This window comes from Streptomyces sp. NPDC006923, from assembly GCF_040635655.1.
Taxonomy (GTDB): Bacteria; Actinomycetota; Actinomycetes; order Streptomycetales; family Streptomycetaceae; genus Streptomyces.
Genome location: NZ_JBEYIF010000026.1, coordinates 1 through 54,730, shown reverse-complemented (window position 1 = coordinate 54,730; position 54,730 = coordinate 1). Strand labels below are relative to the sequence as shown.

Genomic DNA, 54,730 nt, shown 5'->3' with positions numbered 1-54,730 from the left:
CTGTAGTGCCACCAGCTGTTGATCGGCGCACCGTCACCGATACACGCGAACCAGCCCTGATAACCCACAGTGATCTTACCGACCACATCACCCGGAGGAGAGGCGGCCGGGGCGGCCGGCGCGGCTGTCGCTGTCGTGACACCCGGCAGAACGCCGCCGACGGTGGCGGCGCCGGCGAGTGCGGACACGATGACGGACCGTCTGGAGATGCTCACGGGATTCCTCGCTATCGGCTGATCGGCCGGCGGCTCACGGGCAGAGCCCGGCGGCGCGGGCACGAAGAAGTTGCGGACCGTTCCGAGCACAGGGAGCGGCCCGCGTCCCGGCGGGCCACTCGAAGACAACCTATGGACATGACAATGCACGGACAAGATGACTGCATGCAATTTTTTGACGTGAGGACACAAACTCCAGGCTGTATGGCGGGAAAATCTGAGCATGGCTCCCTGTGGGACGTGGGTGACCGGGCGGCGGACCGCCGCCGGAACCGGCCGTTGATCGCGCGACGTGGCGTCGCTCACGGTTCCGGACTGGGCATTCTGAAACGATCAGTTAGGCTGCCGCTCGTCTCTGCACGCGATCAGTGCCGCAGTCCTTCACTTCATGGGGTCAACGTGCAACCGGAAACAATCAACGCGGTGTCCGCGCCCACCGTTCCGGCGGTGCGCGATCCGAGGCGGCTGGCGATCGCCGCCCAGGTGCTGATCGGTGTCGAGTTGTTGACACAGATCGGGCTGGTGGTGCTCGGGGAGCGCGGGGCGGCGGACTTTCCGCAGGCCATGCAGGTGGTGGCGCTGGTGACGGGCGTCTCGTTCGTTGTGCTGATCTGCTGGCTCCGCCGCTGTCGGCTCAACGCGGAAGCGTTCGCGCCCGGCACCCACCGCTACCGACCGGGCTTCGCGATCGGAGGCTGGTTCATCCCCGTGGCCATGCTCTGGATCCCGCGCCGGGTCACTCTCGACACTCGCGGGGCAAGTGGCCTCGCCGGCAGAAGCCTGCTGGTCGAAGGCTGGTGGTGGACTCGGCTGGGCAAGGTGGCGGTGGCCCTGGCCATCGCGGGTTCCACACCGAATCCGCTGTTCTCTCCCTCTGTGGCACTGCTCAGTGTCGTCTCCGGAATTCTGCTGCTCCTGGCGATCCGGGAGATCACCGCGGCCCAGGTCACACGCACCGGGACACGGCCGGCCGAAGCGGTGCCGGCCCCGGCGGTCCGACGCGGATGAGGCGGCGTCCCGGAAGGCCCCCCGGCGGAAGCCGGGGGGCCTTCCTCGCTTCCCGGCGGGGGCCGGTGGCGGCCGGGTCAGGCCGCGGTCCTGAGTGACTCGACGGCCCGCACCAGGGGGGCGAGCTCGGGGTCCTCGGCGGCCTCGTCCAGTGCCGCGCGCAGGGCTCCGTCATTGGTGGGCCGCGCCCGGTCGAGCAGCTCCATGCCGGTGTCGCTGACGTTGGTGTAGATACCGCGCCGGTCGGTCGGGCACAGATAGCGGGAGAGCAGGCCGCGGTCCTCAAGGCGGGTGACCAGCCGGGTGGTCGCGCTCTGGCTCAGTACGACGGCGTTGGCGACCTGCTTCATCTGCAGGTGGCCGCCCACCCCGTCGTGCTGGCGGCTGAGGACGTCGAGCAGCGAGTACGCGCGAACGCTGAGTCCGTGCCGTCTCTGCAGTTCCCGTTCGATACGGGCCTCGATCCTCCCGTGGAGCAGGGAGAGCGCGCACCAGCCCTGGGCGAGGGCGGTCAGCGCGGGATCCGTGGCGGTCATGGGTGCCTCCTGGCGGCAGCGGTGCCCCGGCCGGGCGGTGGTCCCGGAGCTCGGTGACAGGACGCGTCCACAATACTTCTGTTTGCGCTTATCCAGCGTGTGCAACTATTGTGGACGCTCGTAAGGCGCTATCGCATATCGATGGAAGGTTTCTCCCATGCCTCTCGCCCTCCTGGCCCTCGCCATCGGGGCCTTCGGGATCGGCACCACGGAGTTTGTGATCATGGGGCTGCTTCCCGAGGTCGCCTCCGATTTCGGCGTCTCCGTTCCCACCGCCGGTTACCTGGTCACCGGGTACGCACTCGGCGTCGTGGCCGGTGCCCCGCTCATGACCGTCCTCGGTACCCGGATCTCCCGTAAGAACATGCTGATGGTGCTGATGGGGCTGTTCGTCATCGGCAATGTCGTTTCCGCGCTGGCCCCCGTCTTCGGAGTCATGCTCGTCGGCCGGATCGTGGCCTCGCTCGCACACGGCGCGTTCTTCGGTATCGGCTCGGTCGTCGCGGCCGAGGTGGTCTCGCCCGAGAAGAAGGCCGGGGCCATCGCGATGATGTTCACCGGGCTGACCGTCGCCAATGTCGTCGGTGTGCCGCTGGGGACCTTTGTCGGCCAGAGCGCCGGCTGGCGGGTCACCTTCTTCATCGTCGCCGGGCTGGGCGTGCTCGGGCTGCTGGGCATCGCCAAGCTGGTGCCGGACATGCCCAGACCCGAAGGCGTACGTCTGCGCCACGAACTCGGCGCCTTCCGCAATGTGCAGGTGCTGCTGGCGATGGCGATGACCGTGCTCGGCTTCGGCGGAGTCTTCGCCGCGATCACCTACATCGCGCCGATGATGACGGACGTGGCAGGCTTCGCGGACTCCTCCGTGACCTGGCTGCTCGTCCTGTTCGGTCTCGGCATGGTCGTGGGGAACCTGACCGGCGGCGCGTTCGCGGACCGGGCCCTGATGCCCATGCTGTACACGGCGCTGGGCTCCCTGGCCGTGGTCCTTGCCCTGTTCACCCTGACGGCGCACAACAAGGCCGCCGCGGCCGTCACGATCTTCCTGATCGGAGCCCTGGGCTTCGCGACGGTACCGCCGTTGCAGAAGCGGGTCCTCGACCAGGCGGCCGGTGCCCCGACACTGGCGTCGGCGGTGAACATCGGCGCCTTCAACCTGGGCAACGCGCTCTCCGCCTGGCTGGGCGGAATCGTCATCGCCAGGGGCCTCGGCTACACCGCGCCCAACTGGGTCGGCGCCGCGCTGGCCGCTGCCGCGCTGGTCCTCGCGGTTGTCTCCAGCGTTCTGGAACGGGGCGCCGGACGCGGTGCGCGCACCCTCACCGGTCCGGCGCCCGCCGAGGCGGAGCAGGCCCCTGCCGCCGTCCCGCACTGACCTCTGGCCGGGCAGCGCCTCGCCCCTGCCCGGAGCGCCGCCGCAACGTACGGCCGACTGACCCACGATCAGGTGCCGCCCCACATCCCGGACCGGCACCGGACCACCGCACAACCCGAAAGAGTCAAAGACATCATGAGTTCCGTACCGAATGTCACCCTGAACAACGGCGTCACCATCCCGCAGCTCGGCTTCGGCGTCTTCCAGGTCCCCGACCAGGAGACGACCGCCGCTGTCACCAGCGCACTGGAGGCGGGCTACCGCAGCATCGACACCGCTGCCGTCTACGGCAACGAGGCCGGCGTCGGACGAGCCATCGCCTCCTCGGGGACGGCACGCGACGAGCTGTTCGTCACCACCAAACTCTGGAACGCCGACCAGGGCTATGACACCACCCTGACCGCCTTCGACGCCTCCCTGGAAAAGCTCGGGCTGGACCATGTCGACCTGTACCTCATCCACTGGCCCACCCCGGCACGTGACAAGTACCTCGACACCTGGCGCGCACTGGAGAAGCTCCTCGCCGACGGCCGCACCCGCGCCATCGGTGTGTCCAACTTCCAGCCCGCGCACCTGCGGCGACTCCTGGACCACTCCGGTATCGTCCCCGCGGTCAACCAGGTCGAACTCCACCCGGCTCTCCAGCAGAGCGAACTGCGCGCCTTCCACGCGAAGCACAACATCGCCACCGAGGCATGGAGCCCGCTGGCCCAGGGCGCGCTGCTCAAGGACGAGGCCATAGCCGCGATCGCCGAGCGGCACGGCAAGTCCGCCGCCCAGGTGGTTCTGCGCTGGCACCTGCAGCTCGGTAACATCGTGATTCCCAAGTCCGTCACTCCCGCGCGTATCCGCGAGAACATCGACGTCTTCGACTTCGCCCTCGCCCAGGACGACATCGACGCGATCACCGCGCTGGACCGTGGCATGCGCACAGGACCGGACCCCGACACCCTCAACTGACCCGTCGGCGGGCGCGGCAGCCGCGCCCGCCGGAATGCCGCACACCATCAAGCACACCACCGTCCCCCCACTTTTCAGGAAGTTCTCTCATGACCATCAGCACCTTGCTGCCCGGCCGCCTGGGCTTCGGCACCGCACCGCTCGGCAACATGTTCCGCGCGATCCCCGAGGAAGAGGCCGCGGCCACCGTGCGCGCGGCCTGGGACCAGGGCATCCGCTACTTCGACACCGCGCCGTTCTACGGCGCCGGTCTGGCCGAGATCCGGCTCGGCGACGTACTGGCGGAGCACACACGTGACTCCTACGTCCTGAGCACGAAGGTCGGCCGGGTGGTCCTGGACGAGGTGGAGGACCCGGCGGTCCGCGACCTGGGTGAGAAGGGCGGACTGTTCGAGCACGGCCGTCCCAACAAGATGATCAACGACTACTCCGCAGACGCCACCCTGCGCTCCGTCGAGGACAGTCTCAAGCGACTGAGGACCGACCGTCTCGACATCGTCTGGGTGCACGACGTGGCCCAGGACTTCTACGGCGACGAGTGGCTGGCCGCCTATGAATCGGCGCGCACGGGGGCCTTCCGCGCGCTGACCCGCCTCCGCGAGGAAGGTGTCATCAAGGCGTGGGGTCTGGGCGTCAACCGCGTGGAGCCCCTTGAGCTCACACTCGACCTGGACGAGCCCAGCCCCGACGCCTTCCTGCTGGCCGGCCGCTACACACTGCTCGACCACGAGCGCGCCTTGCAGCGGCTGCTGCCCGCGGCCGAGCGGCAGGACGTCGACATCGTGGTCGGCGGGCCCTACAGCTCGGGCATTCTGGCCGGCGGCACACACTTCGAATACCAGGAGGCGTCGCCCGAGATCATCGCCCGGGTGGAACGTATCAAGGCCGTGGCCGAACGCTTCGGTGTCGGCATCAAGTCGGCCGCCCTGCAGTTCTCGACGGCTCACCCGGCCGTGGCGGCGGTCATCCCCGGCGCCACCCGGCCCAGCCGGATCGCGGAGGACGTGGCGGCTCTCGACGCCCCGGTCCCCGGCGAGTTCTGGGCCGCGCTGCGCGAGGAGCACCTGATCGCTCCCGGCGCTCCGACCCCCTCCGGCTGACACCGGGGGGTACCACCGGCACGCCCCCCTCGGCCCCTCACCCGCACTGTGCCACTCGTACGGAATCACGGCTGGAGAAACACCATGACCACTACGCCCGCTTCCGCCACGGCGGCCTCCGTGGAGATCCCCGCGACCGCCGACAGGGTGTGGCAGCTCGTCGGCGGCTTCGGCTCCCTGCCCGACTGGCTGCCCTTCATCCGCAGCAGCGTCCTGAGCGAGGGCGGTCGGCTGCGCACCCTCGCGACCGCGGACGACGAGGTGGTCGTCGAACGGCTCGAAGCTTTCGACAACGCCGGCCGCTCCTACAGCTACTCGATCGAGCAGGGCCCTTTCCCGGTCACCGCCTATCTGTCGACGATCACGGTGAGCGAGGCGGCGGGCGGGGGCGCGGCAGTCGTGGAATGGTCCGGCACCTTCACACCCGCCGGTGTGAGCGAGGACGAGGCGATCGCCCTCTTCCAGGGCGTCTACAGCGACGGCCTGGCCGCCCTGAAGGACGCGTTCGACGACTGAGCCCGGCCAGGGGGTGGTACGGCGCGGCGTCTCGACACCCGCGAGCCGCGAAGGGCCGGGTGCCGGGGCGCGGTCCTGGGAGCGCCACCGCACTGGCATGATCGGGGACATGGCTGAACGTGTTATCGCCGCGTGTGACGGGGCGTCGAAAGGAAATCCCGGGCCCGCCGGCTGGGCCTGGGTCATCGCCGACGGCGACGGGAGCGTTGTCCGCTGGGAGGCCGGTCCGCTGGGCAGGGCGACCAACAATGTCGCGGAACTGACCGCGCTGGAAAGCCTGTTGGCGGCCACCGCGCCGGATGTCCCGATGGAGATCCGGATGGACTCGCAGTACGCGATGAAGGCGGTCACCACCTGGCTGCCCGGTTGGAAGCGCAAGGGCTGGAAGACATCCACCGGGAAACCGGTCGCCAACCAGGAGCTGGTCGTCAGCATCGACGCGCTGCTCGACGGCCGCTCCGTGGAGTTCCGTTACGTACCGGCGCACCAGGTCGACGGGGACCCGCTCAACGACTTCGCGGACCGGGCCGCGAGCCAGGCGGCGCTCGCCCAGCAGGCCGCCGGCAGTGAGCACGGTTCCCCGGAGCCGCCGCCCTCACCGGACACGCCACGGGCCGGTGGCGCCCGCCGGGGCTCCTCCGGCGGTACGGCGAAGACGGCCACCGCGTCACAGCCGCGCACCACGGGGAACGCGAAGAGAACACTCAACGCCAAGTTCCCCGGCCGCTGCCGCTGCGGGCGCTCGTACGCCGCCGGCGAGCCCATCGCCAAGAATCCGGAGGGCTGGGGGCATCCGGCCTGTGTCGCGGCCGCCGGCGACGGGGCGTAGGGCGTGTTGTGAAAGTCCCGCCTGGCCTGCGACGCCTGGCGCGCACGCTCGCCGCGTGGTCGGAGTCGTCCCAGTACATCCGGTACGTCCAGTACGCGAACGATCCTCCGCCTTGCGATCGCACGCACCAGACGCCGCGAGCCCCGCCCCAGGGGGCGGACGGCGCTCCTTTCACAACACGCCCTCGTCGCGGTCCGGCCCATCACCATGCCGGTACGGCATACATGACACACCGCCAGGCCGGGCACGCGAAGAAACCAACGACGAGGGGCCAAGCGAAGTATTCTTGGTAGTCGCTGAGGCGAGGAGGGTGTTATGGCTGACGTGGCAGTCACCCGCACCACCTGCGTGATCGTCGGCGGCGGCCCGGCGGGCATGATGCTGGCGCTGCTCCTGGCCCGGGGAGATGTCGATGTCACCGTGCTGGAGAAGCACGGTGACTTCCTGCGGGATTTCCGCGGTGACACAGTGCACGCGAGCACACTGACACTGCTGGACCAGCTCGGCCTCGGGGAGGAGTTCGCACGGCTGCCGCACCGGCTGATCACCTCTCTGACCCTGCCCGTGGGCACCGATGACTCGGTGGCCATGGACCTCGGTCTGCTCCCCGGCCGCCATCAACACATCGCGATGGTCCCGCAGTGGGAATTCCTCGGCATGCTGCTGGAATCCGCCGAACGCGAGCCGACCTTCCGGATCAGCATGAACACCGCCGCCACCGCGCTGATCACCAAGGGCGACAGGGTCGTTGGCGTGCGCCACCGCGACGCGTGGAACAACGTCGGGGAGCTGTACGCCGACCTGGTTGTCTGCTGTGACGGACGGGGTTCGGTGTTGCGCGCCGACAGCGGTCTCCCACTGACATCGTGGCCCACTCCCATGGACATCGAGTGGTTCAGACTGTCCCGCCGACCCACCGACCGAAAGGGTCTGGGCATGGTGATCGGTGGGGGCGGAATGCTGGTCTACATCGACCGCGGCGACTACTTCCAACTGGCACTGCCGATCAGAAAGGGCACCGACGGACAGTGGCGTGCGGGAGGAGTCGAAGCGATGAGACAGACCGTCGCGGAGGTCGCACCCTGGCTCGCCGACCGGGTGGAGGAGCTCCGCTCCGTGGACGATGTGAAGGTGCTCAGCGTCCAGTTGAACCGTCTTCGCCGCTGGTACCGCGACGGCCTGCTGTGCATCGGTGACGCGGCCCACGCGATGTCGCCGGTCGGCGGCGTCGGTGTCAACCTGGCGGTACAGGACGCGGTGGCCGCGGCCCGCCTGCTGGCGGACCCACTGCGGACAGGAAACGTACGGCCACGGGTCCTGCGCGGAATTCAGCGGCGGCGAATCCCCTCGACCCTGGTCACCCAGACCGTCCAGCGGCTGATGCACCGGTTCACCGTCGGGCCCGCGCTGCGCGAGGGAAACACGGCGTCCGCGCACACCGCGCCGAACGTGCTGAAAGCTCTGCTGAAACGCCATCCCCGACTGCTGATTCTGCCGGCCCGCCTGTTCGCGATCGGCTTCCGGCCGGAGTCGGCTCCGGCCTTCGCCCGACGGCCGGCCGCCGGCTCCGCTCGCGCGGGTGAGGCAGGTCCGTAACGAGTCCCGCGCCGAACGGTGGGGTGCCCCGGCGTCGCGCCACCCCGCGGGTGTCATTCCCGTGGCGGAGGCTCGCGCGCGACCCGCTTCAGTACCATCCGTGCTTCCACGACGGAGCCGCGTTCGAGCGTCGCCCAGTACGGATGCGTCGACACGAACACCGAGAGTTCCAGCAGCCGCCCGCGCAGCCGGGCCTCCTCTGCCTTCTGCTCCTCGCTGTAGCCCGGGCTGTCCGGGAATTCGGGCCGGTACGCGCTGTACGGGGTCCTGTCGCCGCTCCAGGCGGGCGCCGGGTCCGCGCTCCAGGGCAGCTCGCGGCAGAGCGCCTCATACTCCTCGCGCGTCCGGTGCAGCTCTCGCTGGGCGTCGCGGAGGTCCTGAGGAAAGTCGGCCGCTTCCACACATGAAAGGTATGTCTGTTCGGCTCGCCGAGGGATGCCTTACGGACGGGCCCGGCCCGCACACCGCCCCAGGCGCCAGGAGGCGGCATCACCCGGCTCGTCCCGGCAAACCCGGTGGCCGTCGTCAGACCTCATCCTTGTCAGGGATGAGGTTTCCCCTCATGAGCCACGTCGGGCCTTCGACGTAGGCGCTGACTTCGGCGAAGAACGCCGCGAAGGAGGGGCCGCCGGCGTGGGCGTCGAAGGCGGCGACGTCCGCGTAGACCTCGTTCAGGTAGAAGAGATCCGCGTTCTCCTCGTCCACGAGCGCCTCGAACCGGTGGGAGCCGGGCTCGTTCGCGAGGGAGTCGCGCCGGGTCTTCTGGGCCGCCCGGACGAAGTCGTCGCGGTGCTCCGGCCGGACGGTGAATGAAACGAGAATCTGGTACATGGCTCTCCCCAAGGCTGTCAGTTCAGTGACTGAACCATTCTGAACGCGCACGCTAGCATGGGTTGGTTCGGTGAGCGAACTAAGGTGAGCGCCGTGTGTTCCGGGTTAAGTCGGCTGTTCGCTCCGTCCACGGGGCAACCCTTAGGATCGGCGCGGAGGTGATCTCTGTGCCGCACGGCCAGGACGAGCTTTTCGCGTCGGTCGACGCACTGCTGGAGGAGGTGGCCGCGCGCGAGGCGTTGCCGGATCCGGAGGAGCGCAAGCGGCTGCGGGAGGCGAGCGGCCTGAGCCAGGAGCAGGTCGCGAGGGCTCTGTCGGTGCGGCGGGAGACGATCACCGGCTGGGAGTCGGGCCGGACGGATCCGCGGCCGCCGAAGCGCGCCGCGTACATCCGCCTTCTGGAAGGTCTCGCGGCCCGCCACCCCGCCCCGGCGGTGCCGGAAGCGCTCAAGGAACCGGTGACCACGGCGGAACCCGTCGTGCCCGCACCCGTGCCCGCCCCGGCGCCGGCACCCGCGAGGACGGCGCCGGCGGTGATCGCGGACCAGCCGTTGTCGCGCCGTCCAGCCGCGAAGAAGGCCCCGCTGAAGGAGCCGGCCACCGTACCCGCCGGGGCGGACCCGCGTTTCGAGAACGGCCCCCTCGCCGTCCTGGACGGTGAAGGGAACGCCTACACCGGCGGTCTGGTGCTGGACTGTCCGGCCAGGACGGTCGCCTCACTGGTCGACTGGACGCTCACGGAGGCCCGGCTCGGGGCGCCCCGGCTGCACCGGTCGGGCAAGGACGCCGATCCGCTGATCGTGCTCACCGCGGCGGCCGTCGAACGGCTGGGCCTGCCCGCCACGCTGGAGGACCGGAGGGGCCTGCGGCTGCCCGACGACCACAAGGTGCTCAAGCAACTGGCCAAGGCGAAGTGGCAGCTCACCCGGCGCGGCTTCGGCCCATGGGCGCGGGTCTACCGTCCGGCGCAGGGCGGCCGGCGACAGTGCGTGCAGTTCGCGATCGTGCCCTGGGGTGCTCTCGACGCCCGTGCCTGGGGCCGTGCGGATCAGTTGCCGCCGGCGGATCTGGCCCATGTGCTGGGGACCTATGCCGCACGCGTCATCACCCCGCGCGGCTCGACGGCGGTGTCCGGTCTTGAGCTGATGACCGCGCTGCGTCCGCCGACCCGGGCCGTGAAGGACGAGGCGACCGGTGCATGGATCTCCGGACCGACGCCCGGCTCGCTGACCTCGGCGGTCGACCCGGCGCCGCCGGAGGCACCGGACGAGCATCCGATCGTTGCCGCCCTGTATCCCCGTGCCCACCGGCGCACGCCGGAGCAGGTTCTCGACGAGGAGGCGTACGAGTGGATCCGCGACATCGATCTGCTGACCGGTGAGGAGTGCGCGAAGACGTACGCGGTCGGTATCGACGTCAACATGGCGTTCGCCGCGGCCGCCAACCGGCTGATCGTCGGCACCGGCCCCGCCGTCCATGTGAAGGCACCGGCGTTCGACAAGAAGCTGCCGGGCTCGTGGCTGGTCGACCTGTCGCGCGTCGTCGTCGACCCGCGTCTGCCGAACCCGTTCACCCCGCACGGCGAGCGGCCGTCCGGTCCGGCCTGGTACGCCACGCCGACCGTCGCGTACGCGCTGGAACTGGGTGACGACGTCCGGCCGATCGAGGCATACGTGCGGCCCGAGAACGGCGCCTACCTTGATCCCTGGTACACCCGGCTGCGTGACGCGTACCTGGCCACCATGGACGAGCTGGGGGTCCGTACCGGGATGAGCGAACCGGACTTCCTGGAGGCGATGAAGACCCACAAGCGGACGGACCCCGGCCGGAGCCTGGTGCTCTCCGCGATCAAAGCCACCGTGAAGGGCGGTATCGGCAAGCTCCGCGAGCGCCCGCAAGGTGTGTCGCACCGGTACGGCGAACGCTGGCCGGCCCTGGAACGTCCCACCTGGCGCCCCGACATCCGCGCGGCTGTCATCTCCAGCGCCCGGGTCAATATGCACCGCAAGATGCTCAGACTGGCGGGCGCGGGCCTCTTCCCGCTCGCCGTGCTGTCCGACTGTGCCGTCTACCCGTCGGACGGACCGGGTCCGCTCGACTTCCTGCCGCGCACCGAGGACGGCAAACCGCTGCCCGGCGGCTTCCGCCTGGGCGTATCGCCCGGCATGGTCAAGCACGAAGGCACCCAGGACCTGACATGGGCCGTCCGGATGCTCGAAGAAGGACACAACCCCGCCCGGCACATCAAGGGCACCGATGCGACGGTCGACGGAGAGTAGGAACACACGATGGGCATCCTGGGCGACAGCCTCGACAAGGCAGAGGTGAATACGTTCACCCGCCCGATCCCCCGGTCCGCCCAGGCGCAGATGCGATTCCTGGTCAAACACGAGAAGGGCTCCACCAGGGCAGTCGCGAGGCGGCTCGGGGTCTCGCAGCGCACGGTGGAGCGCTACCTGAAGGGGCAGCTCAAGCGACCGCGCCGGGACCTCGCGGCCCGTATGGCGACAGAGGTGCGCCGGGACTGGCAGCCCCGGGTGCGCGAGCGGGCCAGGAAGAGGGCCGCGAGCTCCACCGGGATTGTCATCGAGACCCGCGCCCGGTTCGGTTTCACCGCGGCGCCGGGAAGTACCGACGACGGCCGTATCCGCCTGATCACACAGTCGCTGCCACCCGTGTACGCGGCCCGCCTCTTCGACGCCCGGACCGCGGGCGCCGCGGAGCAGGAACTCCAGCGCATCGCCGCCGAAGGTCTCCAGGAGCAGTACTTCAAGGACGGGGGCCGCCGGGCCCACGATCTGCTGGTGGAGTTCACCGACATCGACTATGTCGAGCTCGAATTCTAGGGGCTGTCCCGTGACAGCAACCCAGGGATGGCTGTTGCGCCGAGGGACAGCCCTTACTCACAGCGGGCCGCCGTCCAGTTCGTCAACGGGCAGGCACCGCATGCGCCATGCCCGCGTATCAGGAGAGTCGCGTATCAGGAGGGTGGCCAGTTGCGCAGGGCTGCATCGGCCAACTCCTGGAGCTCATCGCGGCCGACACCGCTCGCGGCTTGTACCGCGATGCCGTAGGCGAAGGTCGTGACGTAGCGGGCCAGTAGCCCCGGATCGGTGTCCGCGGGCAGATCCCCGTCGTCGACCGCTCGCTGGAACCGCTCCTGGACGCGGGAGTAGCCGTTGTTGCGCCAGGAGACAAGGAGGTCGCGGATCTCCTGCCCGGAGTCGCCGGCGGTCAGGGCGCCGTGGACGCCAAGGCACCCGTGGGGATTGGCCGGGCGGGTGGTGGTCCGCACCGTACCGGCCAGGATCGCGGTGGCGACGCCGAGGGCGGTCGGCTCCTCCATGGCTCTGGCCAGGTATGCGCTCGGGCCTTCGGTGTAGCGCTCCAGGGCCTTGCGGAACAACTTCTCCTTGTTGCCGAAGGCCGCGTACATGCTGGTGGTGGAGATGCCCATCGCGGTCGTCAGGTTGGCGGTGCTGGCCCCCTCGTAGCCATGCCTCCAGAAGACCAGCATGGCGCGCTCAAGAGCTTCGTCGGTGTCGAATCCCCGGGGTCGGCCGATGGGGCCGCTCTGTTTTGTCTCCACACCCATAGCCTACGCCTTCTGTAGCGATCGCTGCGGAAGTGCTACGGTCGACTTCCGTAGCGATCGCTACACAAGTCGAGGAGCTGGTCGCGTGGGACTGCTTGAGGGAAAGACCGCTCTTGTCACCGGGGGCAGCACCGGCATCGGCCTGGCCAGTGCCATACGGCTGGCGGCCGAGGGCGCACAGGTGTTCATCACCGGCCGGCGCGAGACCGAACTCGACGCGGCCGTCGAGGCGATTGGTCCATCGGCCACCGCGGTGACCGGCGACATCTCGAACCTGGCAGACCTGGACCGGCTCTACGAGGCGGTCCTCAGCCGGGAACGGGGCCTGGACGTGCTGTTCGCGAATGCGTCCGTCGCCTCGCTCGTGCCGCTTGAGCAGGTCACCGAGGAGCACTTCGACACTCTTTTCGGTATCAACGTGCGCGGCACGTTGTTCACCGTTCAGAAGGCGCTGCCACTGCTCAACGACGGCGCGTCGATCATCCTGAACGGCTCTACCAACGTGGACGTCGGCGATGAGGCGCTCGGCGTATACGCGGCGACCAAGGCAGCCACCCGATCCTTCGCCCGGACCTGGGCCAACGAGCTCAAGACACGCGGCATCCGGGTCAACACCGTCACGCCCGGGCCGACCGACACCCCCGCGGTGTCAGGACTCACCCCCGCCCCGGACCTGTTCAAGCAGCGACTGGCAACGCGTGTGCCGATGGGCCGGCTCGGGCGCCCGGAAGAGATCGCTGCCGCTGTGGCCTTCCTTGCCTCCGAGCAGAGCAGCTTCATCACCGGTTCGAGCCTGTACGTCGACGGCGGCCTCAATCAGATCTGAGGGGCGGCGCCATTCATGACAACAAGTGTCCGGCGATGGCCGGCGCGGCGTGGTCGTGAGGGGCATCCCGTCTCATCGATATCCGGCGGCAGCTCCGATCCGGAGTTGCCCGGCAGAAGGGTCCCCTCGTGTCCGACAGCGATCTGCGCGCGTTCTACCTGCGCTACATCCAGGCGCTCAACACCCACGAGTTCGAGGGTATGGACGAGTTCATCAACGACCGGACCACCCTGAACGGTGAGCCGGCCACCCGGGACGACCTCATCGCGGTTCAGAAGCATGATGTGGACGCGGTTCCGGATCTTCACTGGGAGCTCAAGGAACTGCTTTTCGACGGTGACCGTCTGGCCGCACGTCTGGTCAACACCGGTACTCCGGTGAAGGAATGGCTCGGTGTGGCTCCCACCGGCGCCTCGTTCGAGATCGTTGAGTACGCCATCTATCAGGTCCACAACGGGCGGTTCGCGCATATGACCGCCCTGCACGACGCCGGCGAACTTCTCCGGCAGTTGACCGGCTGACCGCTCAGATCGGGGCCGGCAACTCACAGAGCACTCCGGAGACCGCTGGGGTCTTTCGTCTTGGAACGTGCCGGGCTCGCGTGCCTGGGGGCACCGCGCCTCGCAGCGTTGTCGGCGCAGGAGGGAGCCGACGCTCCGCGATCCACGGCACCAGACCCCGCTCCCTGACCCAGCCGGATCCAAACGAAAGACCCCAACAGCCCACCGGGCCATATAAGTCGCGAGGATACGCAATGACCATCACACTGATCACCGGGGCCAACAAGGGCATCGGTTTCGAGACAGCCAAACAGCTTCTGGCATTGGGTCACGTCGTGTACATCGGTGCGCGCGATGTCGAGCGAGGCGAGAAGGCGGCGGCAGCGCTTGGCGCACGATTCGTACAACTGGACGTGACCGACGACGCGTCAGTGAGCAACGCGCTGGCGACGATCGACTCGGCCGAGGGCCGACTCGACGTCCTGGTGAACAACGCGGGCATCCTGGGGGACGGAGTCACCGACGGTCCCACGGCTCTTCGGGCCTTCGACACCAATGTGGTGGGAATCGTACGTGTCACGGAGGCGGCGCTCCCCCTCCTCCGTAAATCCTCGAACCCGACCGCGGTCACCGTGTCGAGCAGTGCCGGATCGTTCTGGGCAGTGACCAATCCGGACCGGCCCGAATTCAACTTGCCGTTGGCGCTCTACTCCGCCTCGAAGTCCGCAGCCACCATGCTTACGGTCCAGTACGCCAAGTCCCAGCCGGGCATCAAGTTCAACGCAGTCGAGCCCGGCACCACCGCGACCGACCTGACCGCGGCGTTCGGAATCGGAAGGGAGCCGGAGGCGAGTGCCAGGGTCGTTGTGCGTCTGGCAACTCTCGGCGCGGACGGCCCGACAGGAACCTTCCAGGACGAGAACGGGGAAGTGCCCTGGTAGCCGGATAGGTACGAGCACGAGCGAGGGGGGCCCGGACGGCTGCCTCTCGCTCCCGCCCCGTATGGGGGCCGCCCCTCCGTCATGTGATGCGTCGCATCTGACACCGCACGCCGATCCACCAGGGATTACGGGTTACGGGACAACCCTTTTGGGCCGGCCCCTCTCCACGTCACGCGGCAAAGCCAACGCACACGATCAACAGCAGAAGGCCGCCGAGGTGGGCGCCCATCTCCCCGATGCCATGACCGTCTGGCGCGGCAAGCGAGACGCGCCGTCACGGTGTCTGTGCGACGTCCGGTTCTCCAGGAGCTTGCCCGGCGAAGGCACGTCGGCTCCGCAGCAGAAAGGCACGCACTGCGGGGCTGTGAGTGTTTCTCCAGACCATGGCGAGCAGGGCGGGTGTTTCGAGGTCGTCGATCGTGCGGGCGATGAGCCGGTCGCGGTACGGCACGGCCATCGATTCGCTGAGGACGGCGATGGCGAGGCCGCGGGCCGCCAGGTCTGCGATGGCATCTGCGGCGCTCGCTTGCAGCGCGATCACAGGACGGAGGCCCTGTGCCGCGCACGCCTCGTCGAGCGCCGTGCGCAGGCCGGTGCCGGATGGCATGGACACGATTGGATGGTCGACCACGTCCCGCAGGGTGATCCGCCGTGTCTCGGCCAGTAGATGTCCGGCCGGGACAGCGACAACAAGCCGGTCGCTGACGATCGTCAGGGCGCCCAGACCCTCGGGCGCGGCAGTCGCGGTACCGATGAGGGCCAGGTCCACGGAGCCGGCACGCACCTCCTCGACAAGCCGGTCAGAGCGGTCCTCCAGCAGGGAGATCTCCACGCCGGGATGTGCGCTGTGGAACGCGGCGAGTGCGTCGAACAGGGGCGCAAGAGTGCAGCCGATGACCATCCCGACGGTCAGCCGACCTCGGATCAGGCCTCTCACCTCACCGACCGCCTGGCCGACCGCCTGGGCGGCGGCGAGCGCGGCGCGGGCGTGTTCGAGGGCCGCCTTTCCGGCAACGGTGAGGGTGACACTGCGGGCGGATCGGTCGAACAGCTCGGCTCCGACCTCCCGTTCCAGCTTGAGAATCTGGGCGCTGACGCCGGACTGGCTGATGCTCACCCGCTCGGCCGCCCGGGTGAAGTTCTCCTCTTCCGCGACCGCGACGAAGTACTCCAACTGTCGTAGATCCATGACTGTGGATTCTAGTCGGCAGAAGAAGCATCTGTTGGACTTCTGGTCGGCGGCTGACGAAGCTGAACACACGGAAGATCGGACACCAGGAGGAACCTGTGCCGGAGTACGAAAAGGCCATGCGCCCCGAGGACATCACCCGCTTGTTCGTCGAACGGTCAAACGCCGGTGACGCGGACGGAGTCGCCGCACTCTACGAAGAGAACGCGACGATGGCCTACCCGCCCGGCGGGCAGACAAAGGGACGGGAGGCGATCCGCGCGCTGTGGCGGAAAGTGCTGGCCGGTGGAGCGCACTTCGAGCTGGAACACCCCCTCCCGACGCTGATCAGCGGCGACATCGCCCTGACCTCGACTCCGCCGAGGGACGGAGCCGGTGCTCGGGCCCAAGTGGTCCGGCGGCAGCCGGACGGGAGCTGGCTGCGCGTGCTCGACCAGCCCGAGTTCACCCCGCCGGCCCGCTGAATCATCAAGGAAACCGGCAGGCGGTGAGTGATGTCGTGCTTCGGCGCACACTGCCGCCGGAGAGAGGCCGTTGTGCTTCGGCTCCGAGGCGCCGAGCCGAAGCGCAACAGCCGTGACATCAGCTTTTCCCACCCGGATGGGGCGGTGTGGCAGGCACCGTTCACACCCGCGAGTCCCGCGCCGACGCCCGCCAGTGGCACCTCACGCTGACACATTAGACAAACTGCCGACGACTGTCTAATGTGTCAGTGTGACCAGTTCGGAGATGGACTACGACGACCCCAAGCGCGCTGCCGTACTCGCGGCCGCCCTCGGGCAGTTCGGGCGATACGGCTTCCAGAAGACGTCGATGGAGGCGGTCGCCAAGGCGGCGGGCATCTCCCGGCCGGCGTTGTATCTGCGGTTCTCGAACAAGGAGCAGCTCTACCGGGCCACGATGCAAGGCGTCATGGAACGGGCCCAGCAGGCCATGGAGGCACGCTTCGCCGACGCGGCGCTGAGCTTCGAGGAACGGATCGTCGCCGCACTGGACGCCCTGATGGGCCAGTACGTCGAGAGCCAGGTGTCCAGAGATCTCGGTGAGCTGCTGGAGAACAGCGGGCCACAGCTCGGTTCGATGTTCCACGACTACCAGGAACGGGCCAGGACGACCATCAGCGCGCAGATCGACGCGCTCGCGCCGCCCGGCCTGCTCAACGAGGAACTCGCCGCGGACGACGTCATGGACGTCCTCTTCTCGGCCGCGTTGACCTATAAGCAGACGGCGGCCGACCGCGCGGAGTTCCGCGACCGGATCAGCCGCGCCGTGCGGCTGCTCTGCCGTACTGCGGACTGACCACGGCCGTCCGGATCTTCGGGGCCTGTTCCGCTTTCCCACACACCGATCCACGGAGCGTTCTGCCATGTCCCGTATCACCACCCCCTTCCACGCCCAGTCGACCGCCGCGGAAGTGATCGACGGAGTCGACCTCACCGGCAAGCGCGCCCTTGTCACCGGCGGCGCGTCCGGGATCGGCCTGGAGACCGCCCGCGCGCTGGCCTCGGGCGGCGCTGAGGTGACCCTGGCCGTCCGTAACACCGACGCCGGTGAGCGAGCCGCAGCCGAGATCCGTGCCACCACGGGGCGCGACGACGTGCGCGTCGCCCTCCTCGACCTGGCGGACCGTGCCACCGTCGACGCCTTCACCGCCGGCTGGACGGGTCCCCTTCACATCCTCGTCAACAACGCCGGGGTCATGGCCCTGCCCGAACTCACCACCACCCCGGAGGGCTGGGAGACGCAGTTCGCCACCAACCACCTCGGTCATGCCGCCCTGACCCTGGGTCTGCATGAGGCGCTCGTCGCCGCGCGGGGGGCCAGGGTCGTCGTGGTCAGTTCCTCCGCCCACCTGATGTCCCCCGTTGTGTTCGACGACATCCACTTCGCGTCGCGGCCGTACGAAGCCTGGTCCGCGTACGGTCAGTCGAAGACAGCGGCCATCCTGTTCACCGTGGCCCTGGCCAAGAAGTGGGCCGCCGACGACATCACCGCCAACGCGCTCCACCCCGGCGGCATCATGACCAATCTCCAGCGCCACCTCGATGAGGCACAACTGCGGTTCGTCGGCGCGGTGGACGAGCAGGGCCGCCGTCTGGACGTCCCGCCCGGCTGGAAGACCCCGCAGCAGGGCGCAGCCACTTCCGTCCTGCTGGCCGCCTCTCCGCATGTGCGCGGGGTGAGCGGACACTACTTCGAGGACTGCGCCGAGGCCGTAGTCACCGAACCGGGGACCGGCCTGAGCGGTGTGGCCCCTTACGCCCTCGACGCGAACGACGCCGATCGCCTCTGGGACGAGACGGTCCGCCTCCTCCAGCGCTGACCTCCCCGGGACCGGCCGGGCCGGGCGGCGACCGTGCCCGTGATCCCAGCGGGAGTCGGCCCCTGCCCGACGGCCTGCCCGCGAGTGTTCCCCGTCAGGCCGTCGCGCTGGCTGGCGCGCCGAGCGCAACACGGCGCGGCTGTACGGAATTTGCTCATCCGGTGGTCGGGGACAATGCTGGAGCGCCACGCGGGTGAACGGGGTGCGCTCATGGAGCGGCGGAAGGCATTGCTGGTGGGAGCGGGGCGTTTCGCGTCCCCGGTGGCCGCGGGTGAGGAGCCCCCGACGGGAGCGGCGCTCTGGCCGCCCCTGGACTTCGTCTATGACGTTCTGCCCGGCGTCGCCGGCGCTCTCGGCGACCTCGGGTACGAGGTGACGCGCGTGCTGGACCCCGACGCCGCGGCGCTGCGCGACGCCTTCGGACACGCCGTGGACGAGGGCTGCGGGATCGTCCATGTCCTCTCCCACGGCGACATCGACCCGCAGGGCGACCGGGACCGGCTGGACGTCGTGCCCTCCTGCACCCGGGTGGGCAACGGCACCAATGTCAGCGAGTGGCTGTCGACGGTGGAGAAGCTCCGCAGCCCCACGCTGTTCCTGCTGGACCTGTGCCACGCGGGCCGGGCCGCGCGCCTGCCCTTCCTCCAGGAGAAGGCCGGCCGGGACACCGCCGCCTGGGTGATCGCGGCGGCGGGCCGGGACGAGTACGCCTACGACGGCCGGTTCAGCGAGGCCGTGACCGAGGTACTGGCCGAAGTGGCCCGCACCGGGCTGGACACCCACCCCTCCCAGCGCCACGTCGCCTTCTCCGTGGTGGCGCGCGCCATCGGGCTGCGTGTCTCGGGGCCGGACACCGAAGCGGCCGGCCGGCTGTCGCAGACGGTCTGCTCCACGCCGCTCGACCCCGCGCTGCCGGAGCCGGAACTCCCTTTCTTCCCCAACCCCCGCTACCTCGACGACCCGGCACTGCGCGCCCGGCAGACCCTGGACCGTACGCTGCGCGGCTTTGTGGACGACCTGCCCGGGCCGCTGCCGCTGCCGCCCACCACGGACCAGCCGTCGCACACACCGGACCCGAGCGGCCCCGAGTCACCGGACGTCGCACACTTCGCGGACCGGGCGGGCTCACACTTCACCGGGCGGCGCGGCCAACTCCGCCACCTGGTCGGCTGGCTCGACGGCGGCGACGGCGCGCTCTGCGTGGTGACCGGCAGCCCCGGCGCGGGCAAGTCCGCACTGCTGGGCGCGCTGGTGTGCGCGGCGCACCCGCAAGCGGCGGCTGCCGCACCGCACGTGCGCGCCCGCCTTCAGGGACAGGACCCGGCAGGCTGCCCCTCGTACCGCCCCGGGCTGGTCGCCCTGCACGCGCGCCAGCGCGCCCTGCCCGAGATCACCGCCTCCCTCGCGCGGCAGTTGCGTCTTGTGCCGCCCGGGTCCCCGGGCGAGGTGCCGGGACCGGAGGACCTGGTCGCCGCCGTGGCCGCGCTGGACGAACCGCCGTCCATCATTGTGGACGCGGTCGACGAAGCCCTGGACCCGGCCGGCCTCACCACCCGGCTGCTGCTGCCCCTCGCCGACGCCCGCAGGGCCGGCGGACGGCCCGCCTGCCGCCTGCTGGTGGGGATGCGGCCCTGGCAGGACTTCGCACCGCTGCGGCAACGCGCCGCCGCCGAGGGGCATGTGATCGACCTGGACACCGTGAGCCAGGCCGAACTCCGCGCGGACCTGTCGGCCCACCTCGCAGGCGTGCTCTCCGACCTGCCCGGATACCGGTCCGCTCGGCGCCGCGTCGTACGCGGCCGGCTGGCCGAGGCCGTCGCCGCCCGGCTCACCCGGCCGGCGGACGTGTCGCGGCCCTGGGGCGCGTTCCTGGTGGCCTCCCTGTTTGTCCGCCACCTCGCCGTGGTGAGCCCGGCGGTCACCGTGGCGGAGGCCGAGACACTGGGCAGCCGTGTCCCGGCCACCCTGCCCGAGGTACTGGAACTGGACCTGCGGGCCCGGCCGGACGGCGCGCTGCACCGCACACTGCTGACCGTGCTCGCGCACGCGAAGGGTCAGGGCATGCCGGCCGAACTCGTCGCCGCCGTGGCAGGTGCCGACCCCGGCGCGGTGCGGACCCTGCTCCACGCGGACCTCCGCCCCTATCTGCGGACCGAGCCGGAGCAGGACGGCACCACACTCCACCGGCTTTTCCACCAGGGACTGGCGGACCACCTGCGGCAGGCCGCACCGCTGGACGAGGGCACCGTCCTCGACCGTCTGACCGCCCCGTACCGCGCACCGCGCGGAGGTGTGTACGCGGCCGGCACATGGCAGGCCGCGCCGCCCTATCTGTACCGGCACGCCATCGAACACGCCGCGGCCGCCGGGCGGGCCGACGAACTGCTCACGGACCCGGAACTGCTGGTGCACGGTGCCACGGACGCCGTACTGGCGGCCTGCGCCCTCGCCGGCACCCCGCACGCCAGAGCGGCGGCCGACGTCTACCGTGCCTCGGTCGGCAGCCACCGGCACACCGACACCGAGGCCCGGCGGCAACTGCTCGCCGTGGACGCCGCGCGCTTCCGCGTTCCCGCGCTGCTCGCCGCACTCACCGAACCGCTGGAGCCCGCGCGTTGGCGCCCTCGCTGGGCCACGGGAACGCAGGTCAGCCCCGCCCTGCGCAACTCGTTCCGCGCCGGGCCCGTGGACGCGCTGGCCTGCACACAGGACGAGACCCGGCCCCTGGTGGTCACCGGCGGCTCGGACGGGACGGTGTCGGTGTGGGACCTGGCGACCGGTCGCCGTACACACGGTCCGCTGCCCGGCCACACCGGCAGGGTCCTCGCGGTGGCGTGCACGCGGCTGCGCGACGGACGGCCCGTAGCGGTCAGCGCCGACAGCGAAACGCTGCTGGTGTGGGACCTGGCTTCGGGGCTGCCGCTGGGAAAGCCGCTGACCGGCAGCGCCGGCCGTATGCGGTCCCTCGCGTGCGCCCGGATCGCGGGGCGGAGTGTCGCCGTCACCGCGGGCAGGGACGCCGCGCGAGTCCGGGGGGTGGTGGAGGTCTGGGACCTGGACGCCGGGCGGCGGTGCGCGGTGGCGACCGCCCCGGACGGCGACACATTCCGCACGGTGGCCTGTACCGAGGTGGAGGGGCGGCCCATGGCCGTCGCCGGTGGTGACGGCGCGCTGTGGCGGTGGGAACTGGAGGACTCCGTGACGGACGGCGGGAGGCTGCGCGGCAGCCCGCTGGCCGGCAGCGCCGGCGGTGTGAACGCGTTGGCCTGCGGGGAGCGGGCCGGGCGTCCGGTCGCCGTCGCCAGCGGCGAAGGGGCCCTGCGGATCTGGGACTTGGCCGATGGCGGTCCCGTGGGCTCCCCGCTGACGGGCCGGGCGGGCGGAGTCAACGCGGTGGCCTGCGCCCGGCCCGATGGCGGCACGCTCGCCGTCACCACCAGCTTCGACGGCTCCGTCGAGGCATGGGACCTGACGGCGGGCAGGCCGCTCGGAGCACCGATGACCGCCCACGTCGACGCCGTGACGTCCATCGCCTGCACCCGGCTCGACGGGCGTGCGGTGGCGGTCCAGGCCGGCGGTGAGGGCACGGTGCGGGTGTGGGACCTGGAGCGGAGCCCACTGGTGTCCGGAGCGGGGACGGGGCACGCGCGGGAGGTGACCTCCCTGGCCTCGGCCCGTACGGCCGGACGCACGGTCGTTGTGTCGGCCGGATACGACGGAGCGCGGGTGTGGGACATGGCGGCGGACCGACCGCGCGGCGTCCCGCTGTCGGAGCACATCAGCGCCAGTGCTGTCGTCTGTGCCGTGGTCGGTGGTGATCCTGTCGGGGTGACGGGAAGTCATGGGGGCAGGATCCAGATGTGGGACCTGACCACCGGCCTGCCGCTCGGCCGCCCGCTGCGCGGTGACGCCGACAGCATGATCTCGGCGGCCTGCGCGGTGGTCGGCGGCCGGCCTGTCGCCGTGGTGGGAAGCGGCCGGGCCGTGCGGACCTGGGATCTGACGGACCAGGCTCCGTGCGGTGCACCGATGCGGGGACACACCAGGAGGATCACGGCTGTTGCCTGCACAGTGATCGAGGACCGTCCCGCCGCGGTCAGTGTGGCGCGGGACGGTACGTTGCGGGTGTGGGACCTGGCGGCGCGGAAACAGTGGGGCGATCCACTGCGGGTCGCGGCGGGGGAGGGGGACCGCGAGGTCACGGCGGTGGGCTGCGTGTGGTGTGACGGGGTGCCGGTCGCCGTTGCCGGGGACGGTGAGGGGACCGTCCGTGGCTGGGATCTGGTGGCGCGCCGCCCGGTGGGGCCCCCGTTGGGCAGGCACGACGGAGCGGTGACGGCGATCGCCTGTGGACTGCTGGACGGACGCCCGGTGGCGGCCTCCGGCGGGGTGGACAGGACGGTACGGATCTGGGATCTGCGGCGCGGGCACGCTGTCGTCCACGCGATGCCGGAGCCGGTCGGCGCCGTTGTGATCACTGCCGACGGTGCGCTGGTGGCGGGCACCGGGCAGGAACTGGTCGTGCTGGAGCGGGGAGTTGGGGCGCGGTGACACGGATACTGGGCGTACACGGAGTGGGCAACTACCGGCCGGGGGAGACCGCACAGCAGGCGTCGGACAATCTCGCCGCCGCCTGGCGAAACGCTCTGGGAGACACACCGGAACCGGCGGGCACGCACGGTGACCGGACACGTGACGGAGGCCCGGACGACAGGCGCGATCACAACCTCGCGGTCGCCTACTACGCGCATCTGCTGCGCCCGCCGACCCCTCACCAGGGCGGGCCGACCGGTCTGGACGGGCTGGACGCCCTGGAACAACGCATGGTGCGTGACTGGCTCGCCGAGCTGCTGCCACGGGGCGGTGTTCCGGCGGGGCCGGGCACATGGCCGCTGCGGCAGGCGGTGTCGTGGCTCGCGCGCACGCGTTTCCCCGGCCGGGCCGGGGTGGAGTGGTTCGTGGCCACCTTCTTCCGGGAGGTGGCAACCTATCTGCGGGAGGAGGGCGGGCCGGTCCGGGGCGCCGTGCGGGGCGAGGTGGCCGCGGCGATCGCGGCGCACCGGCCCGAAGTGGTGGTCGCTCACTCCCTGGGCTCCGTGGTCGCGTACGAGGCGTTGTGGGCGTATCCGGAGACACCGGTGGAGCTGCTGGTGACAGTGGGCTCGCCGTTGGCACTGCCGCACGCGGTCTTCCCCCGGCTGGATCCGGCACCGCTCGGCGCGCGCGGAAAACGGCCCCCCGGTGTCCGGCGGTGGGTGAATCTCGCCGACCCGGGTGACATTGTCGCGGTCCCACCGCGCGGAGTCGGGCACCGATTCGACGGGGTGGCCGTCGACGAACACACCGTCATCCACGCATTCGACTTCCACCGGGTACGCAACTATCTGCGGGCGCCCCGGGTACGCGAGGCCGTGCTGGACCTCCCCCGAGGCTGAGCGCCCCCGCGTTCACGGCGGGATCCGGCGAACGGCCCCTCGACGGCGGGTGATCGGGGCAGGATGGCTCCGGTGATCCAGAGGTATCTCTCGTATCCGTGTGAAAGGGGATGTGGTGCGGCTTCCAACCCGTACATGGGGTGAGGGCGACCGGGTCGCCCTCCTGGTGCACGGCATCATGACGGACCACCGGAGCTGGCGAAAGGTCGGACCCGCACTCGCGGCGCGTGGACTGCGGGTGATCGCGGTGGACCTGCGCGGGCACGGGGCGGCGGACCGCGGTCCTTACGGCGCGCAGCTCTTCGCCGACGATCTGGTGGAGACACTGCCCGTCGCCGCCGAGGTGGCGATCGGCCACTCCCTCGGGGCCCTGGCCCTCTCGCTCGCCGTGGAGCGGCTGGCCCCGCGCCGCGCGGTCTACTCCGACCCGGCGTGGCATCTGCCCGGTCCGGGAAGCGGTTTCGGGCCGGAGGTCCTCGCCCGGGGCAAGTCGCTGTCCGCGGCGGAGATCGTCGCGCTGAACCCGCGCTGGGCGAGTGAGGACGTGGCGAACGAGGTGGCGGCGCTCGACGCCTGGGACGAGCAGACCGCGTACGGCATCGCCTCGGCGTACGGGGCGGATCTGCTGCCCGAACGCCCGGTCGTTCCCTCGCTCGTGCAGCTCGCCGATCCCAGCGTGATGATCTCCGCGGCGGACGCGGCGGAGCTGGACCGCCGGGGGTTCGAGATCCGTACGGTCAAGGGCGCGGGCCACACCATCCACCGGGACGACTTCGACGGCTTCATGGCGTCGCTCGACGGCTGGATATGACGGACCTGTAGGCCACGACGAACGCGCCGAGTGCCGCCGGACGACCGTCAGGCGCCACTCGGCGGTCCGGCACCGGCCCGGTTGGAGCGCGAGGACATGTGGAAAGCACCGGCGCACTCCCTTCTCCGACATCGCGGCCATGACCGAGGCGGCTCGGCGCCGAGGACCTGATCAGTTGTGCCGTCCTCCGGGGCGCAGGCGGACAATGGCGCGCGCCCGCCGGGTCCGGATGGCGCGCCCGGCCCCGTTGTCCCCGCTCCGGCCGCGCACCGGGGCTCTTGGCGTGGCACGGCAGGGTCGGCACACTCCGAGCGGGGCCTGGGCCGAGGGCCCGCCGCTCGGCGTTGTGCGAGACGAAAGGTTCACCTCATGCCATCAGTACGCCTCTGTGTCACCGCCCTGTCCGCAGGCGCGTTGTTTCTCACCGCCGCCGCGGGCCCCGTACACGCGGCGGCCACGGCCGCTTCAGGGCCTCCGGCCCTTCCCACGGCCGCCGGGGACCTGTCCGACGGCAGCTTCGAGACACCGGTGGTGCCCTATCCGGTCACCTTCACCGAGCCCGTCGCCGGAGAGAGCATCGGTCCGTGGACGGTGGGCGGCGACAGTGTCAACCTCAATTCCGACCGCCAGTGGGACGCGGCCGACGGATCCCAGTCCCTCGACCTCAGCGGCGTCGGTCCCGGCAGTGTGTCGCAGACCATCCCCACACTTCCGCTGACCTCGTACGTCGTGACGTATCAACTGGCCGGCAACCCCGACTACGGTCCGGCCCTGAAGACCGGGGCGCTCCAGGTCAATGGGGCGACCGTGCAGAACTTCAGCTTCGACATCACGAACCGCTCCCGGCGCGACATGGGCTATGTCCGGCAGACGGCGGTCTTCACCACCCTGCTCGGCAGCTCCGTCACACTGACCTTCGCGGGTACGAGCCCGGGTGCGGCCGGTGCCGTCATCGACGACGTGCGGGTCCGTAGCTGCTTGCTGGTGATCTGCCCGCACAAGACGAAGCGCTGAGCGGGGGCGCAGGGCCGGCGCCGACCTGACGCCGGCGCCGGCCGCATGAGGGCCCACAACGGGACCGGAGGGCGTCGGGGACTTCGGCAGGGGCGGACTCGCCAGAAGGGGACGTCCATGCCGCCGCGGAATGAGTCGATGCCGAAGACGGCATTGTTCGCCGTACGACACGGTTCGAGACTGGCGTGGAAGCGGTTGCCCGTTCTCCGCTTCGCCGAACGCCGAAGGGAAACTCATGTCTGCGAACTCCACGTCCAGTACGCCAGAACTGGCCGGCCGCAACGCCGTCGTCACCGGCGCGAGCCGCGGTATCGGTGCGGCGACAGCTCGCGCGCTGGCGAGGGCCGGCGCCCGGGTGCTGCTGGTGGGACGGTCGGCCGCCACCCTGGAAGAGGTCGCGGCCGGACTTCCGAACGACCCCGTGGTCATCGCCGTCGATCTGACGAGGCCGGACGCACACCACGTCATCGTGGACCGGGCCGAGGAAGCCGCAGGAGGGATTGACATCCTGGTGAACAACGCGGGCGGGGGCGGCGCGGCCGGTCCCGCCAACCGGCTGGCCGTGGCGGACACCGACCTGAGCTGGGCGCTCCACCTGCGAACTCCGCTTCTCCTCAGCGGCCTGGCCGCCGAACGGATGGCGGCTCGCGACGGCGGCAGCATTGTGAACGTCTCCTCGGGACTGGGGCAGGTGGGGATGTCCGGCGTCAGCGTCTACAGCGCGCTCCGGGCGGGGGCCGAGGCTGCCACCAGGTCGCTGGCGGCCGAGTGGGGACACGGCGGGGTCAGGGTGAATACGGTGAGCCCGGGCGCCACCCGCACCGGCCTCGGCTCGTGGATCACCGGACACGAGGCCGTCGCGCGCCGCTACTTGGAAGGCGTACCGCTGGGCCGGGTCGGCGAACCCGAGGACATCGCCGAGGCTGTGTTGTTCCTCAGTTCCCCGAGGAGTTCCTACATCACCGGGCAGACCCTGGCCGTGGATGGCGGCTGGGTGACCACGGCGCCGAATCCTGCCGTGGCGGTCTGAACGCTCCGTCGTGCGCTCACGCCGGGCGTGTGAGGGCGGTTGTCGCTCGCGGATCGCGGCTTGCGGACCGCGGAGAGTCAGGATTGGCCGCCGGAGGCGGTCGCCGGTGCGGCGAACAGAATCCGTTCGGCGGTGCCGAGAAACAGGTCGCGGGCGGGGTTCGACGTCCCGGGAAGCCAGGCCAGATGCAGATGGGCCCAGGGCGAGTCGATCACGGGCACGGCCGTCACGGACGTTGTGAGGCGCCGGCGCACGCTCGCACCGGTGATCACCAGCAGATGTCCGAGGGCCACCCGGTCGACGATCGACTCCGTCGTGTCGAGCGGGACCGTTTCGGTGAAGTCGTCGAACGCCAGCAGATCCGCCGTCGTCACACTCGACCGGGAGGCCAGGGGGTGGTTGCCCGGCACCAGAGCCACTGGGCTCTCCGCTCCGACCTCGATCCGGCCGAGGTCGTCGGGGAGCGGAGCGGTCTGGCAGGTCAGCGCGACATCCGCGGTGCCGTCGCGGAGCGAGGGCTCCTGGAAGTGGGTGAACACAACCTCCACGGGCGCGCTGCCGGGCTCGTCGCGATAGGCGGTGAGGATGTCCGCCAGGACGCCCTGACCGGTTCCCGGCCGTACCGCCAGTGTCAGCGTGGCCGGCCGTGCGGAGCGCTGGACCCGGCGCATCGCGCCCTCGATGTCGGTAAGGATCCTGCGGCACTCGGCGAGAAGGCTCTCTCCGGCCGGTGTCAACGTCACCCGCCGTGTCGTCCGGTCGAACAGCACGACGTCGAGGCGCCGTTCCAGCCGGGCGACGAGCCGGGACAGCGCGGGCTGCCCGATGCCCAGCCGCTCGGCTGCGGCGCCGAAGTGCAGAGTCTCCGCCACGGCGACGAAGCACTCCATCTCACGTGTCTCCAGACCTGCCATGGTCCGAGCGTACTGTCGGCTGCCGAGGGACCGGCCGGTGCGTCGCCGCACGGGCGGTGGCAGTTCGCCGCATGCCGCGAATTACCGGCCCTCGCCCCGCCGCCGGCCGCGATGGTGATCAGCCGGCGGGAACGGCGGCATCGCCGTCGCTCTGTCCCGTCAGCCAGGTGCGGATGCCCGCGAGCGCGCCGGTGCCGTTGTCCTCGTCGACACTCCGGGCGAGGTCCGCGACGGATATCGCCCGCAGGGCCCCGCGCCAGGCGGCGTCGGCGTCGGCCATCGCGCGGGAAATCGCGCACGGCCGGGTGCAGGACTCCCGGGGTGTCGCCAGCGGGCCCCGCCGGCGGATCTCGGTGCACACGAAGGCGGGCCGGCCACCGTCAACAGCCACGACGACATCGAGGACGCTGATGAGCTCGGGTGCCCTGGTCAGGACGTATCCGCCCGCCTTGCCCTGGACCGAGGTCACCAGGCCCGTACGGGAGAGCGCCTGCAACTGCTTGGCCAGATAGCTGGCGGAGACATCGTGCAGCTCCGCCAGCCGGGCGGCGGGCACCGGGTCCGTGGCCGTGGTCAGCACCACGCAGCAGTGCAGGGCCCACTCGACCCCTCCTGACAACTTCATGTCCTTACCCGCCCCTCCAGCCAACTCGGACAAAGACTATCCGACTATTATCACGGACAAGAAATATCCGAGTTGAGGGCGCCGTCCTCAGCGGACCCCGGTGTGCCCGGTGGCATGCCCGTGAAAGGCGAGAACCATGAGACTCGTAGTCATCGGCGGTACCGGACTGATCGGCTCTCAGGTGGTCGGGAAGCTGGCGGCGGCCGGACACGAGGCCGTCCCCGCGGCACTGTCCACCGGCGTCGACCTGATCACGGGCAAGGGCCTGGACGAGGCGCTGGAAGGCGCCGACGCTGTGATCAACCTGGCGAACTCGCCGACATTCGACGAGGCGTCCCCGGGCTTCTTCCGTACCTCCATGACCAACCTGCTGGCCGCCGGGGAGCGTGCCCGGGTCCGGCACCAGGTGGTCCTCTCGATCGTCGGTGTGGACCAGGTGCCTCAACTCGACTACTACCGGGCCAAGGCCCTCCAGGAGGAACTGCTCCGGCAGGGACCCACGCCGTACTCCATCGTGCGCGCCACTCAGTTCTTCGAGTTCATGGACGCGGTCCTGTCCTGGACCTCCGACAGCGACACCGTCCGTCTGCCCGCCACCCGTATTCAGCCGATGGCCGCCGCGGACGTGGTGGACGCCGTCGTCGAGGTCGCCACGAGCACGCCGCTCGAAGGCATCCGGAACACCGCGGGCCCGGACGTCTTCCCGCTCGACGAACTCGGCCGGGTCACTCTGGCGGCACAGCACGACAGCCGGACCGTCGTCACCGACGACCAGGCCGGCATGTTCGCGGCCGTCACCGGCGACGTGCTCATCGCGGGACCGGACGCACACCTGGCGCCCACGCACTACCAGGACTGGTTGCGGAAGGCCCGGTAACCGCCTCGCCGGACTCAGGGTTGTCCCGGCGCGCCCCCCCACGGTGCACGTGCTCACCTGACGGCGCCGCGCCGTCCGTTCGGGTGATGTGGCGTCAAAGTTATTGCTGGCGCGTCCACCCCGATGGGTTACTGATGGGGTCCAATCCGGTGGGCCGCCCTTCCTGTCCGGGAGCGGCAGCCTGCCTGCTGTCCAGCCTGCTTGCCCTGGCAGCCAGCGACGGCGTGACGTACTGCCGCGATGGACTCGGCCTATTTCGCGGGGACAGACGACGGGGCCGACATCTCCCGGTTGGAAACGGTGACTCCTTTCTGACGGGAAGCGATGCCCGCCGCAGCTCCCCTCCCCAACAGCAGGAGTACGCCATGACAGCAACATGCCCCCCTAGCGACGCCCGCAAGGCCCTGGAGTTCCTGAGGACGAGTGGTCTCGTCGATCTCTCGCTTCCGCTGGAGAGTGTTGTCGACCGGATCAGCCAACTCGACGACGTGGCGGGATACGTGCTCGCGTGGGAGCGCTATGTACTCGTCGTCGCCAACGAGATCGCGGATGCCGCGGACCCCGAGCCCGGAGCCACTCGCTGATCCCGAATCCACGGTAGTCGTCGATCGCCGGGAGGCATCTGATGAACACAACGCAGCCCGGCAGCGGATCGGCCCAGAGGCGCGCGGTGGAAGACCGGGCCGTGGCCTGGCTCGCCGCGCGCCGCACACTGATCGACCCCGGCAACGCGGGCCCGGACGGTGTGCTGTTCGCACGCAAGGCCCTGATCGAAACGGCGTTCCTTGTGGGCCTGCGGGCGCGCCTTGACCCGGATCCGCTGGACGGTGACTACGCCACGCTCCTCGATCAGGTCCAGGACATCACCGCCCGCCCCTCCTACCGGGAACTCATCGCCCGGGACGAGGCCGCCTTCCTGCTCTACGCCGGCACCTACGCGGCACTGCGGCTGTGCGGACGCGACGACCCCGAGTTCCGTCGCATCATCGAGCGGACCGCGGCAAGCGGCTACGCGACGGTCTTCGAGCGGATCCCCTACCGGCAGCTCGATCTCCTCCACACCCTGCACCTCTGCCAGATCGAGCACAGCCTGCCCGCCCTGGACGACGTGCTGCCGTTCACACTGCTCTGCAACGGCCCGAACGTCATCAAACTCACCGACAGCGACATCTACGCCATCACCCACACCATCTTCTATGCCACCGATTTCGGGCTCCGCGTACCGCGCTGGCCGCACGGATTCGATCCGGCTGAAGCGGTCGAACTCCTTGAGGCACTGCTCTCGCTCACCCGGGGGCGGGAGAACGCCGACCTGGTGGGGGAACTGCTGTGCTGCCTGCTCTGTCTCGGCGTGAGGGAATCCAGGGAAGCCGAGCGGGCCTGGAACTTCATCGCGGCCGTGCAGGAGCCCGACGGACGGGTGAACGGTCCGCAGGGGGTCGTCCACCCCAAACTCGCCGACGGTGACGACGCGTATCAGCACTGGGCCACCGGCTACCACACCACCATTGTCGCCGCCTTGGCCGCTCTCCTGGACCGCAGCCCCAGAACGGTGCGCGGGCCGCGTCCCGCCGCCCCCCGGACCCGCCCAGAGCTGGAACGGCCGATTCGCCACGCGGTGGTGTGGCTCAGCGATACGGGCATGCGCAAGGAACCCGGTCGGGGACTGCCCGCCGCGGCCGCTGCCGCCTACGGTGCCACGGCCGTGGGCGAACCTGATCTCGCCCGCCCGGCGCTCCTGCACTTCGCGGAACTGCTCGCGGACGCGGACTCCGACGTATGGCAGGCGAGCGGGATGGAGGTCGCGGGGGAGTTCGCGGCCGGTCTGCGTGCGCTGGGGATCCCCTGTCCCTCACTGGACACGTTTCTCGCGTCCACCGCTACGGTCGTCGGCCGCCTCGAATCCGTACCTCCGCAGGCGGCGCGCAATGTGCACCGCCTCGCCGAGCTCGGACTGATCCCGCCGCGGCGCGCCATCGCTCTGACCACCGGCGCGTCCGCGGAGCAGAGGGCCCCCGAGGCCGCCGCCGTACTCCTGCCCGATGCCTGGCGGGAGTACCGACTGGGGCACGTCGCCGGCACCGTCCGCGAACTCGTCCGAGCAGGATGGGCCGGCCATCGCGTCACCAGGGATGCCATCGCGTTCGTCCTCGCCCAGCAGAGCCCGGACGGCGCCTTCGGGCACCCCGCCCGTGACGATCCGGCAAGCCGCGAACGGGCGAGGCTGTCCTGGACACAGAGCGTCGTCACGGCCCTCGCCACCGCACACCTCGACCCCGGCACACCTCACAGCGGGCTGGAAGCGACAACAGCCGCCGCCCTTTCCTGATGCCCGGACCGTCAATGACCGTCAGGGAGTCCTCGACCGGTCCGACTCATTGAGGCGCGCGGCCGTTCTGCGCGTCGAAGCGGCCGCGGGCCGCCTCGATTTCGTCCAAATACCGGCGGGTCCACTCGCACATGCCGTTGACCGTGTCGCGCAGCGCCGCGCCCGCCGCCGTGAGGCGGTAGTCGACACGTGGCGGCACCTCGGCGTACACGGTCCTGTGCACCAGCCCGTCCCGTTCGAGCCCGCGCAGGGTCTGGGTGAGCATCTTGTGGCTGATGCCTCCCACCTCGTTGAGCACTTCGGTGAACCGGAGCGTCCGCTCTCCCAGCACATTGATGATCAGTAGCGCCCACTTGTTGGCGACACCGGAGAAGATCTCGCGGGCCAGAGAGTCGGCGCGCGTCACGTCCCCGTCCTCGGACGAGTGTCTGACCTGCTGGGTAACCACGAGGTTCCTCTCTCGCCGAAAAGTGCGTTCTTCCACGTCAGAGCTTACTCACCTAAGGTTCCTGACGAACCAGAAGAGACCACGGCCGTCCGGTGTGACGGGCGTGACCGACACGGTGCGGAGCCGCTCATGACCATCCTGAAGACCTACGCCCGCCTGTGGAGCGACAACCTCGACCGGGCTCTGCCGCTCCTCGCGGAACTCACCGGCGCGCAGCCGGAGCTGCGGCTGGCGTTCCACTCCGTGGAACTCGCTGCCATCGGTGGGTTTCTCGTCATCGCCGGCCCGGCCGAGGAGCGTGCCAAGTACGCGCATGCCTCCGCCACCGTGGTCGTCGAGGACCTCGACGCACTCACCGCGATCCTGAGGGCCGCTGACGCCACCATCACCACTCCCATGACGAGCGGTCCGACGGGCCGGTTCCTCTACGCCCGCCATGCCGACGGGTCAGAGGTCGAATACGTCGAGTAAATCCCGGAGTTGGTCCGGCGGCTCATCCACCAGTGAACAGACCCTGCCGGGCGTACCGGAGCCGGTGCGAGCATGCCGCCCCCCTCCCACCCGGGCTCCGGCACCCGGGCCTGTCACACCACCCCGCGCCGCCCGGTCTATCTGGTGTCGACTGAAGACAGAGGGAAACATGCGTGAGATTGTGATTGTCGGGGGCGGTTACGCGGGCTTCTACACCGCGTGGGGCCTTGAGAAGAAGCTGCGCACGGGCGAGGCACGGGTGACGGTGGTCGATCCGCGTCCCTATATGACCTACCAGCCTTTCCTGCCGGAAGTGACGGCGGGATCAGTGGAGGCACGCCATGCCGCGGTGTCGTTGCGGCGGCACCTGCGGAGCACCCGGCTGATCGCGGGGAGCGTGACCGAGATCCGCCATGCGGACCGCACGGTCACCGTCCGGCCTGTGAGCGGAACCGATTACCCACTCCGTTACGACACGCTCGTGGTCACCGCCGGCGCCGTGACCCGTACCTTCCCGATACCGGGGCTTGCGCAGCAGGCCATTGGTCTGAAACACGTGGAGGAGGCGGTGGCGATCCGCGATCGGTTGATGACCGCGTTCGACCAGGCAGCGTCACTGCCGCCGGGCGCCCAGCGGCGAAAGCTGCTCACCGTCACGTTTGTCGGCGGCGGGTTCTCCGGCGTCGAGGGCTTCGGGGAACTGCTGTCGCTGGCGACCGCGATGCTCACGTCCTATCCGGAGCTGAGTTTTGACGAACTGTCCTTCCACCTCGTCGAGGCCCGGGGCCGTATCCTGCCCGAAGTGGGAGACCGGCCCGGCGCCTGGGTGGTGCGCTCCTTGGAACGCCGCGGCGCGCATGTCCACCTGAACGCGCAGCTCGTCTCCACCGAAGACGGACATGTCGTGCTCTCCAGCGGAGAAGAATTCGATTCGGCGCTGATCGTCTGGACCGCCGGTAACGCGTCGAACCCGGTCGTACACAACCACACGGATCTGCCGGTCGACGAACGGGGTCTGGTCGTGGTCCGCGCCGACCTACGCGTGGGCACCGACAGCGAGCCCGTACCGGACGTGTGGGCGGCCGGAGACGATGCGGCTGTTCCTGACCTGGCTTCACCGGTGCCGGGGGCGCACACGGTCCCGAACGCCCAGCACGCCGTGCGGCAGGGCAAACGCCTCGCCAAGAACATCGCAGCCGGCCTGCGCGGTGGGACAATCCGGGACTACCGTCACAGCAGCCTGGGGGTAGTGGCGACGCTGGGCCTGGGGCGGGGCATCTTCCAGTACAAGAGCATCGTCATCAAGGGACTTCCGGCCTGGCTGATGCACCGTGGTTATCACGTCCTTGCCGTGCCCACCTGGGAGCGCAAGGTCCACGTTCTCACCGTCTGGCTCACCGCCGCCCTGTTCGGACGGGATCTTGTCTCTCTCGCCTCCGTTCAGCATCCACGCGACGCCTTTGTCATGAGCGGTGATCCGCAGCGCTCCGGCGAGAGCCGGGCGAGCGAGCACACGGCCGCGTGAACGCCACGGGAATGGCCTCAGCCGCGGGTCGCCGTTGCGCGTAGATACGGGCCCCGAAGTGAAAGACGGACCACCACGGCTGAGTGGGTGTGGAGTCCGGATCGGATCGTCCGCGTTGCCGGGTCCGCGCTTCCCCCGGCGTCGCTCGGCTCTTCGCCGGGGACGCCGCGACTGATCAGGATCAGCCGTCAGCCTCCGCCGAGGGGCCCTGATGTGCGCTGGGGCCACGGGGGGCGGGATGGTTCCAGAAATGAAGCTTGTCGGGGTTGAGCATGACCCAGACGTGCGCGACGTGGTGGTCGGCGATGTCGAAGCTGATGACAGCGGCGACCCGGTGGTCGTAGCGGGCGACAAGGCCCGCACGGCCGTTGACGGATTGTGTGGTGATGGTGGTCTGCGGGCGGCGGGCCAGGAGCGTCAGCAGGCTGTGTGCGATCTGCCGGCTGCCGTGTACGGGCCTGACCAGCGCGCGGACCTTGCCCCCGCCGTCGAAGAACGCCGTGGCGTCCGGGCAGAGCAGTGACGCCAGCAGCTTGGCGTCCTCCGCCTCGCAGGCATGACGAACCGCGTGGGCGACGGCATCGTGTTGTTCCGGCGTCGTGGGGCGGGAGCGCCGTGCCCGGAGGCGGCGACGGGCCCGGTAGGCGAGTGCGAGGCACTCCGGCTCCGTACGCCCCACGATGTCGGCGACCGCGTCGGGGGCCAATCCGAAGACATGATGGAGCACGAACGCCGCACGCTCGGGCGGGGACAGAGAGTCCAGAGCACTCAGCAGAACCCGGCTGACCTCCACCTTCTCCCCGGGCCTGGCAGGCGTCCCGGTGATGTCTCCCGACTCCGTGCGCGCGCTCTTCCTCGGGTCGGCCGCATCCCGGTCGGGCAGGGTGAGCCGGCCCAGACAGATACCGCCCGCGGTCTTCGCCAGCCAGGACCGGGGCGCCGTGATCTGCTTGCGCGCCGCGTCGGCCAGCTCGTACCACCGGCGGTAGGTCTCATCGACAACGCTGCCCGCCTCAGTGGGGCTGCCCAGCATCCAGTAGGCGACATCCAGCAGATACCGACGCTCGTCAAGCAGCTCCGCGATCGGCACCGCGTCAGCGTGGTCCATGCCGAATCCTTCCTCTCGCACGGCACCACGCAACGCGGCACACATCGGCCTCGTCGTGGTGCACGAGAGCTTCAGCGATATCGGGGCACCGGTGGAGGACGCCACTCCGCACGCCGCTGTGCCGGGGCAGCGGGCTGGGGCGGGCGATGGCTGAGTCCTCGCGCACGACACACCTTTTTCGTTTCTCGGTTAACCCCTTAGACCGGGCACGAAGGGATCCTGTGACATGAAGCCTCCGTGTGCGATCACCGCTGTCACACGTTGTCGTACCCCGCACGGACGTGCCCGGAGAGACCCTGTCGGCGACGGCGTCGACCAGTGAGGCCCAGCCACCAGGTCATGGCCCGCAGGTCGTCCCCGTGCGTGTCACATCCATGCCTCATGCCCGGTCATACCGGTGGCAGCAGTGCGGCGGAGAAGCGGCGCGCTGCGCGGAGGCCAAGGGCTGTCCCGTAATCGCCAGGTCAGCGAAGTGTGTGATCCGGACGACGGAGTACCGCCGCGCATCCCAGTACGCCGGTAGGGCGTTGGCCCCGCGCTCGACTCTCCGTCCGTCGCCGGGGGACTCCCATGGCCGGCGCAGCCTTCTTTGAAGAATTTATGAAGGGTGGTAGGGGAATGGGTGACGGGAAACAGGAAAATGAAGTGCACAGAGGACGCAGGGGGGAGAGAATTGCCGAATGGGCCGACGGACGTCTGGGGATGCACAGCCTGGTCAAGGCAAACGCACGAAAAGTTTTCCCGGATCACTGGTCATTCATGCTCGGCGAAATCTGTCTCTACAGTTTCCTTGTCGTCGTCATTACGGGCGTGTATCTGACGCTGTATTTCCATCCGTCGATGGAGACGGTGGAATATCGGGGTTCTTATGTGCCCCTGCGGGGTCAGCCGGTGTCGGAGGCATTCAATTCAACCATGCACATCTCCTTCGATGTGCGAGGTGGTCTACTCATTCGGCAGGCCCATCACTGGGCGGCTCTGATATGTGTCGCCGCCGTGCTCGTCCATATGCTGCGTGTATTCTTTACAGGAGCATTCCGTAAGCCTCGCGAACTCAACTGGCTGTTCGGATTCCTCCTGCTGATTCTGGGGATGTTCGGAGGTCTGACGGGATACGACCTTCCGGATGACCTTCTGTCCGGGACCGGGCTCGCGGTAGTGAACGGAACAATAATTTCCGTTCCGATCGTCGGGACCTACCTCTCGTTCTTCCTTTTTGGAGGGGAGTTTCCTGGCGACGATCTGGTGGCACGCTTCAACACCATCCACGTCCTGCTCATCCCGGCCCTCATGGTGGGACTGGTGGCCGGGCATTTGTTTCTGGTCCTCCGCAGGCGGCACACCCAGTATCCAGGTCCGGGACGTAGTAACAGGAACGTAGTGGGCCTGCCGCTCACGGTACGCGCGGCGAAGTCCGCAGGCTATTTCTTTCTGGTGGCCGGCGGCATCTTCGTTCTCGCTTCGTTCGCCCAGATCAACCCCGTTTGGCGGTACGGTCCCTACCGTGCCGACCAGGTTTCAGCAGGGTCGCAGCCCGACTGGTACATGGGGGTGGCAGACGGACTGCTACGCGTCATGCCCGGCTGGGAAATCAATTTCTGGGGCCACACCCTGGCCCTTGACAACCTGATCCCGCTGCTGGCGGGCGTTGGTCTCTTCCTCGCGATGGGCGCATACCCGTTCATCGAATCCTGGGTGACCCATGACGATCGTGAGCAGCATCTCCTCGACAGGCCACGAAACCGTCCGGTGAGGACGGGGCTTGGTGTTGCATGGATCAGTTTCTATCTGGTGGCCCTGATCGGTGCCGCGAACGACATTATCGCCATTCGCTTTCACGTCTCTGTGCAATCCGTGACCTGGGCGGTTCGCGTCGGTCTCTTCATCGTGCCTCCGATGGCTTATGCCATGGCGAAGCGGTTCGCACTCGGCCTCCAGCGCCGAGATCGCGACACGGTGCTGCACGGCCGTGAGACCGGAATCATCAAGCGCCTGCCGAACGGCGAATTCGTCGAGGTGCACGAGCCGGTCGGCCAAGAACAACTGCACGTTCTTACCCAGCATGACCAGTACCAGCCGATGGGCCCCAGATCCACGGGAACCCCGGAGACCAAGTCCGCCGTTACCCAGCGGTTGCGGGCCCGGCTCAGCCGGAGCTTCTACGGAGAAGGCGCGCAGATCGCCAAGCCCACCGCGCAGGAGTACAAGGATTCGACGGGGAGCATCGGCGCCGATGGACAAGAACGCGTGCAGCACCGGAAAGGTATTGCGGCAGAATGACCGGATGAGGCCGAGGCGTCCTGGCCGACATCGGCGGCCCGATCATTCAGTTGTCCAGCGAAGCGACATACGGAGCCAGTTTGGCCGGATTCATCACCCACATGATGCGTTCGATGCCGCGTGCCGACACTTCGGCAGACAGCAGAGCCACCGCGTTTCCTTCCGCCGAGACAAGGACGGCCGGACGGCCGTTGGCCTCGACCCAGCGAATGTCGGCCTGAGGCCAGAAACGTGGGGCGAAGGCGGCAAGGTACTTGGAGACGTGCGGACGACCGACGACGGGAATCCTGGATGCTCCGCGAATGCCGCCGCCGTCGGTGTAGCTGACCACGTCCGCGGTCAGTACGTCCTCGAGCACCGAAAGGCTGCCCGTCTGGGCCGCGGCGAGGAACACCTCCATCAGCCGCCGGTGATCGGCGGAGCTGACCGGCTCCCGGCGTTCCGCCGACAGATGCTTCCGGGCGCGGCTCACCAGTTGGCGGGTGTTGGCCGTGCTCGTCTCCAGGATGTCCGCGATCTGCTGGTACGGGTAGTCGAAGGCTTCCCTCAGAACGTACGCGGCCCGTTCCACGGGGTTGAGCTTCTCCAGGAGGAAGAGAACCGCCAGGTCGAGGGCCTCGGCGCGCTCCGCGCCCAACTGCGGATCGACACTCGTGTCGACGGGCTCGGGAAGCCAGGGACCGGTGTACGACTCACGCCGCATCCTGGCGGACTGGGCCACGTTGATCGCCAGACGGGCGGTGACCGTAGCCAGGAACGCCGCCGGTTCCCGGATGTCGGTGCGGTCGGTGTTCTGCCACCGCAGCCACGTCTCCTGAACGACGTCCTCGGCTTCCGCGGTGCTGCCGAGGACGCGGTACGCGATCCCGAACAGTTGGGGACGTGCTGCGATGAAGTCCTTTGTTGCCCGGTCAAGCGAGTCCGTGTCATCCCCGGCGTGCATACAGATGTCCTCCGCTCCGGATCACCATGCTACAAGCCGCCCCAGCGGGACGCGCGCCCCCCTCCACGGCTTGTCCCGCTCCTTGCGTGCGACCCGGCCTTCGGGCCCGCCGGCAGTGATCGACCCGGGTGGGAAACACGCGGAGACCGCGCAGGATATGAATACCGTCACGTCCGGCCCCGGCTCTTCTCCTGTCACATACGCGGTGCCTCTGCTGTCTGGTTTTACGAACCTGAGGCGGCGATACATGAATTGAAGGTGAGGTACCACGCCAATGCCTTATACGGCTGCAACTTTTGCCAAGGGAACGACGTTCATGGCTGAAGCCTGGCGCCTGGCGGAGCAACTCCAGCACCAGGGGAACACGAAGCGTGTCGACGCGTTCGGATTCAGCCTTGAGCCCCGGCAGGCCGCTCATCAGAGATTCTGGGAGAGAACCATGGCCACGATAGAGGCCAACGCGCTGATCGCCCAGGAAAACGCGTCGCTGGAACGCGGCCTCCTGCCCACGCCCGTACTGCGTGGAGACGACTTCATGGCCGCCTCACGTTATGTGCCGGGCCGCACCTACGCACTGCTGAGCGGTGACTTCTACGACGTTGTGCAGACCGATGATTCGACTGTGCACGTGATCTTGGGGGACGTCTCGGGACATGGCGCGGCGGAAGCCGCCCTCGCGGTTCACCTGCGTGTGGCCTGGCGGACGGCTGTTCTCTGCGGAAAGACCCAGTTCGAGCAGTTGTGCGTCCTTGAGCGGATCCTGGCCGAAGAGAGAGCGGACGACGACACCTACAGCACGGTCGTTTCGCTCGTGTTCCCGCCGGGAGGCTTGTCCGTCATAGCGATGAGTGCGGGGCATCCAGGGGTCTTGCTGCGGAGGTCCGGGGACATCAGCTGGGTCGAGCCGCCGCCTGGAATCGCGCTGGGTCTGTTTCCGGGATGCGAGGACTGGACGGCGATGAATATCCCGCTTTCCCCGCATGATGGTGTGGTCCTCTTCACCGATGGACTGTTCGAAGGAAAGATCGCCCACAGGACACGGCTCGGCCAGGAAGGACTGTTGCGGTTGGCGACGCGATACTCCCACCTGCCGGGGCAGGATTTCATCGATGCCTTGGTGCATGGTGCCGCCGCCAAGTCGGCCGCTTTCGGGGGCCTGGCCGACGACGTGGCTGTTCTCCATCTGGGCTGGCACGCGGAGAGCGGCTGACCGACCGGGCCTGACCGCTTTGCGCGCCGGCGCGGTGCCCCTGCGACAACGACTCTCGTCCGATATTCAGTGTTCCTTCCCTGTGACACTGAATAGGAGAGTGTCACGGCACAGCCGCTGGATGTCGCGGCCCTCATGGCCGGGCGGTCACTCGTACGGGAGGGCTGGGCCCGCACGTCGGACCCGGCTCCGGAGCAACAGCAGATATCACAGAAGCGGGGTGTACCCGGTCAGCGCGGGACGCGGGAGCGTGCGCGGCCGCTGCCACCACGACGACCGAACGGCCGCGCCGCTCGTGACACGGCCGTTACGCATGGCCGACCTATCGCATGACGCAGAGCTCGTTGTTCTCCGGGTCGGCGAGTGTGGTCCATACAAACGGTCCCTGCCTGCCGTCGTGCAGAAATGTGGCGCCCTTGGCGATGAGCCGCTCAACCACGGTTTGGGGATCGTCAGGACCGGTACGCACGTCCAGGTGGACACGGTTCTTGACCACCTTGGACTCGGACACGAATTGAAAGAGGACACGCGGCGCGCGGTCCAGGCCCTCCGGATGGCGGATCGCGGCGCCGGCCTTCCATACCAGGGTGCCTCGGTGGGTGGTGGTTTCGTCCTCACTCGCCTGGCCCTCGGCGACCATGCGGCGGATGAACGTCTCGTCGCTCGGCTCCACTTCCCAGCCGAGAGCATCAGCCCACCAGTCGGCCAGGGAGTGCGGATTGGCCGAGTCAACAGTCACTTGAAAGGTGTACGCCATGTCCAGACTCTACTGAGAGTCTCGGCCCACGCCGTTGTTTTATGACGTTGAGGACAGTGCATCAGGATGTCGCCGGGGCCCGTAGGGGCACGCTCCGCGACGGTCTCGTCGGGCTCTTCGGACCGGGTGGCGGTTTGCAGCCGGTTGCGGTGGGCCACCCGCGCCCTGGCGGTGTCACTCGCAGAACACCTGCACCTTGGCATCGGGGTCGTCGACGTCAATGGTGAGTTCGTCGAGCTGCTCGATCAGCTCCTCGATGTGCTGCGGCTTGAGCTCGCTGAGGTCGATCGGTACCCCTGAGTCGTTCAGTCTCGCGTTGACCTTGGTGAGCGCCCGCGGAGGGATCAGGCTGGTGAGCCGGACCCCGGCGCGCAGCAGTTGCAGCGGGACCCGGATGTTGACCCGGCTCGACCCGTCGCCGGAGCCGTCGTCCGCCGCGTCCACCACCACGCGCAGGTACGTGGGCCGGGTTTTCGGGCGGGAGGCGGCTCGCGGCGGCTCGGGCTGTTCTCGTTCGAGGGCGTCGATCAGCCGCTCGGCCTCATCCGTGGTGATCTTTCCCTCGGCCAGCATCTGCAAGACGTGGCGGCGCTGCTCGTTCATCGCTGTTCCCTCTCCTCTGACTTATCTGACGCTTACCAGTACGGCAGTTCGGCCCTGCTCGATCTCGAACCGGGTGCCGGGCAGCGCCCACAGCAGTCGTACGGTGCCGCGCAGCGCGCCCATCGGGCTCACCCCGGTGGCGACGCACGCGATCAGTGCGGCCGGCGCGGCGAGCAGCAGCAGCGGTGACAGCACCAGCAGCAACGGCAGGACAGGGACATACAGTCGACGCCGGCGGCCGTTCGTGCGGAGATAGCGCACCGTGATGAGCTGCGGGATCATCGGAACCTCTCCAATTCGGCCAGCGCCTCCTGGGGGCTGATCTCCCCTCGCCGCAGGCGGTCAACGACGTCGGCGCCGGTGGGCGCCGGGTCGGTGTCGACAAAATCGAGGTGCTCGGCGATCCGTTTCAGCCGGGACTTGACCGTCGGATAGCTCACCCCGAAGATCCGCTCCATCTCCTTGATCGAACCGTGCGACCGTACGAACGCGGCGACGAACACCTGGTCGTCGATGCCGAGTTGAGCCAGCTGAGGCGGCTCGAACTCCCCCTCGATCGCGACGCCGCTGCCCGCGAGGCGGATCCGCTCGACCACAAAGGGCTGTCCGCGCGTCAGGTCTGTCAGTTCCTGCCAGTCCATGCTCGGCTCCCTTGCCGTCGGCGACGCGCTCACAGTTCATTGGTATCTTCAGTTTTTTAAGGTGTCAACGTGTAAACCTTGATTTTCTTAATCCTGGCTTCCGCTCGATGAGTGGACGACGGACTTCCGCCGTGTCCCGTGGTGGCGTTCATTGTGCTGAGGGGGGGCGCCTTGATCTCCAGCGCAGCCTGCGCTTCTCCGTACCGGGTGCGTCCCGCACGGTGCACTCTCGATCGATGTTCCCCGAGGCCGTGGGCCATCGCGGCCGCACGCCAGGTCACGGCCGCTCTACGGTTCAGACGTACAAGTCCCCGTCGACAGCCGGCACTTGACCGGTGATGTGCGCGAGCCGGCGTCCGCCCGTATCACCTTCCGCCGCGAGTGCGAGCGCCCGACTCCGCGTCAGTTGCTCCACGGCGCTCTTTGGTGGCGGCGTAATGGGCCGCTCCGGCCGGCGGGCGGTGCCCGTATGTGCTCGTAACGCTGGCGATGGACCCGACGAGCCACGGATACGCGGTGGGGCCGCACGGCGAGCATGCTCGGCGCCGTCACAGGGCTGCGTGAAGCGGGCATTACCCGGACGCGCCAGGGCGGCACCGCTGCCGCCCAGGCGCCCATTCACTCCACTCGGCGGTGCCCGCTGTTCGTCCGGTGCGTATGCGCCGGGTACACGCCGAGGATGCGTACTTCGGACGAGAAGAAGCCCAGTTCCTGCAGGGCGAGGGCAACACGGGGCTCGTCGGGGTGTCCCTCGATCTCGACGTAGAAGCGGCTGGGATTCAGCCCGGCCCCCATCTGGTAACTCTCGATCTTGGTGAGGTTCACGCCGCCGCTCGCGAATCCGCCGAGCGCCTTGTAGAGCGCGCTCGGGATGTTTCGTACGCAGAAGAACAGACTCGTCATCGTCGGTTCGCCCGTACTGGGCGAGAGCGCCGCGTCCCGGGAGAGGACGACGAACCGCGTGGTGTTGTCGGGATCGTCCTCGACAGCCGGCCGGAGCACGTCCAGACCGTAGAGCGGTGCCGCGGCGGGCGGGGCCAGAGCCGCGTGCCGGGGGTCGCCGAGCTCCGCGACTTCACGGGCGGCTCCCGCGGTGTCGTCGCTGACGAGGGTGCGCCAGCCGCCTTCGCGCAGGACCTTCCGGCACTGCCCGAGGGCATGCACATGGCTGCGCACGCACTCCACCTGATCCAGCGTCGTGCCCGGGACGGCCATGAGGTCGAAACGGATGGCGAGAAAATACTCGGCGACGATGAAGAGCCCGGACTCCGGCAGAAGATGGTGCACGTCCGCGACACGCCCCGCCGCGGAGTTGTCCACCGGGATCACCGCCACCTCGGCGGTACCGAGCGTCACGGCCTCCAGCGCCTGCTCAAAACTTCTGCAGGCAAGCCCGCTGCTCTCGGGATACAGCGCATGGGCCGCGGTCGCCGAATTGGATCCGGGTTCACCCTGGTATGCGACGACCATCACGATGTCGGGCCTTCCGCCGTGGAGGTTGTGCCGGCGGCCGGCAGAAGATCCACCGCGAACCGCATGCACTGCAGTACCGGCGTACTGCTCTCGATCAGGGACACCAGCGGGTGGCGCCCCTCATTCCTGTGGTAATGCGCGGCGTGTTCATACGCTGCCGCGACCACCTCGTGGACCATGTTACTGGCCCGCCGCACCGGCGTGATCAGCGAGTCGGCGAAGGACGGCCCGGCACCCGGCCCCACGCCGGAAGCGCCCGACGGCCGCAGTCGCATCGCCAGACTCAGTCGTTCGTCGTGCAGCGCCGCGGCCAGCTCAGTGGCCGCCGCGGCGGCCGGCATGGCGGGCGTCTCGGGCAGGGCCGTCGTGTCCTGGGGCAACGCCGCCAGCGCATCGGTCAGACGGCGGGTAGAGCCCAGTGCCATGGCGGTGACCGCCGTCCACAGGAAGGGGGCGTTCTCGGCCCGTAGGGGCGTGCCGCCGGAGCTGGTGGCGAATCCGCCGGGCACATACTCCTCGTCGAGCCGGAACGCCGGTTCGTAAGTGTCCGTCCCATCGGTGGCGCGGTGAGGGCGGTGCGAACGCGGCAGCACGGCCGACGAGACCACGAAGACGTCCGGTCCTTCTTCGATCACCTCTCCCCGATGCTGCTCCCGGCGGTCGGTGAGCGGCAGCGCCAGCCAGCGTCCCCGCCTCAGGCCCGGCGGCAGGCGCCATGCCCCCGACAGCGAGAAGCCGCCCGGGACGGGCCGGGCGGTGGCGAGGTGATCGTGGTCAGCGGTGACAGCGGTGGGAAGCGGCGCGGCCCAGTTCCATGCGGCGGTGAACGATTCCCACGCCGCAGAAGCGTCGTCGTGTCCCGCACGCTCATAGGATTCCAGCACCTTTACCAGGGCGGTCCCCGGTCCCACGGTCTCGGGGGGAGTGGACTGCGAGGCCGCGGGCGTATGCCTAGGCAGCTTGATCACCGGCCCACTGCCGCCGCGTGATGGATATGACATTCTCCAATGCTTCACCGCGTGCGTAGCGGTGGAGTTGCTGCCGCAGAAAGTCCGCGGTCATCGGTCGGAACGCATCGGTGAACGCCGCCACGTGAGGTGTGATCAGCGCACCGGGGAGGTCCCAGAGCGGATGATCGGCGGGCAGGGGCTCCGGGTCGGTCACATCGAGCGCGACCCGCAGTCGGCCACTGCGCACCTCCCGGATGACGGCACTGGTGTCCACGAGCTCACCGCGCGCGGTGTTCACCAGCACGGCCCCGTCCTTCAGCAGCGCCAGTGAGTCTGTGCCGAACATGCCACGTGTTGCTTGTGTCAGCGGTGCGCACAGCACCACCGCATCCGCCGTGGGCAGCAGCGCCGGCAGCGCCGCGACACCGTGCACCTGGCCCGCCGGGGTGGTGCGCTCGGCCCGGGCCACGGGCACGACCTCACACCCGAACGCATGGAGCCGGGCCGCGACGGCCCTGCCCACGGCTCCGTAACCGACCACCAGGACGCGCTTGCCGGCAAGCGTGGGAAAGATCTTGAGCTTCCACTGGCGATCCGCCTGTTGGCCGCTGAAGTGATCAAGACCGCGCATGAGCGCCAGCAGCAAGGTGACAGCCAGCTCTGCGGTGGCTTCACGGTGGACTCCGCGTGCGGTGCTCAGCCGCGCACCGGACGGTATCGCGTCCAGCAACGGCACGACGTAGTCGTATCCCGAACTGAGGAGCTGGAGGACCTCCAGATTGGCCGTCCTCGGCAGCACACGGCTCAAGGCATACCCCGCGCCGGGCGCCGGGGGCCCGACGAGGAACCGGACGTCGTTGGGATCACCGGGCAGCGAGTCGGAACCGTCCCAGTACCGGTAGGAGAGTTCCTCCGGCAGGCCGGGAATCTCCCCTGGAGGAAAGGGAAGCCACACGGTCATGCCGTCTTTCATCGTGCATCAGCTTCTTCCAGATCGTGTCGCGCCGCTCGGGTGGCGGCCGGAATGCCGTCCACGCAGCGGAAGCATCTCTGTGCGGCGCCCGTCCTTGGACCCCTTGTCCGGACCGTGCCGGGCTCGTCCGCCTTCGTGCCGTGCCACACCGCGATGTTGTCGGTCACCAGGACTCCGCCCTGGCTCCCTTCTTCGCGCTGTGATCCACGGCACCAGCCTCGCTCACTGATCCAGCGTGCTCCAAGCGAGAGATCTTAGCGGCATAAAATCGGACAGGATGGCCGGGGTCTGTTCCTGTCCTCGGGCGGCCCGTCCCTGAGCGCAGCGCACAACGTCGTGGCCAACGGCATAACCGAATAGAACGGTGTCACACGTTGTGTACGGCTGCAACCCGCTCGGTGCGGGCCGCGAGGAGCCCCTTCCGCCCGTGCGGAGTCGGCACATCGCCCTGGCGTTCCCTCACCCCGAGGGCCAATCAGCCACCGACGGAGAGAAGTTGGAGGCCGGCGTGGCTCGGCGTGCCCGGTGCCGCGGTGAACACCAGGAGCCGCTGTGACTGGTCGGGATCCACAAGGGTCTGGCAGTGCAGCTCAAGGGCTCCCCACTCCGGGTGCTGGAAGCGCTTGGTCCCGCAGTACGGTCCGAGTACCGGATGCTCGCGCCAGAGCGCGGCGAATTCAGGGCTGGCGGCCCGCAGCGCGTCAACAAGGTCGGCGGTGCGCGAGTCACCGGCGTCCCGCGCGAAGGCGCCATGGAGATCCGCGACCAGCAGGCGGCTCTGCACGGCGCGGTCGCTCTCGGGATGGATCAGCCGGGAGGCCGGATCGGTGAACCACCGATAGTGCAGGCTGCGGGCCCGTCCGGTGAACGCGGTCGCGTCGCCCAGCAGCGCGATCGCCGGGCGTGTCTGCTGCAGCGTCTCTCCCAGGTGGTTGACCACCTGCGCGGGGGTGTCCGCAAGCCGTTCGAGGACGCGCGTCATTCCCGGGCTGATGCGCTCGCCGTGCCGCACCCTCGGAGGAGCGGCACGACCGGCGAGCTGAAACAGATGGTCCCGCTCCTCCGGGGACAGGCGCAGACCGCGGGCGAGCGCGGCCAGCATGTGTTCCGAGGGAAGGGGTCCCCGCGGTTGTTCGATCCTGCTGTAGTAGTCGGCCGACATGTCGCAGAGCGCGGCGACTTCCTCTCGACGTAGCCCGTCGGTACGCCGACGCCGCCCACGTGGCAGTCCGACGTCCTCCGGCTGGAGGGCCGCGCGCCGCGCCCTGAGGAAGGCTGCCAACTCGGCTCTGTCCACGGTTGCTTGTCCTGTTCGTTCGCAGAAGATCTTCCTGACGGCACCTACCGGCGCGGACGGCGAACGTGACTCCTGCCGGACGCTCCGCGTTCCGCTGGAGCCGAACTGTGTCCCCCTCGCTCCGGGCCGACATGTCGAGTGCCGTCCGGGTCGAGTGCCGTCCGGGTGGCGGCGCCGTCGCGGATCAGCCATGTGTCGGCCCGCGCGCGTCACTCCGTGAGACACCCGCACGTCACTCCGTAAGGCAAGGTGTTCCACACGGTGTGTTCGCTGCGCCTGTCTCCACACATGGTCGCATATCTGGACCGTGGCACCCCCGGACGCCGGACCGGCGCGACGCCCCGACACCCCCGGCGTCTGGAGGGATCACGGTCACACCCGGGAGCACACCGCCGCCGGCATGGTGATGCACCTCGCCTGCACTGGCGTCACCAGCGCCTTCCACGGCAACGGCCACGCTCCCGAATGAACAGCGCTCCCTCGGCATCCGCCCCGGGACCAAGGCGCCGACGTCACGTCGCCGCCATACCCACCCGCATGGAATCCGGCGCCATCGCCGACTGGTGAGCTTGACGCCGAAAAGAGTGAGTGATTGAGTACTCACATGAAGAGCGAGCGACGACAATTGTCCACAGCCGAGGAACGCCGGGAGATGGTGCTGCGCACCGCCATCGGAGCCTTCGCCGCCCGAGGGTACTTCGGGACCACCACCACGGAGGTGGGCAAGGCCGCCGGTATCTCGCAGGCTTATGTCTACCGCCTCTTCCCGAACAAGGAAGTCCTGTTCACCGCTGTCGTCGAACACTGCTTCGTGCGTGTCCGCGCGGCCCTCGAAGTCGGAGCGGCCAAGGCCGAGAGCAGCACCCCCGAGGCGGTGCTCGCCTCGATGGGGGATGCGTACGCCCACCTGATCAGCGACAACGACCTCATGCTCGTCCAGTTGCACGCCCAGGCCGCCGCGGTGTCCGAGCCGGCGGTCAGGGAGGCGGTGCGGGCGGGGTACGCCCGCACGGTCGAGTACGTCCGCAGTGCCTCGGGGGGCGACGACCAGCAGGTGCAGCAGTTCTTCGCCACCGGCATGCTCTGCCACCTGCTGGTGTCCATCGACGCCGAGTCGGTGTCCGCGCCCTGGACCCGTACTCTGACGGCCGGGATCACGCACTACTGACGCAACGCCCGGGTGGGCCGCCGTACGTCTGCGGACGTGATGGCGGCCCATCTTTCGGACCACAAGTGAGTGTTCAATCACGCACACCTCAATCACGCACACCTTGTATGCATCCCTTCCGAGACTGAGGTTCACCCGGGCAGGCAAGCCCAGGCCCATCCGAACGACAGGCCTTCATCGGTGACCGCCGCCTGCCTTCGCGCTGCCCGGCGCCGCAGTTCCCACCCCCTCTCGTCGCACGATCACCACTGTTGAAGGAGAGTCATGAAGAACCCCACCGGCCGCAACGGCACGACGGAGCGCACGAGCAACGACGCCTCCCCGCTCGCTTCGTCCACCGTCACCGAAGCCGTACTGCCCGGTGTTGTGGCACCTGACGGCATCCAGCTCCGTACCCGGCCCGCCCGCCCGGCCGGCCCTGGGCAGGTCGTGCTGGCCATGGAGGCCGCCGGGATCTCCTTCGCCGAGCAGCAGATGCGGCGAGGCAAGTACTACGACCAGCCGCCCTTCCCCTTTGTCCCCGGCTACGACCTCGTCGGGCGGGCCGTTGAGGTGGGCGAGGGCGTGTCCGGGGACCTGCTGGGGCGTCGCTTCGCGGTACTGACCAAGACCGGCGCCTGGGCCAGCCATGTGTTGGTCGATGCCGGTGATCTGACCGAAGTGCCGGAGTCCGTCGACTCCGCAGGCGCGGAAACCTTTGTGGTCAACGGCATCACCGCCTGGCAGATGCTCCACCGCCTCGCGAAGGTCCGCGCCGGAGACACCGTTCTCGCCCTGGGTGCGAACGGTGGTGTCGGCTCCACACTCGTACAGTTGGCCCGGATCGCCGGAGTGCGGGTCGTGGGGACCGCCTCGGCCACCCACCACGACGCCGTCGAGGCTCTGGGCGCCACGCCCGTCGACTACCGGGCCCCGGACCTCAACGACCGTCTGCGCACACTGTCACCTCGCGGCTACGACGCGGTCTTCGACCACGTGGGCGGCGAGGGCATCGTGGACTCCTTCCGCCTGCTCGCCCCCCGGGGCACGCTCGTGTCCTACGGCACGGCCTCGACCCGTGACGTTCCGGGCTCCTCCAGGGCCCCGGTCCTCAAGCTGTTCGGGCGTCTGATGCTGTGGAACGCGCTGCCCAATGGCAAGAGCGCCCACTTCTACAACATCTGGGCCGGCCGGCGCAGGGCCGACGCGTTCCGCACCAGGCTGCGCGCCGATCTGACGCAGGTATTCGCTCTGCTCGCCCAGGGGGCCCTCACACCGCAGGTTGCCGCACGCATCCCCCTGACCCGGGTCGGCGAAGCGGTACGGCTGGCCGAATCCGGCACAGTGGTGGGCAAGGTCGTTCTGGTACCGGAGGACCCCGCCTGAGAAGGCCGTGAAGCCGGCCCCGGGTGCCCACCGCACCGCCCCTCTCACCCACCCGTATACCGCCCCTCTCACCCGTATCAAGAGCCGCGCGGGTGAGGGGGCTTCGCCAGGGTGAGGAACATCAGAGCTTGTCCGGTGCTGAGACCAGGACAGCCTTCCGACGGGAGGGAAGGTTCAGGCCCTGCGCACCGTCGCCGTCCTCGCGCCGTGCCGGGGGAGCCGGTTCGGTCCGCGCGCCCCGGTCTTCGGTCGCGAGCCACAGATCGGGACCGAAGACCTCGTAGTGAATGTCTGACGGGGACACGCCTCGTGCCAGCAGTTGGCTCCTCAGCGTCCGCATGAACGGCAGCGGACCGCAGAGGTAGGCGTGCACATTGTCAGGCAGAGGGATCTCTGAGATGTCGACCAGACCGGTGAGATCTTCCGGGTCGGAGCCGTGCGGGTCTTCGTACCAGAAGTGGGTGCGACCGTGGGTGAGCCCGTCGGTCAGGCTCTTCTGCTGGGTACGCAGCGCGTGCTCGGCGGCGGTGCGGTCACCATGGACGACGGTCACAGCGCCGCCGTGTCCTTGCAGGGCCAACTGCTCCAGTACGGCCAGCATGGGGGTACAGCCGATTCCGGCGGAGGCGAGCAGCAGGGGGGCGGTGATGTCGCTGATGACCAGGTCACCGTACGGAGCCGAGACATTGAGTGTGTCGCCCTCGTGGACGTGGTCGTGGAGGTGGTTGGACACTTCACCGTCCGGGTCGCCGCGACCGTGGACACGCTTGACGGTGATATGCCGGGTGTTGTCCTCTCCGGCGGCCCGGGACACGCTGTACTGGCGTATCTGGCGTGCGCCGTCCGGCAATTGGACCTGCACGGAGACGTACTGCCCGGGCCGGAAGGCCGGAGCTCCGGCACGGTCGGCGGGCGTCAGGGCGAAGGTCGTGACATCGTCCGTCTCCCGGGTGCGGGCCGTGACGGTCCATGGTCTCCACGTGTCGCCGACGAGCACCCCGTGCTGTGCGTAGAGGCGCTGTTCGATACGGATGAGGCTGTTGGCCATCAGCCAGTACACATCGCTCCAGCCCGCGGCCACTTCGGCTGTGAACGGATCGCCGAGCACCTCGCCGATGGCGGCTGTCAGATGCTCGTGCACCACCGGATACTGCGCGGGACTGATGCCGAGTGAGGCGTGTTTGTTGGCGATTCTGTTGAGCAGCACATCGGGCCGCCGGTCCGGGTGGTGCACCAGGGTGCCGGCGAAGGCCGCGAACGCGCCCGCCAGTGCCTGCTGTTGGGAGCCGACGGCCTGGTTGCCGCGGTTGAACAGGTTCCGCAGCAGCCCGGGATGGGCCTCGAAGAGCCGAGCGTAGAAGCGGGTGGAAATTTCCCCCAGGGCGCTTTCCACCAAGGGAAGAGTGGCACGGACGACAGCCGTGGACGCATCGCTGAGCACGGGAACTCCTCAGTAGTCTCGAATGTGCATCGAAGATGAATGTTTTTGCTCGTACTGAGCCCCACTGGTGACGGCATGGCGAACCGCAGGCGCGTGGCACCCCGATGCGAGGAGCCGTGGCGACCGTGAGGGTGGGGCCGGCTGGTCAGGCGTTCCTGCCGACCAGGCTGACCAGGATCGGACCCGTCGGTGAGCCCGCCAGGTCCTCAACCGTCAATGGATCCAACGAGAGGTAGAAGGCTTCCTGGGCCTGCCGCAGCGCTCCTCGCAGCCGGCAAGCCGCGTTGAGCGGGCACGGTGTGACCCCTTCGCAGTCGACGACGTCACCCTCACCCTCCAGGCGTCGCACCAGACCTCCGACGGACGCCCGCCGCCCGGAGGCCGTGATCACCAGTCCGCCGCCGCGGCCCCGGCGCGTCTCGACCAGGCCGAAATGCTGCAACTGGGCAACGACCTTGGTCAGGTGTGAGTACGGGACCTGCATCGCGTCGGCGATCTTCCGGATCGTCGACGACTCCTCTCCCATGACGGTGAGGGACATGACGACCCTCAGGGCGAGGTCGGTGGACTTGGTGAGCCTCATGGACGGACTTTAACATGCAACTCAGATGCATCTTTGCCGCACGCGATGGACGGCCACCTCCTCGGGTCCTTCTGGCCGTCGTGGACACGGGGCAGCCCCTGGTGCTGATTCGTACGCGCCCACCCCGGCGACCGTCGCTGTGGAAATCTTGACACTGTTTATCCAGGATATGTAGTGTCCAGATAATGAGTGAGGCTGAGCTCCGCATCTGCGGGCCCCTCACCTTTCAGACGTCCGTCCTTTCACCCCAGGAGCTGCCGCCCCTCGCATGGCGGACGTCTGCCGCCTCATCGCAGCAACCGCTGCCCTGTGCCGAGAGAGGGAACGACGAATGACACACATTGTGGTGATAGGCGGAGGCTTCGCCGGCCTGTGGAGCGCCGCCGGCGCCGTACGGGCTGCCCGCGCTGCCGGACAGGCCGGCGAGGACATCCAGGTCACATTGATCAGTGGCGGTGACGACCTGGTGCTCCGCCCCCGCCTGTACGAGGACGATCCGCAGAGCAAGCGGGTGCCGTTGGATCGCGTTCTGGGCCCGATCGGCGTCCGGAGAGTCGCGGCGACTGTCACCGGCGTGGACACCGACGCTCATACCGTTCAAGCTGTTGACCGGACCGGCGGGGACGTACGCCTGAGCTACGACAAGCTTGTCCTCGCTTCCGGCAGCCAGTTGATCCGCCCTGACTTCCCGGGTGCGCAGAACATCTTCGACATCGACACCCTGACCTCTGCTGCCGCTCTCGAACACCATGTGCGGGACCTTCCAGGGCGCAAGCCCTTCGCCGGACGGCACACAGCCGTAGTGGTCGGCGCCGGCTTCACCGGTCTGGAGATCGCCACCGCTTTGGTCGAGCGCCTGCACACCATCGCCGACCCGCACGGCGCGGGCGGGGAAGTACGTGTTGTCCTTGTCGATCGCGCCGACGTTCTGGGCCCGGAGCTCGGCTCCGGACCCCGCCCGTACATCGACGGTGTGATAGACGAGTTGAAGATCGAGCGGCGTCTGGGACGGACCGTGGCATCGGCGACTCCTGACGAGGTCACGCTCTCGGACGGGGAGGTAATCCCCGCGGCCACTGTCGTGTGGACGGCGGGTATGACCGCCAGCCCCCTGACGGCGCAGATCCCTGGGGAACGAGACAGGCTCGGCCGACTGAGCGTGGACGCGTACATGCGGGTCAACGGAGTGCCCGACGTGTACGCGGCAGGCGACACCGCGGTCGCGCTCGTGGAAGCGGGCCACTACACGATGCAGAGCTGTCAACACGCCCAGCCCATGGGCAAGTTCGCCGGACACAACGTGGTGGCGGACCTGACGGGGACCGCCGCCGTGCCCTTCACATCGGATCTGTACAACACCTGCTTGGACCTCGGGCCCCACCACGCTGTGGAGACCAAGGGCTGGGACCGCGTGATCCATTTCACCGGCCAGGAGGCCAAAACGCTCAAGCAGAACATCAACGCCCGGTGGATCTACCCCTCGGTCGACGACCCGGACGCGATCCTCGCTCACGCGGGCCGGTTCAGCAACGCCGAGGCCGGCAAGAAGGCCGGCACCCCCGAGAGCAGCCGTCTCTCGGCGTAGGTACTACGGGCTGAACTGCCGGCGAGGGAGGCCCAGCGGGCCGAGGGGGAGTGGTGGCCATTCCCGCCGCTCCTCCCTCCCGGGCGGAGCGAACCTCCTCGCCGACATCTTCGGTGTCCGGGACTGAGGCGGACGTCGTGGTGCCGTGGAGGGTGCCGTCGTCGGCTGCCGTACTCCCACTCGTCGTTTGACGGATCCCGGGGTGGGAAAATGCCGGAAGCCGGAACTCGGCCGCGTGGCGCTGGGAGGGGGCATGCGTGCCGTACAGCATACGAATCTGGTGGACATGGGGGGCTCAATGCCTGGTCCGGACGGGGGTGGCGCCTGTCTCGATGATGTCGCCGCCCAAGGTCAGGCGGTGAGGTGATGCCCCCTCATTGAGCGCTGTGGCGCGAGGCCTCCACGCAGCCGAGTTGGGAGGACTCCCGGCGTGCGCATCACATTGCCCCGAGGGCGCCCGCACCCGGCCGTCGCACCATATAGATGTCGATCGGGTCCTGAGCCTCGACGGTGAACCCATGGCGCTGATAAAGCCGCCGGGCGGCGCTGCCCTGCAGGACATTCAGGCGGACGAGAAGGCCGTCTGCATCAGTCCGGTCCAGGAGGGTTCGCAGGACGGCCGCACCGAGCCCCCGGCCCTGGACATGGGGGACGAGATAGAAATGCTCCAGCCACTGCCCGTCCTCGGCCGGTCGCAGTGTGACGCAGCCCGCGAAGGCGCCATCGACCGAGATGACCGACGTGTGACGCGGGGAGAAGGAGTCCCGCAGCCGCTGCCGGACCCGATGCTCGTCGAATCGACCCAACCGCTCCAGGTCCGGTCGCATCACCGTGGCCCGCAGCTCCGCGATCGCCTCGACATCCGACAGCTCCGCGGGGCGCATGGCCCATTGTGTGGGCCGCTGCGGCGTAAAGCCGGGCACCACCTGGCCTGCCGTTGTCGCGTTCGCGTCTGTACTCGTATCCACGGCCGGATTATGTCAGTGGGCAGTTGTGACGACTCCTGCGGCAAGGTCGGTCATGGGCCCACTTGCGAGCACCAAGTGGGGGCTGTTCGAGTCGGTGGTCACGGTGCGGTGGGTGGCCAGGACTGTGCCGGGCACCGTACCCGTGCCGGCGTTGTGATCAATCCTTCCCCACCGCTGCTGTGCTGCTCGGCGCCGGACGTGTCGGCAGGGTCTGCGCAGGTCGCATCGGTGCGTGTCGGGCCGGCGGGCACCGGGCGGAGCGCGTCTCCGGGCCGGGGCGGCGTCGCAGGCGCCGACGTCTGTCACGCTGATCAGAACGTATATTCGATTAGGTGGGTACACTGGTACCCATGGCCACGCACCTCCAGGGCTCGCTCTTCGACCAGGCCGACGACATCCGTCTCGGTCCACTGGGCGAGCTGCGCAGGAGCGGGCTCGGTGACGGCGCCTGGATCGATCTACTGCCCGGGTGGCTGCGCGGAGCCGACGCTTTGTTCGCCCTGCTCGCCTCGGATGTTCCCTGGCGGGCCGAGCGACGGCAGATGTATGAGCACACCGTGGATGTCCCGAGGCTGCTCGCCTTCTACCGCGCCGACGACCCGCTGCCGCATCCCGTCCTGGCCGAAGCCCGCGACACGCTCTCCGCGCATTACGCCGACGAGCTGGGCGAACCGTTCACCACGGCCGGGCTCTGCTTCTACCGGGACGGCCACGACAGTGTCGCCTGGCACGGCGACCGGATCGGCAGGGGCGCCCGCGAAGACACGATGGTGGCGATCCTCTCTGTGGGCGCGCCGCGCGATCTGGTACTGCGCCCGCGCCGGGGCGGCGAGACCGTGCGGCGGCCGCTTGGGCATGGCGACCTGATCGTGATGGGCGGCTCCTGTCAGCGCACCTGGGAACACGCGATTCCCAAGAGCGCACGGGCGACAGGGCCACGGATCAGTATTCAGTTCCGGCCGAGCGGCGTGGCCTGATCACCTTCGGCCCGCAGTTGGCGCAGTTACTGGGGGGTGCGTTCCTGCTCTCGGGCGCCGACCGTCTGCCCCCGCGCGCGATCCTCTCCGGCCTTGCCCTCGCCTTCGCAGCCGGTACGGCGGTGCTGGCGCTGCCCGGCCTGCCGGTCTGGGCGGTCTTCGCCGTTGTACTCCTGCAAGGCGTGGTCGCGTCGCTGGGCGGGGGAGCGCGTGGGGGACTGCTGAACGAGATCCTGTCCAAGGGCGGCTATGTCCTGGGCCGTTCGGTGTACAACATGCTCTGGGGTCTGACGCAGATGGCCGGATTCGCCACGGGCGGCGCACTGCTGGCGCTCCTCTCGCCACGGACCTGCCTGCTCCTCGCGGCGGCGCTGTACGTGCTGTCGGCTCTTGTCAGCTGTCTGGGCCTCAGGGCCCGCCCACCGCGCTCCTCCGGCCGCCCGTCCGTCTCGGCGACCTGGCGCACCAACGTCCTTCTGTGGTCCTCACGCCCTCGCTTCCTAATGCTGTTGTCAAGCAGCCGTAATCACTGGAGGTGCGACTTGATAGCACCGTCGGTCACGGATGAGGGCCCACAGAACGTTGACGC

Annotated in this window: 52 protein-coding genes and 2 pseudogenes; 32 read left to right on the top strand and 22 right to left on the bottom strand. The window is 69.0% G+C overall.

Annotated elements, in window-relative coordinates:
• Nucleotides 1–215, bottom strand: a pseudogene (locus ABZ707_RS31105) (xylosidase); the annotation flags it as partial.
• Between the two features lie 423 nt (nt 216–638).
• On the opposite strand from ABZ707_RS31105, the gene ABZ707_RS31100 reads away from it, so the two are divergent.
• Entirely contained in the window at nt 639–1,223 is a 585-nt protein-coding gene (locus ABZ707_RS31100) for a DUF4328 domain-containing protein (protein WP_360181431.1), read from the top strand.
• Nucleotides 1,224–1,300: 77 nt separating this feature from the next.
• Here the strand turns inward: ABZ707_RS31100 and ABZ707_RS31095 are convergent, their stop codons facing one another.
• Nucleotides 1,301–1,759, bottom strand: coding sequence for a MarR family transcriptional regulator (locus ABZ707_RS31095; protein ID WP_360181428.1), 459 nt, complete (start codon nt 1,757–1,759; stop codon nt 1,301–1,303).
• Between the two features lie 157 nt (nt 1,760–1,916).
• On the opposite strand from ABZ707_RS31095, the gene ABZ707_RS31090 reads away from it, so the two are divergent.
• From ABZ707_RS31090 to ABZ707_RS31065, 6 genes are all read left to right on the top strand, one after another.
• Nucleotides 1,917–3,134 (top strand): MFS transporter, encoded by a 1,218-nt coding sequence (locus ABZ707_RS31090; RefSeq protein WP_360181425.1) that lies wholly within the window; start codon nt 1,917–1,919, stop codon nt 3,132–3,134.
• 135 nt (nt 3,135–3,269) lie between these two features.
• Nucleotides 3,270–4,094: an aldo/keto reductase gene (locus ABZ707_RS31085; RefSeq protein WP_360181422.1), complete on the top strand. Its 825-nt coding sequence runs from the start codon at nt 3,270–3,272 to the stop codon at nt 4,092–4,094.
• Between the two features lie 89 nt (nt 4,095–4,183).
• The gene (locus tag ABZ707_RS31080; RefSeq protein ID WP_360181419.1) at nt 4,184–5,194 is read left to right on the top strand and encodes an aldo/keto reductase; all 1,011 of its coding nucleotides are present in this window, start codon (nt 4,184–4,186) and stop codon (nt 5,192–5,194) included.
• An 84-nt stretch (nt 5,195–5,278) separates the two neighbouring features.
• Nucleotides 5,279–5,710 (top strand): SRPBCC family protein, encoded by a 432-nt coding sequence (locus ABZ707_RS31075; RefSeq protein WP_360181416.1) that lies wholly within the window; start codon nt 5,279–5,281, stop codon nt 5,708–5,710.
• A gap of 97 nt (nt 5,711–5,807) precedes the next feature.
• Nucleotides 5,808–6,539: a ribonuclease H gene (locus ABZ707_RS31070; protein WP_360181413.1), complete on the top strand. Its 732-nt coding sequence runs from the start codon at nt 5,808–5,810 to the stop codon at nt 6,537–6,539.
• Between the two features lie 315 nt (nt 6,540–6,854).
• Nucleotides 6,855–8,135, top strand: coding sequence for an FAD-dependent oxidoreductase (locus ABZ707_RS31065; protein ID WP_360181410.1), 1,281 nt, complete (start codon nt 6,855–6,857; stop codon nt 8,133–8,135).
• 53 nt (nt 8,136–8,188) lie between these two features.
• On the opposite strand, the gene ABZ707_RS31060 is transcribed toward ABZ707_RS31065, so the two are convergent.
• Together ABZ707_RS31060 and ABZ707_RS31055 are read right to left on the bottom strand one after the other, a co-directional pair.
• Nucleotides 8,189–8,536, bottom strand: a complete 348-nt coding sequence (locus tag ABZ707_RS31060) for a hypothetical protein (RefSeq protein ID WP_360181407.1) — start codon at nt 8,534–8,536, stop codon at nt 8,189–8,191.
• 124 nt (nt 8,537–8,660) lie between these two features.
• Nucleotides 8,661–9,017 carry a putative quinol monooxygenase gene (locus ABZ707_RS31055; protein ID WP_360181404.1) on the bottom strand — a complete coding sequence of 119 codons (357 nt, stop codon included), beginning with the start codon at nt 9,015–9,017 and terminating at the stop codon, nt 8,661–8,663.
• 116 nt (nt 9,018–9,133) lie between these two features.
• Between ABZ707_RS31055 and ABZ707_RS31050 the strand changes: the two genes are divergently transcribed.
• Together ABZ707_RS31050 and ABZ707_RS31045 are read left to right on the top strand one after the other, a co-directional pair.
• Nucleotides 9,134–11,245, top strand: coding sequence for a helix-turn-helix transcriptional regulator (locus tag ABZ707_RS31050; RefSeq protein WP_360181440.1), 2,112 nt, complete (start codon nt 9,134–9,136; stop codon nt 11,243–11,245).
• Between the two features lie 9 nt (nt 11,246–11,254).
• Nucleotides 11,255–11,812, top strand: a complete 558-nt coding sequence (locus tag ABZ707_RS31045; RefSeq protein ID WP_360181401.1) for an XRE family transcriptional regulator — start codon at nt 11,255–11,257, stop codon at nt 11,810–11,812.
• Nucleotides 11,813–11,946: 134 nt separating this feature from the next.
• Here the strand turns inward: ABZ707_RS31045 and ABZ707_RS31040 are convergent, their stop codons facing one another.
• Nucleotides 11,947–12,555: a TetR/AcrR family transcriptional regulator gene (locus ABZ707_RS31040; protein WP_360181398.1), complete on the bottom strand. Its 609-nt coding sequence runs from the start codon at nt 12,553–12,555 to the stop codon at nt 11,947–11,949.
• A gap of 91 nt (nt 12,556–12,646) precedes the next feature.
• On the opposite strand from ABZ707_RS31040, the gene ABZ707_RS31035 reads away from it, so the two are divergent.
• The 3 genes from ABZ707_RS31035 (at nt 12,647) to ABZ707_RS31025 (ending at nt 14,828) form a co-directional block, all read left to right on the top strand.
• Nucleotides 12,647–13,387, top strand: a complete 741-nt coding sequence (locus ABZ707_RS31035) for an SDR family oxidoreductase (RefSeq protein ID WP_360181395.1) — start codon at nt 12,647–12,649, stop codon at nt 13,385–13,387.
• Between the two features lie 128 nt (nt 13,388–13,515).
• Nucleotides 13,516–13,908, top strand: coding sequence for an ester cyclase (locus ABZ707_RS31030; RefSeq protein ID WP_360181392.1), 393 nt, complete (start codon nt 13,516–13,518; stop codon nt 13,906–13,908).
• Between the two features lie 233 nt (nt 13,909–14,141).
• Nucleotides 14,142–14,828, top strand: coding sequence for an SDR family NAD(P)-dependent oxidoreductase (locus tag ABZ707_RS31025; RefSeq protein ID WP_360181389.1), 687 nt, complete (start codon nt 14,142–14,144; stop codon nt 14,826–14,828).
• A gap of 274 nt (nt 14,829–15,102) precedes the next feature.
• Here the strand turns inward: ABZ707_RS31025 and ABZ707_RS31020 are convergent, their stop codons facing one another.
• A complete protein-coding gene (locus tag ABZ707_RS31020) occupies nt 15,103–16,017 on the bottom strand; it encodes a LysR family transcriptional regulator (RefSeq protein ID WP_360181386.1) in 915 nt (304 codons plus the stop codon).
• A 98-nt stretch (nt 16,018–16,115) separates the two neighbouring features.
• Here ABZ707_RS31020 and ABZ707_RS31015 point away from each other — a divergent pair, with 98 nt between their 5' ends.
• From ABZ707_RS31015 to ABZ707_RS30980, 8 genes are all read left to right on the top strand, one after another.
• Nucleotides 16,116–16,481 (top strand): nuclear transport factor 2 family protein, encoded by a 366-nt coding sequence (locus ABZ707_RS31015; RefSeq protein ID WP_360181383.1) that lies wholly within the window; start codon nt 16,116–16,118, stop codon nt 16,479–16,481.
• 250 nt (nt 16,482–16,731) lie between these two features.
• Nucleotides 16,732–17,316 carry a TetR/AcrR family transcriptional regulator gene (locus ABZ707_RS31010; RefSeq protein ID WP_360181380.1) on the top strand — a complete coding sequence of 195 codons (585 nt, stop codon included), beginning with the start codon at nt 16,732–16,734 and terminating at the stop codon, nt 17,314–17,316.
• Between the two features lie 67 nt (nt 17,317–17,383).
• Nucleotides 17,384–18,340 carry an SDR family NAD(P)-dependent oxidoreductase gene (locus ABZ707_RS31005; RefSeq protein ID WP_360181377.1) on the top strand — a complete coding sequence of 319 codons (957 nt, stop codon included), beginning with the start codon at nt 17,384–17,386 and terminating at the stop codon, nt 18,338–18,340.
• Nucleotides 18,341–18,550: 210 nt separating this feature from the next.
• On the top strand, nt 18,551–22,891 hold the full coding sequence (locus ABZ707_RS31000) for a hypothetical protein (protein WP_360181374.1): 4,341 nt from the start codon (nt 18,551–18,553) through the stop codon (nt 22,889–22,891).
• Complete coding sequence (locus tag ABZ707_RS30995) at nt 22,888–23,775, top strand: serine peptidase (protein ID WP_360181371.1); 888 nt, start codon at nt 22,888–22,890, stop codon at nt 23,773–23,775. Before ABZ707_RS31000 ends, ABZ707_RS30995 begins: the two co-directional genes overlap by 4 nt.
• Before the next feature lie 115 nt (nt 23,776–23,890).
• Nucleotides 23,891–24,586: an alpha/beta hydrolase gene (locus ABZ707_RS30990; RefSeq protein ID WP_360181368.1), complete on the top strand. Its 696-nt coding sequence runs from the start codon at nt 23,891–23,893 to the stop codon at nt 24,584–24,586.
• A 369-nt stretch (nt 24,587–24,955) separates the two neighbouring features.
• Nucleotides 24,956–25,600 carry a DUF642 domain-containing protein gene (locus ABZ707_RS30985; RefSeq protein ID WP_360181365.1) on the top strand — a complete coding sequence of 215 codons (645 nt, stop codon included), beginning with the start codon at nt 24,956–24,958 and terminating at the stop codon, nt 25,598–25,600.
• A 235-nt stretch (nt 25,601–25,835) separates the two neighbouring features.
• Complete coding sequence (locus tag ABZ707_RS30980; protein ID WP_360181362.1) at nt 25,836–26,630, top strand: SDR family oxidoreductase; 795 nt, start codon at nt 25,836–25,838, stop codon at nt 26,628–26,630.
• Between the two features lie 77 nt (nt 26,631–26,707).
• On the opposite strand, the gene ABZ707_RS30975 is transcribed toward ABZ707_RS30980, so the two are convergent.
• The gene (locus ABZ707_RS30975) at nt 26,708–27,544 is read right to left on the bottom strand and encodes a LysR family transcriptional regulator (RefSeq protein ID WP_360181359.1); all 837 of its coding nucleotides are present in this window, start codon (nt 27,542–27,544) and stop codon (nt 26,708–26,710) included.
• 118 nt (nt 27,545–27,662) lie between these two features.
• Entirely contained in the window at nt 27,663–28,169 is a 507-nt protein-coding gene (locus ABZ707_RS30970) for an Rrf2 family transcriptional regulator (RefSeq protein WP_360181356.1), read from the bottom strand.
• Nucleotides 28,170–28,305: 136 nt separating this feature from the next.
• On the opposite strand from ABZ707_RS30970, the gene ABZ707_RS30965 reads away from it, so the two are divergent.
• From ABZ707_RS30965 to ABZ707_RS30955, 3 genes are all read left to right on the top strand, one after another.
• Nucleotides 28,306–29,046, top strand: a complete 741-nt coding sequence (locus ABZ707_RS30965) for an NAD(P)H-binding protein (protein WP_360181353.1) — start codon at nt 28,306–28,308, stop codon at nt 29,044–29,046.
• A 365-nt stretch (nt 29,047–29,411) separates the two neighbouring features.
• Nucleotides 29,412–29,630, top strand: coding sequence for a hypothetical protein (locus tag ABZ707_RS30960; RefSeq protein WP_360181350.1), 219 nt, complete (start codon nt 29,412–29,414; stop codon nt 29,628–29,630).
• 41 nt (nt 29,631–29,671) lie between these two features.
• A complete protein-coding gene (locus tag ABZ707_RS30955; RefSeq protein ID WP_360181347.1) occupies nt 29,672–31,375 on the top strand; it encodes a hypothetical protein in 1,704 nt (567 codons plus the stop codon).
• A 46-nt stretch (nt 31,376–31,421) separates the two neighbouring features.
• Here ABZ707_RS30955 and ABZ707_RS30950 read toward each other — a convergent pair whose 3' ends face one another.
• Entirely contained in the window at nt 31,422–31,823 is a 402-nt protein-coding gene (locus tag ABZ707_RS30950; RefSeq protein ID WP_360181344.1) for a helix-turn-helix domain-containing protein, read from the bottom strand.
• Between the two features lie 129 nt (nt 31,824–31,952).
• On the opposite strand from ABZ707_RS30950, the gene ABZ707_RS30945 reads away from it, so the two are divergent.
• Entirely contained in the window at nt 31,953–32,294 is a 342-nt protein-coding gene (locus tag ABZ707_RS30945; RefSeq protein WP_360181341.1) for a VOC family protein, read from the top strand.
• A gap of 169 nt (nt 32,295–32,463) precedes the next feature.
• On the top strand, nt 32,464–33,819 hold the full coding sequence (locus ABZ707_RS30940; protein WP_360181338.1) for an NAD(P)/FAD-dependent oxidoreductase: 1,356 nt from the start codon (nt 32,464–32,466) through the stop codon (nt 33,817–33,819).
• Nucleotides 33,820–34,000: 181 nt separating this feature from the next.
• On the opposite strand, the gene ABZ707_RS30935 is transcribed toward ABZ707_RS30940, so the two are convergent.
• The gene (locus tag ABZ707_RS30935) at nt 34,001–34,927 is read right to left on the bottom strand and encodes a sigma factor-like helix-turn-helix DNA-binding protein (RefSeq protein WP_360181335.1); all 927 of its coding nucleotides are present in this window, start codon (nt 34,925–34,927) and stop codon (nt 34,001–34,003) included.
• 618 nt (nt 34,928–35,545) lie between these two features.
• Between ABZ707_RS30935 and ABZ707_RS30930 the strand changes: the two genes are divergently transcribed.
• Entirely contained in the window at nt 35,546–37,207 is a 1,662-nt protein-coding gene (locus ABZ707_RS30930; protein WP_360181437.1) for a cytochrome bc complex cytochrome b subunit, read from the top strand.
• Nucleotides 37,208–37,253: 46 nt separating this feature from the next.
• Here the strand turns inward: ABZ707_RS30930 and ABZ707_RS30925 are convergent, their stop codons facing one another.
• Nucleotides 37,254–38,150, bottom strand: coding sequence for an RNA polymerase sigma-70 factor (locus ABZ707_RS30925; protein WP_360181332.1), 897 nt, complete (start codon nt 38,148–38,150; stop codon nt 37,254–37,256).
• A gap of 316 nt (nt 38,151–38,466) precedes the next feature.
• Between ABZ707_RS30925 and ABZ707_RS30920 the strand changes: the two genes are divergently transcribed.
• Nucleotides 38,467–39,360, top strand: a complete 894-nt coding sequence (locus ABZ707_RS30920; RefSeq protein WP_360181329.1) for a PP2C family protein-serine/threonine phosphatase — start codon at nt 38,467–38,469, stop codon at nt 39,358–39,360.
• A gap of 322 nt (nt 39,361–39,682) precedes the next feature.
• On the opposite strand, the gene ABZ707_RS30915 is transcribed toward ABZ707_RS30920, so the two are convergent.
• From ABZ707_RS30915 to ABZ707_RS30880, 8 genes are all read right to left on the bottom strand, one after another.
• Entirely contained in the window at nt 39,683–40,099 is a 417-nt protein-coding gene (locus ABZ707_RS30915) for a VOC family protein (protein WP_360181326.1), read from the bottom strand.
• 192 nt (nt 40,100–40,291) lie between these two features.
• Entirely contained in the window at nt 40,292–40,720 is a 429-nt protein-coding gene (locus tag ABZ707_RS30910; protein ID WP_360181323.1) for a hypothetical protein, read from the bottom strand.
• Between the two features lie 21 nt (nt 40,721–40,741).
• The gene (locus tag ABZ707_RS30905) at nt 40,742–41,002 is read right to left on the bottom strand and encodes a hypothetical protein (RefSeq protein ID WP_360181320.1); all 261 of its coding nucleotides are present in this window, start codon (nt 41,000–41,002) and stop codon (nt 40,742–40,744) included.
• Entirely contained in the window at nt 40,999–41,361 is a 363-nt protein-coding gene (locus tag ABZ707_RS30900) for a DUF2089 domain-containing protein (protein WP_360181317.1), read from the bottom strand. The genes ABZ707_RS30905 and ABZ707_RS30900 overlap by 4 nt, the downstream gene beginning before the upstream one ends.
• A 618-nt stretch (nt 41,362–41,979) precedes the next feature.
• Complete coding sequence (locus tag ABZ707_RS30895; protein WP_360181314.1) at nt 41,980–42,834, bottom strand: prephenate dehydratase; 855 nt, start codon at nt 42,832–42,834, stop codon at nt 41,980–41,982.
• Nucleotides 42,831–43,802, bottom strand: coding sequence for a hypothetical protein (locus ABZ707_RS30890; protein WP_360181311.1), 972 nt, complete (start codon nt 43,800–43,802; stop codon nt 42,831–42,833). The genes ABZ707_RS30895 and ABZ707_RS30890 overlap by 4 nt, the downstream gene beginning before the upstream one ends.
• Nucleotides 43,786–44,745: a 2-hydroxyacid dehydrogenase gene (locus ABZ707_RS30885; protein WP_360181308.1), complete on the bottom strand. Its 960-nt coding sequence runs from the start codon at nt 44,743–44,745 to the stop codon at nt 43,786–43,788. The genes ABZ707_RS30890 and ABZ707_RS30885 overlap by 17 nt, the downstream gene beginning before the upstream one ends.
• Before the next feature lie 487 nt (nt 44,746–45,232).
• Nucleotides 45,233–46,054, bottom strand: a complete 822-nt coding sequence (locus ABZ707_RS30880) for a helix-turn-helix transcriptional regulator (RefSeq protein WP_360181305.1) — start codon at nt 46,052–46,054, stop codon at nt 45,233–45,235.
• A gap of 592 nt (nt 46,055–46,646) precedes the next feature.
• Between ABZ707_RS30880 and ABZ707_RS30875 the strand changes: the two genes are divergently transcribed.
• Both ABZ707_RS30875 and ABZ707_RS30870 read left to right on the top strand, forming a co-directional pair.
• Complete coding sequence (locus ABZ707_RS30875; protein ID WP_360181302.1) at nt 46,647–47,222, top strand: TetR/AcrR family transcriptional regulator; 576 nt, start codon at nt 46,647–46,649, stop codon at nt 47,220–47,222.
• A gap of 264 nt (nt 47,223–47,486) precedes the next feature.
• Complete coding sequence (locus ABZ707_RS30870) at nt 47,487–48,587, top strand: medium chain dehydrogenase/reductase family protein (protein WP_360181299.1); 1,101 nt, start codon at nt 47,487–47,489, stop codon at nt 48,585–48,587.
• A gap of 121 nt (nt 48,588–48,708) precedes the next feature.
• Here the strand turns inward: ABZ707_RS30870 and ABZ707_RS30865 are convergent, their stop codons facing one another.
• Both ABZ707_RS30865 and ABZ707_RS30860 read right to left on the bottom strand, forming a co-directional pair.
• Nucleotides 48,709–50,028 carry a globin domain-containing protein gene (locus ABZ707_RS30865; protein WP_360181296.1) on the bottom strand — a complete coding sequence of 440 codons (1,320 nt, stop codon included), beginning with the start codon at nt 50,026–50,028 and terminating at the stop codon, nt 48,709–48,711.
• Nucleotides 50,029–50,173: 145 nt separating this feature from the next.
• The gene (locus tag ABZ707_RS30860; RefSeq protein ID WP_360181293.1) at nt 50,174–50,611 is read right to left on the bottom strand and encodes an Rrf2 family transcriptional regulator; all 438 of its coding nucleotides are present in this window, start codon (nt 50,609–50,611) and stop codon (nt 50,174–50,176) included.
• Between the two features lie 331 nt (nt 50,612–50,942).
• Between ABZ707_RS30860 and ABZ707_RS30855 the strand changes: the two genes are divergently transcribed.
• Nucleotides 50,943–52,196: an FAD-dependent oxidoreductase gene (locus ABZ707_RS30855; protein ID WP_360181290.1), complete on the top strand. Its 1,254-nt coding sequence runs from the start codon at nt 50,943–50,945 to the stop codon at nt 52,194–52,196.
• Between the two features lie 437 nt (nt 52,197–52,633).
• Here the strand turns inward: ABZ707_RS30855 and ABZ707_RS30850 are convergent, their stop codons facing one another.
• Nucleotides 52,634–53,080 carry a GNAT family N-acetyltransferase gene (locus ABZ707_RS30850; protein WP_360181434.1) on the bottom strand — a complete coding sequence of 149 codons (447 nt, stop codon included), beginning with the start codon at nt 53,078–53,080 and terminating at the stop codon, nt 52,634–52,636.
• Nucleotides 53,081–53,514: 434 nt separating this feature from the next.
• Between ABZ707_RS30850 and ABZ707_RS30845 the strand changes: the two genes are divergently transcribed.
• Nucleotides 53,515–54,141, top strand: coding sequence for an alpha-ketoglutarate-dependent dioxygenase AlkB (locus ABZ707_RS30845; protein WP_360181287.1), 627 nt, complete (start codon nt 53,515–53,517; stop codon nt 54,139–54,141).
• Between the two features lie 5 nt (nt 54,142–54,146).
• Nucleotides 54,147–54,638 (top strand): annotated as a pseudogene (locus ABZ707_RS30840) (MFS transporter); the annotation flags it as partial.
• Nucleotides 54,639–54,730: the final 92 nt, after the last annotated feature.

What these genes read in the sequence shown, in the direction of transcription:
- ABZ707_RS30870 (WP_360181299.1), top strand. Translation starts at nt 47,487, where the DNA reads ATGAAGAACCCCACCGGCCGCAACGGCACGACGGAGCGCACGAGCAAC.
- ABZ707_RS31070 (WP_360181413.1), top strand. Translation starts at nt 5,808, where the DNA reads ATGATCGGGGACATGGCTGAACGTGTTATCGCCGCGTGTGACGGGGCG.
- ABZ707_RS31045 (WP_360181401.1), top strand. Translation starts at nt 11,255, where the DNA reads ATGGGCATCCTGGGCGACAGCCTCGACAAGGCAGAGGTGAATACGTTC.
- ABZ707_RS30855 (WP_360181290.1), top strand. Translation starts at nt 50,943, where the DNA reads ATGACACACATTGTGGTGATAGGCGGAGGCTTCGCCGGCCTGTGGAGC.
- ABZ707_RS31000 (WP_360181374.1), top strand. Translation starts at nt 18,551, where the DNA reads ATGGAGCGGCGGAAGGCATTGCTGGTGGGAGCGGGGCGTTTCGCGTCC.
- ABZ707_RS30955 (WP_360181347.1), top strand. Translation starts at nt 29,672, where the DNA reads ATGAACACAACGCAGCCCGGCAGCGGATCGGCCCAGAGGCGCGCGGTG.
- ABZ707_RS30885 (WP_360181308.1), bottom strand. Translation starts at nt 44,745, where the DNA reads ATGACCGTGTGGCTTCCCTTTCCTCCAGGGGAGATTCCCGGCCTGCCG.
- ABZ707_RS30940 (WP_360181338.1), top strand. Translation starts at nt 32,464, where the DNA reads ATGCGTGAGATTGTGATTGTCGGGGGCGGTTACGCGGGCTTCTACACC.
- ABZ707_RS31090 (WP_360181425.1), top strand. Translation starts at nt 1,917, where the DNA reads ATGCCTCTCGCCCTCCTGGCCCTCGCCATCGGGGCCTTCGGGATCGGC.
- ABZ707_RS31095 (WP_360181428.1), bottom strand. Translation starts at nt 1,759, where the DNA reads ATGACCGCCACGGATCCCGCGCTGACCGCCCTCGCCCAGGGCTGGTGC.
- ABZ707_RS30925 (WP_360181332.1), bottom strand. Translation starts at nt 38,150, where the DNA reads ATGCACGCCGGGGATGACACGGACTCGCTTGACCGGGCAACAAAGGAC.
- ABZ707_RS30980 (WP_360181362.1), top strand. Translation starts at nt 25,836, where the DNA reads ATGTCTGCGAACTCCACGTCCAGTACGCCAGAACTGGCCGGCCGCAAC.
- ABZ707_RS31065 (WP_360181410.1), top strand. Translation starts at nt 6,855, where the DNA reads ATGGCTGACGTGGCAGTCACCCGCACCACCTGCGTGATCGTCGGCGGC.
- ABZ707_RS30905 (WP_360181320.1), bottom strand. Translation starts at nt 41,002, where the DNA reads ATGATCCCGCAGCTCATCACGGTGCGCTATCTCCGCACGAACGGCCGC.
- ABZ707_RS30975 (WP_360181359.1), bottom strand. Translation starts at nt 27,544, where the DNA reads ATGGCAGGTCTGGAGACACGTGAGATGGAGTGCTTCGTCGCCGTGGCG.
- ABZ707_RS30960 (WP_360181350.1), top strand. Translation starts at nt 29,412, where the DNA reads ATGACAGCAACATGCCCCCCTAGCGACGCCCGCAAGGCCCTGGAGTTC.
- ABZ707_RS30860 (WP_360181293.1), bottom strand. Translation starts at nt 50,611, where the DNA reads ATGAGGCTCACCAAGTCCACCGACCTCGCCCTGAGGGTCGTCATGTCC.
- ABZ707_RS30850 (WP_360181434.1), bottom strand. Translation starts at nt 53,080, where the DNA reads ATGCGCCCCGCGGAGCTGTCGGATGTCGAGGCGATCGCGGAGCTGCGG.
- ABZ707_RS30930 (WP_360181437.1), top strand. Translation starts at nt 35,546, where the DNA reads ATGGGTGACGGGAAACAGGAAAATGAAGTGCACAGAGGACGCAGGGGG.
- ABZ707_RS31005 (WP_360181377.1), top strand. Translation starts at nt 17,384, where the DNA reads ATGTCCCGTATCACCACCCCCTTCCACGCCCAGTCGACCGCCGCGGAA.
- ABZ707_RS30900 (WP_360181317.1), bottom strand. Translation starts at nt 41,361, where the DNA reads ATGGACTGGCAGGAACTGACAGACCTGACGCGCGGACAGCCCTTTGTG.
- ABZ707_RS31085 (WP_360181422.1), top strand. Translation starts at nt 3,270, where the DNA reads ATGAGTTCCGTACCGAATGTCACCCTGAACAACGGCGTCACCATCCCG.
- ABZ707_RS30845 (WP_360181287.1), top strand. Translation starts at nt 53,515, where the DNA reads ATGGCCACGCACCTCCAGGGCTCGCTCTTCGACCAGGCCGACGACATC.
- ABZ707_RS31080 (WP_360181419.1), top strand. Translation starts at nt 4,184, where the DNA reads ATGACCATCAGCACCTTGCTGCCCGGCCGCCTGGGCTTCGGCACCGCA.
- ABZ707_RS30965 (WP_360181353.1), top strand. Translation starts at nt 28,306, where the DNA reads ATGAGACTCGTAGTCATCGGCGGTACCGGACTGATCGGCTCTCAGGTG.
- ABZ707_RS31025 (WP_360181389.1), top strand. Translation starts at nt 14,142, where the DNA reads ATGACCATCACACTGATCACCGGGGCCAACAAGGGCATCGGTTTCGAG.
- ABZ707_RS30935 (WP_360181335.1), bottom strand. Translation starts at nt 34,927, where the DNA reads ATGGACCACGCTGACGCGGTGCCGATCGCGGAGCTGCTTGACGAGCGT.
- ABZ707_RS31020 (WP_360181386.1), bottom strand. Translation starts at nt 16,017, where the DNA reads ATGGATCTACGACAGTTGGAGTACTTCGTCGCGGTCGCGGAAGAGGAG.
- ABZ707_RS30910 (WP_360181323.1), bottom strand. Translation starts at nt 40,720, where the DNA reads ATGAACGAGCAGCGCCGCCACGTCTTGCAGATGCTGGCCGAGGGAAAG.
- ABZ707_RS31075 (WP_360181416.1), top strand. Translation starts at nt 5,279, where the DNA reads ATGACCACTACGCCCGCTTCCGCCACGGCGGCCTCCGTGGAGATCCCC.
- ABZ707_RS30945 (WP_360181341.1), top strand. Translation starts at nt 31,953, where the DNA reads ATGACCATCCTGAAGACCTACGCCCGCCTGTGGAGCGACAACCTCGAC.
- ABZ707_RS30985 (WP_360181365.1), top strand. Translation starts at nt 24,956, where the DNA reads ATGCCATCAGTACGCCTCTGTGTCACCGCCCTGTCCGCAGGCGCGTTG.
- ABZ707_RS30920 (WP_360181329.1), top strand. Translation starts at nt 38,467, where the DNA reads ATGGCTGAAGCCTGGCGCCTGGCGGAGCAACTCCAGCACCAGGGGAAC.
- ABZ707_RS30970 (WP_360181356.1), bottom strand. Translation starts at nt 28,169, where the DNA reads ATGAAGTTGTCAGGAGGGGTCGAGTGGGCCCTGCACTGCTGCGTGGTG.